The 54,924-nt window shown below is 63.0% G+C and carries 61 protein-coding genes and 2 pseudogenes; 31 read left to right on the forward strand and 32 right to left on the reverse strand.

Annotated features, from left to right (window positions below):
- The first annotated feature begins 214 nt into the window (after positions 1-214).
- Positions 215-1,132, forward strand: coding sequence for an NAD(P)-dependent oxidoreductase (locus EHH60_RS23110; RefSeq protein ID WP_199751812.1), 918 nt, complete (start codon positions 215-217; stop codon positions 1,130-1,132).
- 16 nt (positions 1,133-1,148) lie between these two features.
- On the opposite strand, the gene EHH60_RS23115 is transcribed toward EHH60_RS23110, so the two are convergent.
- The 6 genes and pseudogenes from EHH60_RS23115 to EHH60_RS23140 form a co-directional block, all read right to left on the reverse strand.
- Positions 1,149-1,712 carry a flavin reductase family protein gene (locus EHH60_RS23115; RefSeq protein ID WP_124161739.1) on the reverse strand — a complete coding sequence of 188 codons (564 nt, stop codon included), beginning with the start codon at positions 1,710-1,712 and terminating at the stop codon, positions 1,149-1,151.
- Positions 1,713-1,721: 9 nt separating this feature from the next.
- On the reverse strand, positions 1,722-2,951 hold the full coding sequence (locus tag EHH60_RS23120; protein WP_124161740.1) for an acyl-CoA dehydrogenase family protein: 1,230 nt from the start codon (positions 2,949-2,951) through the stop codon (positions 1,722-1,724).
- A gap of 66 nt (positions 2,952-3,017) precedes the next feature.
- Positions 3,018-4,286, reverse strand: coding sequence for a CaiB/BaiF CoA transferase family protein (locus EHH60_RS23125; RefSeq protein ID WP_124161741.1), 1,269 nt, complete (start codon positions 4,284-4,286; stop codon positions 3,018-3,020).
- A gap of 238 nt (positions 4,287-4,524) precedes the next feature.
- Positions 4,525-4,953 carry a GNAT family N-acetyltransferase gene (locus EHH60_RS23130; protein ID WP_124161742.1) on the reverse strand — a complete coding sequence of 143 codons (429 nt, stop codon included), beginning with the start codon at positions 4,951-4,953 and terminating at the stop codon, positions 4,525-4,527.
- Between the two features lie 117 nt (positions 4,954-5,070).
- Positions 5,071-5,346 (reverse strand): annotated as a pseudogene (locus EHH60_RS23135) (phage terminase large subunit); the annotation flags it as partial.
- Positions 5,347-5,618: 272 nt separating this feature from the next.
- On the reverse strand, positions 5,619-6,179 hold the full coding sequence (locus EHH60_RS23140; RefSeq protein ID WP_124161743.1) for a M23 family metallopeptidase: 561 nt from the start codon (positions 6,177-6,179) through the stop codon (positions 5,619-5,621).
- A gap of 153 nt (positions 6,180-6,332) precedes the next feature.
- Here EHH60_RS23140 and EHH60_RS23145 point away from each other — a divergent pair, with 153 nt between their 5' ends.
- Positions 6,333-6,794 carry a hypothetical protein gene (locus EHH60_RS23145; RefSeq protein WP_124161744.1) on the forward strand — a complete coding sequence of 154 codons (462 nt, stop codon included), beginning with the start codon at positions 6,333-6,335 and terminating at the stop codon, positions 6,792-6,794.
- Between the two features lie 567 nt (positions 6,795-7,361).
- Here the strand turns inward: EHH60_RS23145 and EHH60_RS23155 are convergent.
- The 3 genes from EHH60_RS23155 to EHH60_RS23165 all read right to left on the reverse strand — a co-directional run bounded on the left by EHH60_RS23155 (position 7,362) and on the right by EHH60_RS23165 (position 8,270).
- Positions 7,362-7,586, reverse strand: a complete 225-nt coding sequence (locus EHH60_RS23155; RefSeq protein ID WP_124161745.1) for a hypothetical protein — start codon at positions 7,584-7,586, stop codon at positions 7,362-7,364.
- A gap of 74 nt (positions 7,587-7,660) precedes the next feature.
- Positions 7,661-7,894, reverse strand: a complete 234-nt coding sequence (locus EHH60_RS23160) for a hypothetical protein (protein ID WP_124161746.1) — start codon at positions 7,892-7,894, stop codon at positions 7,661-7,663.
- Positions 7,884-8,270, reverse strand: a complete 387-nt coding sequence (locus EHH60_RS23165) for a hypothetical protein (protein ID WP_502697420.1) — start codon at positions 8,268-8,270, stop codon at positions 7,884-7,886. The genes EHH60_RS23160 and EHH60_RS23165 overlap by 11 nt, the downstream gene beginning before the upstream one ends.
- A gap of 567 nt (positions 8,271-8,837) precedes the next feature.
- Here EHH60_RS23165 and EHH60_RS23170 point away from each other — a divergent pair.
- Positions 8,838-9,038: a hypothetical protein gene (locus tag EHH60_RS23170; RefSeq protein WP_124161747.1), complete on the forward strand. Its 201-nt coding sequence runs from the start codon at positions 8,838-8,840 to the stop codon at positions 9,036-9,038.
- Between the two features lie 187 nt (positions 9,039-9,225).
- On the forward strand, positions 9,226-10,749 hold the full coding sequence (locus tag EHH60_RS23175) for an FAD-dependent monooxygenase (protein WP_124161748.1): 1,524 nt from the start codon (positions 9,226-9,228) through the stop codon (positions 10,747-10,749).
- A 140-nt stretch (positions 10,750-10,889) separates the two neighbouring features.
- On the opposite strand, the gene EHH60_RS23180 is transcribed toward EHH60_RS23175, so the two are convergent.
- From EHH60_RS23180 to EHH60_RS37170, 5 genes are all read right to left on the reverse strand, one after another.
- Positions 10,890-12,512, reverse strand: a complete 1,623-nt coding sequence (locus EHH60_RS23180; RefSeq protein WP_124161749.1) for an AHH domain-containing protein — start codon at positions 12,510-12,512, stop codon at positions 10,890-10,892.
- A 344-nt stretch (positions 12,513-12,856) separates the two neighbouring features.
- Entirely contained in the window at positions 12,857-13,396 is a 540-nt protein-coding gene (locus tag EHH60_RS23185) for an imm11 family protein (protein WP_124161750.1), read from the reverse strand.
- A 326-nt stretch (positions 13,397-13,722) separates the two neighbouring features.
- The gene (locus EHH60_RS23190; protein WP_124161751.1) at positions 13,723-14,508 is read right to left on the reverse strand and encodes a DUF4261 domain-containing protein; all 786 of its coding nucleotides are present in this window, start codon (positions 14,506-14,508) and stop codon (positions 13,723-13,725) included.
- A gap of 62 nt (positions 14,509-14,570) precedes the next feature.
- Positions 14,571-14,729 carry a hypothetical protein gene (locus tag EHH60_RS37650; protein WP_199751897.1) on the reverse strand — a complete coding sequence of 53 codons (159 nt, stop codon included), beginning with the start codon at positions 14,727-14,729 and terminating at the stop codon, positions 14,571-14,573.
- A 233-nt stretch (positions 14,730-14,962) separates the two neighbouring features.
- Complete coding sequence (locus tag EHH60_RS37170) at positions 14,963-15,130, reverse strand: hypothetical protein (RefSeq protein WP_158626759.1); 168 nt, start codon at positions 15,128-15,130, stop codon at positions 14,963-14,965.
- A 333-nt stretch (positions 15,131-15,463) separates the two neighbouring features.
- On the opposite strand from EHH60_RS37170, the gene EHH60_RS23195 reads away from it, so the two are divergent.
- Together EHH60_RS23195 and EHH60_RS23200 are read left to right on the forward strand one after the other, a co-directional pair.
- Entirely contained in the window at positions 15,464-15,664 is a 201-nt protein-coding gene (locus EHH60_RS23195) for a hypothetical protein (protein WP_124161752.1), read from the forward strand.
- On the forward strand, positions 15,661-15,888 hold the full coding sequence (locus EHH60_RS23200) for a hypothetical protein (protein ID WP_124161753.1): 228 nt from the start codon (positions 15,661-15,663) through the stop codon (positions 15,886-15,888). Before EHH60_RS23195 ends, EHH60_RS23200 begins: the two co-directional genes overlap by 4 nt.
- Here EHH60_RS23200 and EHH60_RS23205 read toward each other — a convergent pair.
- The 3 genes from EHH60_RS23205 to EHH60_RS23215 all read right to left on the reverse strand — a co-directional run bounded on the left by EHH60_RS23205 (position 15,882) and on the right by EHH60_RS23215 (position 17,209).
- The gene (locus EHH60_RS23205) at positions 15,882-16,172 is read right to left on the reverse strand and encodes a DUF6894 family protein (RefSeq protein WP_124161895.1); all 291 of its coding nucleotides are present in this window, start codon (positions 16,170-16,172) and stop codon (positions 15,882-15,884) included. The two genes, EHH60_RS23200 and EHH60_RS23205, sit on opposite strands and share 7 nt — an antisense overlap.
- A 105-nt stretch (positions 16,173-16,277) precedes the next feature.
- Positions 16,278-16,526, reverse strand: coding sequence for a hypothetical protein (locus EHH60_RS23210; RefSeq protein WP_124161754.1), 249 nt, complete (start codon positions 16,524-16,526; stop codon positions 16,278-16,280).
- A gap of 455 nt (positions 16,527-16,981) precedes the next feature.
- Positions 16,982-17,209 (reverse strand): hypothetical protein, encoded by a 228-nt coding sequence (locus tag EHH60_RS23215; protein ID WP_199751815.1) that lies wholly within the window; start codon positions 17,207-17,209, stop codon positions 16,982-16,984.
- A gap of 135 nt (positions 17,210-17,344) precedes the next feature.
- Here EHH60_RS23215 and EHH60_RS23220 point away from each other — a divergent pair, with 135 nt between their 5' ends.
- The 6 genes from EHH60_RS23220 (at position 17,345) to EHH60_RS23245 (ending at position 22,023) form a co-directional block, all read left to right on the forward strand.
- The gene (locus EHH60_RS23220; RefSeq protein WP_124161756.1) at positions 17,345-17,542 is read left to right on the forward strand and encodes a hypothetical protein; all 198 of its coding nucleotides are present in this window, start codon (positions 17,345-17,347) and stop codon (positions 17,540-17,542) included.
- Between the two features lie 160 nt (positions 17,543-17,702).
- Entirely contained in the window at positions 17,703-18,023 is a 321-nt protein-coding gene (locus EHH60_RS23225; RefSeq protein WP_124161757.1) for a hypothetical protein, read from the forward strand.
- Positions 18,024-18,035: 12 nt separating this feature from the next.
- Positions 18,036-18,674, forward strand: a complete 639-nt coding sequence (locus tag EHH60_RS23230) for a general stress protein (RefSeq protein ID WP_124161758.1) — start codon at positions 18,036-18,038, stop codon at positions 18,672-18,674.
- 284 nt (positions 18,675-18,958) lie between these two features.
- The gene (locus EHH60_RS23235) at positions 18,959-19,144 is read left to right on the forward strand and encodes a hypothetical protein (protein ID WP_124161759.1); all 186 of its coding nucleotides are present in this window, start codon (positions 18,959-18,961) and stop codon (positions 19,142-19,144) included.
- Between the two features lie 233 nt (positions 19,145-19,377).
- The gene (locus EHH60_RS23240; RefSeq protein ID WP_124161760.1) at positions 19,378-20,661 is read left to right on the forward strand and encodes an NRAMP family divalent metal transporter; all 1,284 of its coding nucleotides are present in this window, start codon (positions 19,378-19,380) and stop codon (positions 20,659-20,661) included.
- Between the two features lie 147 nt (positions 20,662-20,808).
- Positions 20,809-22,023: a mandelate racemase/muconate lactonizing enzyme family protein gene (locus tag EHH60_RS23245; protein ID WP_124161761.1), complete on the forward strand. Its 1,215-nt coding sequence runs from the start codon at positions 20,809-20,811 to the stop codon at positions 22,021-22,023.
- 2 nt (positions 22,024-22,025) lie between these two features.
- Here EHH60_RS23245 and EHH60_RS23250 read toward each other — a convergent pair whose 3' ends face one another.
- A complete protein-coding gene (locus EHH60_RS23250; protein WP_124161762.1) occupies positions 22,026-22,310 on the reverse strand; it encodes a hypothetical protein in 285 nt (94 codons plus the stop codon).
- A 153-nt stretch (positions 22,311-22,463) separates the two neighbouring features.
- Positions 22,464-23,441, reverse strand: a complete 978-nt coding sequence (gene rocF, locus EHH60_RS23255; RefSeq protein WP_124161763.1) for an arginase — start codon at positions 23,439-23,441, stop codon at positions 22,464-22,466.
- Positions 23,442-23,666: 225 nt separating this feature from the next.
- Between rocF and EHH60_RS23260 the strand changes: the two genes are divergently transcribed.
- On the forward strand, positions 23,667-23,951 hold the full coding sequence (locus EHH60_RS23260; RefSeq protein ID WP_124161896.1) for a hypothetical protein: 285 nt from the start codon (positions 23,667-23,669) through the stop codon (positions 23,949-23,951).
- 17 nt (positions 23,952-23,968) lie between these two features.
- Here EHH60_RS23260 and EHH60_RS23265 read toward each other — a convergent pair whose 3' ends face one another.
- Entirely contained in the window at positions 23,969-26,710 is a 2,742-nt protein-coding gene (locus EHH60_RS23265) for an EAL domain-containing protein (protein ID WP_199751821.1), read from the reverse strand.
- A gap of 59 nt (positions 26,711-26,769) precedes the next feature.
- Complete coding sequence (locus EHH60_RS23270; protein ID WP_124161765.1) at positions 26,770-28,023, reverse strand: FecR domain-containing protein; 1,254 nt, start codon at positions 28,021-28,023, stop codon at positions 26,770-26,772.
- Positions 28,024-28,154: 131 nt separating this feature from the next.
- Here EHH60_RS23270 and EHH60_RS23275 point away from each other — a divergent pair, with 131 nt between their 5' ends.
- The 4 genes from EHH60_RS23275 to EHH60_RS23285 all read left to right on the forward strand — a co-directional run bounded on the left by EHH60_RS23275 (position 28,155) and on the right by EHH60_RS23285 (position 31,543).
- Positions 28,155-29,951 (forward strand): ShlB/FhaC/HecB family hemolysin secretion/activation protein, encoded by a 1,797-nt coding sequence (locus tag EHH60_RS23275; protein WP_124161766.1) that lies wholly within the window; start codon positions 28,155-28,157, stop codon positions 29,949-29,951.
- A gap of 153 nt (positions 29,952-30,104) precedes the next feature.
- Positions 30,105-30,935, forward strand: coding sequence for an alpha/beta fold hydrolase (locus EHH60_RS23280; protein ID WP_124161767.1), 831 nt, complete (start codon positions 30,105-30,107; stop codon positions 30,933-30,935).
- A 76-nt stretch (positions 30,936-31,011) separates the two neighbouring features.
- Complete coding sequence (locus tag EHH60_RS37175; protein WP_158626760.1) at positions 31,012-31,188, forward strand: hypothetical protein; 177 nt, start codon at positions 31,012-31,014, stop codon at positions 31,186-31,188.
- 37 nt (positions 31,189-31,225) lie between these two features.
- Positions 31,226-31,543, forward strand: coding sequence for a c-type cytochrome (locus tag EHH60_RS23285; protein ID WP_124161768.1), 318 nt, complete (start codon positions 31,226-31,228; stop codon positions 31,541-31,543).
- A gap of 190 nt (positions 31,544-31,733) precedes the next feature.
- Here EHH60_RS23285 and EHH60_RS23290 read toward each other — a convergent pair whose 3' ends face one another.
- On the reverse strand, positions 31,734-32,075 hold the full coding sequence (locus EHH60_RS23290) for a phasin (protein ID WP_124161769.1): 342 nt from the start codon (positions 32,073-32,075) through the stop codon (positions 31,734-31,736).
- 143 nt (positions 32,076-32,218) lie between these two features.
- The gene (locus EHH60_RS38115) at positions 32,219-32,404 is read right to left on the reverse strand and encodes a hypothetical protein (RefSeq protein ID WP_124161897.1); all 186 of its coding nucleotides are present in this window, start codon (positions 32,402-32,404) and stop codon (positions 32,219-32,221) included.
- Between the two features lie 619 nt (positions 32,405-33,023).
- Here EHH60_RS38115 and EHH60_RS23300 point away from each other — a divergent pair.
- A complete protein-coding gene (locus EHH60_RS23300; protein WP_124161770.1) occupies positions 33,024-33,380 on the forward strand; it encodes a hypothetical protein in 357 nt (118 codons plus the stop codon).
- A 44-nt stretch (positions 33,381-33,424) separates the two neighbouring features.
- On the opposite strand, the gene EHH60_RS23305 is transcribed toward EHH60_RS23300, so the two are convergent.
- Positions 33,425-33,994, reverse strand: a complete 570-nt coding sequence (locus tag EHH60_RS23305) for a hypothetical protein (protein ID WP_124161771.1) — start codon at positions 33,992-33,994, stop codon at positions 33,425-33,427.
- A gap of 46 nt (positions 33,995-34,040) precedes the next feature.
- Positions 34,041-34,574 carry a GcrA family cell cycle regulator gene (locus EHH60_RS23310; protein WP_124161772.1) on the reverse strand — a complete coding sequence of 178 codons (534 nt, stop codon included), beginning with the start codon at positions 34,572-34,574 and terminating at the stop codon, positions 34,041-34,043.
- Positions 34,575-34,737: 163 nt separating this feature from the next.
- Between EHH60_RS23310 and EHH60_RS23315 the strand changes: the two genes are divergently transcribed.
- Positions 34,738-35,346, forward strand: a complete 609-nt coding sequence (locus EHH60_RS23315) for a S24 family peptidase (RefSeq protein WP_035705094.1) — start codon at positions 34,738-34,740, stop codon at positions 35,344-35,346.
- A gap of 114 nt (positions 35,347-35,460) precedes the next feature.
- The gene (locus tag EHH60_RS23320; protein ID WP_124161773.1) at positions 35,461-35,736 is read left to right on the forward strand and encodes a hypothetical protein; all 276 of its coding nucleotides are present in this window, start codon (positions 35,461-35,463) and stop codon (positions 35,734-35,736) included.
- A 40-nt stretch (positions 35,737-35,776) separates the two neighbouring features.
- Here the strand turns inward: EHH60_RS23320 and EHH60_RS23325 are convergent, their stop codons facing one another.
- Positions 35,777-36,751 (reverse strand): quinone oxidoreductase family protein, encoded by a 975-nt coding sequence (locus EHH60_RS23325; RefSeq protein WP_124161774.1) that lies wholly within the window; start codon positions 36,749-36,751, stop codon positions 35,777-35,779.
- Between the two features lie 225 nt (positions 36,752-36,976).
- Here EHH60_RS23325 and EHH60_RS23330 point away from each other — a divergent pair, with 225 nt between their 5' ends.
- The 3 genes from EHH60_RS23330 to EHH60_RS23340 all read left to right on the forward strand — a co-directional run bounded on the left by EHH60_RS23330 (position 36,977) and on the right by EHH60_RS23340 (position 39,653).
- A complete protein-coding gene (locus tag EHH60_RS23330) occupies positions 36,977-37,177 on the forward strand; it encodes a hypothetical protein (RefSeq protein WP_027545881.1) in 201 nt (66 codons plus the stop codon).
- Positions 37,178-37,323: 146 nt separating this feature from the next.
- On the forward strand, positions 37,324-38,271 hold the full coding sequence (locus EHH60_RS23335; RefSeq protein WP_199751827.1) for an AAA family ATPase: 948 nt from the start codon (positions 37,324-37,326) through the stop codon (positions 38,269-38,271).
- A gap of 5 nt (positions 38,272-38,276) precedes the next feature.
- On the forward strand, positions 38,277-39,653 hold the full coding sequence (locus EHH60_RS23340; RefSeq protein ID WP_124161776.1) for a vWA domain-containing protein: 1,377 nt from the start codon (positions 38,277-38,279) through the stop codon (positions 39,651-39,653).
- A gap of 19 nt (positions 39,654-39,672) precedes the next feature.
- Here the strand turns inward: EHH60_RS23340 and EHH60_RS23345 are convergent, their stop codons facing one another.
- Positions 39,673-39,855: a hypothetical protein gene (locus tag EHH60_RS23345; protein WP_124161777.1), complete on the reverse strand. Its 183-nt coding sequence runs from the start codon at positions 39,853-39,855 to the stop codon at positions 39,673-39,675.
- A gap of 351 nt (positions 39,856-40,206) precedes the next feature.
- Between EHH60_RS23345 and EHH60_RS23350 the strand changes: the two genes are divergently transcribed.
- The gene (locus tag EHH60_RS23350; RefSeq protein WP_124161778.1) at positions 40,207-40,425 is read left to right on the forward strand and encodes a hypothetical protein; all 219 of its coding nucleotides are present in this window, start codon (positions 40,207-40,209) and stop codon (positions 40,423-40,425) included.
- An 8-nt stretch (positions 40,426-40,433) separates the two neighbouring features.
- Here the strand turns inward: EHH60_RS23350 and EHH60_RS23355 are convergent, their stop codons facing one another.
- Entirely contained in the window at positions 40,434-41,828 is a 1,395-nt protein-coding gene (locus tag EHH60_RS23355) for a hypothetical protein (protein ID WP_124161898.1), read from the reverse strand.
- Between the two features lie 157 nt (positions 41,829-41,985).
- Between EHH60_RS23355 and EHH60_RS23360 the strand changes: the two are divergent.
- The 4 genes and pseudogenes from EHH60_RS23360 to EHH60_RS23375 all read left to right on the forward strand — a co-directional run.
- A pseudogene (locus tag EHH60_RS23360) lies at positions 41,986-43,350 on the forward strand (ABC transporter ATP-binding protein); the annotation flags it as partial.
- The gene (locus tag EHH60_RS23365; RefSeq protein WP_124161779.1) at positions 43,334-44,425 is read left to right on the forward strand and encodes an ABC transporter permease; all 1,092 of its coding nucleotides are present in this window, start codon (positions 43,334-43,336) and stop codon (positions 44,423-44,425) included. The pseudogene EHH60_RS23360 and the gene EHH60_RS23365, both read left to right, overlap by 17 nt.
- The gene (locus tag EHH60_RS23370; RefSeq protein ID WP_124161780.1) at positions 44,412-45,329 is read left to right on the forward strand and encodes an ABC transporter permease; all 918 of its coding nucleotides are present in this window, start codon (positions 44,412-44,414) and stop codon (positions 45,327-45,329) included. Before EHH60_RS23365 ends, EHH60_RS23370 begins: the two co-directional genes overlap by 14 nt.
- A gap of 70 nt (positions 45,330-45,399) precedes the next feature.
- Complete coding sequence (locus tag EHH60_RS23375) at positions 45,400-46,476, forward strand: BMP family ABC transporter substrate-binding protein (protein ID WP_199751829.1); 1,077 nt, start codon at positions 45,400-45,402, stop codon at positions 46,474-46,476.
- Positions 46,477-46,585: 109 nt separating this feature from the next.
- Here EHH60_RS23375 and EHH60_RS23380 read toward each other — a convergent pair whose 3' ends face one another.
- Entirely contained in the window at positions 46,586-47,935 is a 1,350-nt protein-coding gene (locus tag EHH60_RS23380) for an 8-oxoguanine deaminase (protein WP_199751832.1), read from the reverse strand.
- 146 nt (positions 47,936-48,081) lie between these two features.
- Between EHH60_RS23380 and EHH60_RS23385 the strand changes: the two genes are divergently transcribed.
- Positions 48,082-48,909 (forward strand): FAD binding domain-containing protein, encoded by an 828-nt coding sequence (locus EHH60_RS23385; RefSeq protein ID WP_124161899.1) that lies wholly within the window; start codon positions 48,082-48,084, stop codon positions 48,907-48,909.
- Complete coding sequence (locus EHH60_RS23390; protein ID WP_124161783.1) at positions 48,906-51,632, forward strand: molybdopterin-dependent oxidoreductase; 2,727 nt, start codon at positions 48,906-48,908, stop codon at positions 51,630-51,632. Before EHH60_RS23385 ends, EHH60_RS23390 begins: the two co-directional genes overlap by 4 nt.
- 1 nt (position 51,633) lies before the next feature.
- Here the strand turns inward: EHH60_RS23390 and uraD are convergent, their stop codons facing one another.
- The 3 genes from uraD to EHH60_RS23405 are packed head-to-tail and all read right to left on the reverse strand — an operon-like array spanning position 51,634 to position 53,878.
- Positions 51,634-52,521 carry a 2-oxo-4-hydroxy-4-carboxy-5-ureidoimidazoline decarboxylase gene (gene uraD / locus EHH60_RS23395; RefSeq protein ID WP_124161784.1) on the reverse strand — a complete coding sequence of 296 codons (888 nt, stop codon included), beginning with the start codon at positions 52,519-52,521 and terminating at the stop codon, positions 51,634-51,636.
- A 7-nt stretch (positions 52,522-52,528) separates the two neighbouring features.
- Positions 52,529-53,464, reverse strand: coding sequence for an allantoinase PuuE (puuE, locus tag EHH60_RS23400; protein WP_124161785.1), 936 nt, complete (start codon positions 53,462-53,464; stop codon positions 52,529-52,531).
- On the reverse strand, positions 53,465-53,878 hold the full coding sequence (locus EHH60_RS23405) for a DUF3830 family protein (RefSeq protein WP_124161786.1): 414 nt from the start codon (positions 53,876-53,878) through the stop codon (positions 53,465-53,467).
- A 329-nt stretch (positions 53,879-54,207) separates the two neighbouring features.
- Between EHH60_RS23405 and EHH60_RS38805 the strand changes: the two genes are divergently transcribed.
- Entirely contained in the window at positions 54,208-54,384 is a 177-nt protein-coding gene (locus EHH60_RS38805) for an IS3 family transposase (protein ID WP_124161900.1), read from the forward strand.
- Positions 54,385-54,924: the final 540 nt, after the last annotated feature.

Raw genomic sequence — 54,924 nt, forward strand, 5'->3', positions numbered from 1 at the left:
CGGCTGCTGCCGCCCCCAACGCCAGGATCCATTTCGAAACGGTTCGCATCGTGCCCACTCCGCTGCTCCGGCGCCGACCGGCGCCCCCAACCCGACCGCCTCAAATGTTTCATGGTTCAAACAATCAGGCAAGCCATGCAAGCCGGGTGGTTTTGACGTCAGATGCGCAATGTATGGTAAAGCGGCGCCACAATGCGACCGAAGGAGGCAACCTATGGCTGACGAGAGCAAGGCAAACCCGCAATGCACCGAAAGGCTCGGTTATCTCGGCCTTGGACTCATGGGTACGCCGATGACCCTACGCCTGCTCAAGGCCGGCTATCAGGTCGCTGTCTGGAACCGCTCGGAGAGCAAGGTGGCGCCGCTCGCCGAGGCCGGCGCCAAGCCCGCGGTCACGCCTCGTGATCTCCTGGTGAACTCGGATATCGTCTTCATGTGCGTGACCGATGCGGCGGCGGTCGAGGAAGTGATCTTCGGTCCCGAAGGTCTGGCAGCGGCGCCCGGCGCAGGCAAGCTTGTCGTCGACTTCTCGTCGATACATCCCGACGCGGCGCGCGATCTCGCAACGCGACTGAAAGACGCGAACGGTGCAGGCTGGATCGATGCGCCGGTGTCTGGCGGCACGAAGGGCGCCGAGGAAGGCACGCTCGCCATCATGGCGGGCGGAGAAGCTGGCGACATCGAGAGGGTGCGGCCCTATGTGCTGGCCATGGCGCGCAGGTTCACGCATATGGGCCCGGTCGGCGCCGGCCAGACCACAAAGCTGTGTAACCAGGTGATCGTCGGATGCGCGATGGCCGTCCTCGCGGAAGCAACGCGCCTTGCCGTGAACGCCGGAATTGACGCCAACCGGTTGCCCGAAGCGCTCGCCGGCGGCTTTGCGGATTCCATTCCGCTTCAGCTGTTCGTGCCGCGGATGGTCCAGGGCATTCACAGCCCGCCGCTCGGTCACATCGCCACGATGCTCAAGGACCTCGATACGGTCGCCGATGTGGCGCAGGCGACGTCGACGCCGGTGCCAATGGCCTCGCTTGCCGGACAACTTTTCAGGCTGGCGAAGGCCGCGCGAGGTGCGGAAGCGGACGCGCTGGAGATCTACAAGCTTTCAGCTCCAGAGCGCCAGACCGTCTAGGGCGACCTGACGCGCGCTACGGCGTCTTCTTGCGTCCATCGTCGGTCATGAAGCGGCCGAACGCCCCTCGCGCGAAGAGCAGCGGCTCCCTCGCATTGTAGGTGTAGGCCTCGACCGCACCGAGAAAGATCACGTGGTCGCCGCCATAGTAGCGATTCACGGAGCGGCACTGAAAGTTGGCGACGCTCTCGGCGAGCACCGGCGCATTGCCGAGGCCGGGGGTCCAGTCCACGCCCGCGAACTTGTCGTCCGACGATTTTGCGAACTTGTTCGCAAGCGCCTGCTGCGAAGCGCCAAGGACGTTGACGGTGAAATGGCTGGCGTTCTGAAAGATGGTCAGACTCGAGGAATAGACGACCAGGCTCCATAGAACCAGCGGTGGATTCAGCGAGACCGACGCGAACGAATTGCATGTCAGTCCGTAGGGCTTGCCGTCAGGCGCTGCCGCCGTGATGATCGTCACGCCCGTAGCATAGGTACCGAGCGCGTTGCGAAAGTCGCGAGGATCGATCTGCGAGTTGTCGCTCGCGAACTCGTTGGCGGGATCGGGAGCGCGGGGCTGCTTCGGCAGATCATTCATCGGCCGACCTCACAGCGTGAGATTCTCGGACGGCAGGCCGAGCGCCACCCGTCCATAGTTGGTCCCGGCTGCATCGAAGTTGAACGCGAGATGCGAGTTGATCGCGTGCGCATCGCGGAACTGCCGCTGCAACACGCCGCTCGTGAACAGACCGCGCGCACCGCTTGCGGCAAACAGCATCGAGACCGCGTCCGTGCACAAGTTTACTGAGAAAGATCCGTCGCGCCGATATCTGGTCTTGGTCGCCATGTCAGGAACCCGGGCGCACCGTGCGTCCTCCATGGCATCGAGGCAGGCCGAACGCATGATCAGGCGGGCGGCGTCGATCTTCGCCGAGGCCTCCGCGATTTTGATCTGAGTGCTTTGAAAATCGCTCAGCTTGGCGCGGTTGTAGGTTGAAATACGATGACGCGCGACCTCTGTGTAATCATCGAGGCACGCTTGCGCATTCCCCAGCGCGACACCGGAGAGGACGTAAGGGAACAGCGAGAACACGGGGAGCGCATACAACGGATTCGGATTGACCTCGCTTCCGGGTGTCGGGCCACCAGCAAGCTCACCGACGGCGACCGTCATATGGTCGGCCACGAAGGCGTCCCTGACTTCCACGTCGCACGAGCCGGTCCCGCGCAATCCTGCGACATTCCAGGTGTCCAGCACCTTGTAATCGCCTTTCGGCAGCAAAAAGATTCGATACTCGATGCCGTCCGCCTCGTCGTCGGAGTAGACCACGCTTGCAAGCATATTCCATTCGCAGGAAGCAACGCCCGAGGAGAATGGCCAGCTGCCGTGCAGCCGGTATCCGCCCTCGACCCGCGTGGCGCGTCCGGCGGGAAAAATGAACGAGGATGCGATCAGCGCGTCCGGATCATGGCCCCAGACCAGATCCTGTGCCCTTTGCTCGAACATGCCGAGCATCCAGTGATGGCTCGCCAGATTGGCAAGATTCCAGGCTACCGACGCATCCGCCTGCCCGAGCAGCTCGGCGCAATCGACCAGGGCGACATAGTCGAGCTCAGCGCCGCCGATCCGGGCCGGTTGGAGCATCCGGAACAGGCCGGCGTCATGGAGATCCTTTTCGGTCTCCGGCGGAAGACGCCGCAGTTCCTCCGTCCGCGCGGCGCGCTCGCGTAGTCGCGGCAGGAGCGTCCGAGCCTTCGCAATCATGGCCGCATAGACCTCTCCGCCGTCTTGCTGTCCGGCGGACTGAGTCATGCGCGGCTCCTGACGGAACGCCATTCGTGTCCCTCGCTTTCACGCATTTATGCGGCGAGACCTTCGCTAAATCAAGCCAAGGCAATGTCCTCAAGCTGGCGTCGGAGGCTTGGTCGAGCCAAAGGCACCCTTCTCGGCAAATTGGGTGATGCGACGTTCGTCGTAACCGAGCGTATCATGCAGGACCTGCTTCGTATGCTGGCCCAATAGAGGCGCCGCAACGGGATCGATCGCGCCGGTCAGGCTCATGGTAATCGGTGGCTCGATGTTGGGCACCCATTCCGCCGTCGGATGCGGAATCCGGTTCAAGCGACGGCGCTCGCGAGCCTCGGGCGCATTGAACCCCTCCTCGACCGTGCGGAGATAGCCGACGGGTATATTGGCCAGCTTCATCTTCGCCATCCAGTTCTCGAGAGTATCGCTAGCAAAGACCTCTGCAATCGCTACCCGCAACAGCTCCTTGTTCTCCGAACGGGCTTTGCGCGTGGCAAACTGCGGATCGGTGATGAGATCGGGCCGATTCAGCACCTCGACCACGAGCCGGCGGTAGAGCCGGTCGTTGGCGCAGGCCATGTAGAGCGGTCCGTCAGAGGCCTCATAGACCCCGACCGTGGGTGACCCGCTGGGCGAATTGCCGAACCGGCCGGGGTTTTCGCCGTTGATAAGATAGGCCATGCCGTAGAAACCGGTCATCCCCATCGCAATGTCGAACAGGGCGACTTCGACATGTTGCCCGCGGCCGAGCCGGTCGCGCGCCAGCAGCGCCAGCAGGATGGCATTGCAGGCGGACATCCCCGTCGCCATGTCCACGATGGGCGGGCCGGTACGGACCGCCGGGCCGTCGGCAAATCCGTTGAGCGACATGAAACCGCTTTCCGCCTGCGTGATGGGGTCGAAGCCGGGACGCGAGGCAAACGGTCCGCTGCGTCCGTAAGCGGAGATCGAGCAATAGACCAGCCGCGGATTGAGCGGCGCGACCGACTCATAGTCGAGCCGGAACTTCTTCATCACCCCGCTCGAAAAATTCTCCACGACCACATCCGCCTTGCGGATCAGATCCAGCGCGATCTCTCGAGCCTCCGGCACGGTAAGGTCGAGCGCAATGCCGCGCTTGTTGCGGTTCAGGCTGAGATAGGCGGCGCTTTCGCCGCCAATCTCGGCATGCTCATAGGCCCGCGTATCGTCGCCGCCGTCGGGATTCTCGATCTTGATGACGTGCGCTCCATAATCGGCGAGCGTCTGGGTGCAGGCCGGGCCGGCGACCACGCGCGTGAAATCGACGACCAGCAGACCATCGAGCGCAGCCGGCCCTCTCGTCCCTCGCGACGAACGCACCGGCAATTGAGGCTTGGTGGGCATCGATAGCGCTCCCCTTATATCGGCTTATGGCCGCCGAATTTCCAGCAAGAGCAAACTTAAAGCCCGGCGCCGCCGACTTCGCAAGTGCCTCACCCGCATTGCCTGAATACGCAAAAGGGCCCGGCAGCCATCAGGCTGTCGGGCCCTTCGACATTCCAGGCATTGGGCTGCGCGAGGTCTCGCGCCGCTTGTTCGACGCTGCCATGTTCCGCATCACGGGAAACCCCGTTCCATTCTCTCAGCGGAGCCACTTTCGCCAGTAAAGCGTATGCGACCAAGCCCAGGGCAATTCGGGTTCATAGAGCCGATAGCCCGCCTGGATGAAATTATTGGCAGATATCGGATTGTCCGTCGTATCGGAAACGATGCTCTGCCATCCCACACGCCGTCCCTGCGCCTCGACGACGCGCATAAGCCTGCGCTGAAGGCCGCGCCCCCAATGCCGCTGCAAGACCCCGACCCTGGAGAAATAGCCGCCATTTCGAACGTGCGTCGACGGTGCAACGCCAGCGAAGGCGACCGCGTCATCACCGTGATAAGCCAGCCACCACGCGCCACGGTCGAACTTGGGCATAGCCGCGGCATCGAAGAACGTGAGCTGATGCAGATCGGCTAAGGTGTCGGCAACGTCATCATCGGACGCATCGACGATACGAATTCTGTACATCGGAGTGGCTCATTGCGGCAAAGACCTGAATCGGGCGCGCAGCGACGTCACCGCCGCCGTGAAGGCTCACTTGCCCAGCACGACCTTGACACCGAGCCAGACGGCCCCCATGAGACCCGTGGCAATCTTGTCGCTGAACAGCTTGAAGCCGTGCCCGAGGCGAAGGCTTGCGATCTTGCCTTCGATCAGACGCTTGGACGATTGCGCCAACGTGCGCTGCGCCTCGCGAATGCAGACCGCGAGCGTGCCGCGCTCGGCCTGGCAGGTCTCGACCAGGAGCTCGCCGAAGAAATGCGATTTTCCCGAGCCGCGTCCGCCATAAACACCCTTGTAGCGCGCAGGCTTCAGCAGCGGCTCGAAGATTTTTGCGGTCGGAATTTTCAGGATGGACAATGGCTGCGCTCGCTCGCCTCAGGGCAGGCCAGTGCGCCTGCGCCACATCGCGGACCAGTCTTCGTTGTCCGGGGTGTCGGATTGTCGCTGCGGCACTTGATTGAAGCCAGCAAAGACACCGCCTCCGGAAGGAGACGGCCATTTTCCGTACCGTCCTTCGAAGCCGGATTGTGGCGAAGACGGAAACGAAGCATCAGGCGGAATAGCGGGTACCGGTACGGGATCATTCGAGTTGAACGCGGATCGATCCGACTTTCCGGCAGGCATCCGCCTCAAAATCCGCATATCTTCAGGTCGGGTCGCAGGGATGAGAGCGCGTCTTGAAGATATCGTTGATGCTCCGGAACGTAAACGGGCGGGCTCGGGGCCGGCAGTTCGCGTTGATCCCAATATTCCTGTGGGTTCAGACGCCGCCCGGCGGCATCGATCAATTGATAATGAAGATGATGATCACCACTCTCCACGTATTTCTCGCGCACTCCCATGTTGCCCATCGTACCGACCATCTGCCCAGCGACAACCCGATCGCCGATGCTGACATATTGCCTGTGTGTGTGCAGCAGTTCGTGTGAGACGCCATCGGCGTCCCTGATCGCTATTCGACCTGCAGATCCTTCGCCGGCATTCGTCACGATGCCATCGACTGGAGACCGCAAGGCGGGATGCCTCAGATTGACCCTCTGTTGTCCGTTTGGACCGACGTTATAGTTCGCATCCACGCCACGATGTAGCGATGTGCCGACGTTCCGGATCGCACCATATGGGCTGGAGGTGTGCGGCTGAAAACCATCGGTCGGCGGCAACATTCGACGTAGCGCGTCTTCCCAGGACATACAGATCTCCGCGTGATCGAATTGATTGTGGCTGAACAGGGCTACGTAAGCAGCCACTCGTCCAACCTGTGGTTGGCCACTATTCTTAGTTGATACCCTGGTACAGATCAGCACCAAATTCTCTGGAGGATCGGCTTCGTGAAACGGAATCGGATGAAGCGCATCACCTTAGTGTCGACGCTTGCCGTGCTTTCGTTGCCATGCGTCGGCCTGTCTCTCCACGCGCAAGAAGGCCCCAAGAGCACCGCCGGCAAATGGCGCCCAAAGAACGGCACCTATGCACAGCCCGGCTCCAGCTTCGATGCGAGATGCGGAGAGTATGGCGACGCACAGATCGATTGGAGCTCCAACTTCATCTCGGGTGGCGAAGAGGGCTGCAAGATCACCAAGCTATCGGATACCGCTCCCGGCAGCATCAAGCTCGACGTCGTGTGCCATTCTGCCGAGAGAGGAGAACGTTCCTACAAAGAGGTCTTTCTCCTGAAGAAAATCGACGAGAAGACGATCTTTGTGCGCGAGACCCAAGACGGCAAATTTAGGCGCCCCGGAGGCCCCATGGCCTATTGTCCGGACGAGATGCAACGGACGTATAGCGACTCCAAGAAGAAGAGCTGACGTGGTCATGTCATAGCTCTTGAGCCAAAGCGCCAGCGATCGCTTCGGCGGGTACTCCGTACCTCGCCGCCGCAGCGGCGATCGGAGACGTCATCTTTCTCACCAGAGTTAGATTGTCCTTGCTATATGACGGGGGCTTGGTGGGCATGATGGTCCCTTGATCTCTTGTCAGACGTGCGGCTTAACTCGGATGGGAGGCCCCTACGAAAGGGCCAGGATGAGCCCGGAAATTCCAAGCCAGTCGAGGATAACGCAAGCCAGGACTACCGTGCTCCATAAGCCGAACCGGGTTACGCGCCTGATGCAAGCAAGTATCGTAACGAGGACGAAAACGGGCGGCGAAAAGACAACGACCTGATAGAGAACAATCCATCGGGCAAACTGATGCGGAGGCGGCCAAAGGACCGTTGCTATTCCAGCCACCAACGTCGAAAGAGCGAAGACAATGCCAAACGACAGGACGAGCCCATAAGTCGCTGAAGACGAAGAAAGTATGTTGGAAGCACGCATGCGATAGATGCGACCGTCGAGAAATTATTGATCACTGGGATCGCCTCCACGAGTTGCTCAGTGTCCATGACTGCGCTCCGCGGGCTGATTGTGAGAAGCACAGATGCCATCCGAGCAGGGGTAGATAATGATCCTGCCGGCGCTCCAACCGGCGCTCGGCACATCCACCAGGCCATTGATCACCTCGCGCACGTCGATCGTGCGCTTGTTGCCGCCGTCCTTGGTCGGCGCAATCGGCCTCTCCCCCAGCACCCGTTCCTCGTCTGTCGAATAGTCCGACAACGCATGCAGCTACGATCGCGGTGGCCCCGGTTCTCCCTCGTCGACATTGCCCCCTCCTGAAAAGTCGGACGGCCTCATTGAATCCGAAAGGATTTCAACAATTCAAGGTCGTGGATGTGCAGAATTTCATGAAAGAGCCGTTCTTGCAGCGACCATGCGCTGTGCCCAAGCCGGGCCGGCAAGTAGATCAGGAATTGGCCGAAGGCACCAAACGAAAAACCCGCGCCGGATTGCATCCGCGCGGGCAACACCAACTTCTGTCGATGATGCCATTCTGCCAGTGTTTTGCCCGACGGGTCAACGCTCAATCGAGGCGCGATTGCAGATCGGCATCTTCGCTGTCTCGAGCGTCGTGACGGCATCACCGCCACTCGAGCTCGGCGGATGCACGATGATGCGCTCGATCCGGTGAATCAATTCCAGCATGCCGTCCTGGCCGTTCTCGACCGGCTGTGCGGCCTTGCCCCAGCCGCGATCGAGGATGGCGTTGGCCGCCGAGACGCGTGCCGCTGGCGTCACATCCTCGCTGCGCATGATTCCGACGAGCACTCTGATGGCCGTTCGGGTGTGGCTGCGTGCGAGCGAGCGGATCTCGGTCAAGGCGCGCGCCCGCGACGTCTTCCCGCGCGCGGGCAACCGGACCGGCGTAGGCTCAAGCTCACCTTCGATGATGTCCTCGCTCACGCGAACGTCTCCCACAGCACGATGGCAACTAGGCCCGCGACGGCCAGCGATATCAGATAGGCGGTCATCGTCTCTCCCTATAAAAGAAATGCGCGGCAGATCGCGCGGCAAGGCGCGATCGTTTCGGGCGCGAACCCTATCTCCGATCCCGGAGACCGCAGCGGCGCGGGCAACAAGCCCGGCGCCGCGGGCCGGCACGTTCGCGCGTGCACGGCCAGCAATGGTTCGGACGACGGCGCGCCGATCGGCGCTCTCTCAACGCGTTATCAAGCGAGTGCGTGGCCGCAATGCGCCGCCGCCGTCCGATTGCGACATCGAGACGAAAAAACCCGCGGCGGATTTCGTCCCGCGCGGGTGAACCAAGCTCGTCTCGATGATGACATTATGCCGGTGTTTTGCCCGACGTGTTAAAGCCTCCGCCGAATTGAAAAAGCCCGCCGCGGATTGCTTCCCGCGCGGGCATCAACTCAAACTCGTTTCGATGATGCCATTGTGCCAGTGTTTTGCCCGACGTGTCAATCGAACGAATTCGCGCAAGCCGCGTTGGACAATCAGGAGCGACCGGCCATGACAGTCAAGACCGCCTCACCCGGAACATCGCGGCATCTTCCGAAGTCGGCGTCGCGCATCAACGAGGAACGCCCCACCCAGCATGTGATCGTCGAAGACGCCAACGAGACGGCGGACGATGGCCGCGATCTCGCGCATGGCGAGGGCGGCAGCATCGATCTGCCCACACAACCCGGCGATTTGGCGAAGGACGATTAGCCCGCGGCACAAGCTGCGCGCATCTCGATGATGCCATTGTGCCGGTGTTTTGCCCGACGTGTCAACGCACCGAACAGGCGAGAGCCTCATCTCCCACCTCGATATGTGGTGCGCAAGGGACTTGCTTCAAGCCCCCGGCGATCGCGTAAGACCCCTCGGCCTGAACAACCAGTCGAGGGGTCACGACATGCCTGTATCGCTTCCGACGTCCCGGTCGCACGACCGAACGCGAGCAGAACGCGCAGCAGCCACCGGCCATGAAGTCGTCGTCGGCGGCGCCGGCCCGACCGGCTTGATGCTGGCCGCCGAGCTCGCGCTCGCGCATGTCGACGTCGCCATCGTCGAGCGACGCGCAAGCCAGGACATCGTCGAAACGCGCGCCGGCGGACTGCATGCCCGCACGATCGAGATCCTCGATCAGCGCGGCATCGCTGATCGCTTCCTGCGCGAAGGGCAGATCACCCAGCTCGCCGGTTTCGCCTGGACCAGGCTCGACATCGGCGATCTCCCCACCCGCCATCCTTACGGCCTCGCGCTGCGGCAGAACCACATCGAGCGCCTGCTCGCCGAATGGGCCTCCGAGCTCGCGGTGCCGATCTACCGGAGCCGCGAGGTGACGGGCTTTGCCGAAGACGAGAGCGGCGTCGAGGTCATGCTGTCCGGCGGCGAGCGCCTGCGCGCGCTTTATCTCGTCGGCTGCGACGGCGGCCGCAGCCTGGTGCGCAAGCGCGCCGGCATCGATTTCCCCGGCTCGGAACCTACGCTCAGCAATCTCATGGCCGAGGTCGAGATGCGCGAGGCGCCGGAATTCGGCCTGCGTCACGACGCGCTCGGCTTCCACGGCCTCAGCAAGACCGAAAGCGGGCGCGTGCTGGTCGTGCTGACCGAGACCAATCTCGCGCACACTGGCGAGCCGTCTTTAAACGATCTCAGCGCGGCGCTCAAAGCCGTGTACGGCACCGATTTCGGCGTCAACAATCCCGCCTGGATCTCCCGCTTCACCGATGCGGCGCGGCAGGCCGCCTCCTATCGCAGGGGCCGCGTGCTGCTGGCCGGCGATGCCGCGCACATTCATCATTCCGTCGGCGGCCAGGGCCTCAACCTCGGTGTGCAGGACGCGGTCAATCTCGGCTGGAAGCTGGCGCAGGTGGTCAAGCGCATCTCGCCCGAGAGCCTGCTCGACAGCTATCACAGCGAGCGCCATCCCGTGGCCGCGCGCGTCTTGAAAAACACCATGGCGCAGATCGCCCTGCTCCGCCGCGGCGACGACGGCCGCAAGGCCGCGCGCGAGGTGATCGCCGAGCTGCTCGCCATGGACGAGCCGCGACAGCGCCTTGGCGCGATGATGAGCGGGCTCGACATTGCTTACGATCTCGGCGAAGGCCACGCGCTGCTCGGACGCCGCATGCCTGATCTCGATCTTATGGTCGACGGGCGGCCGCTAAAATTGTTCACGCTGCTGCACGACGCGCGCGGCGTGCTGCTCAATTTCGGCAAGCCGGGCGGCATCGACATCACGCCCTGGGCGGAACGTTTGCAAATCGTCGATGCCGATTACGACGGCCCGTGGCTGCTTCCGGCCATCGGAGCGGTCGCCGCACCGAGCGCCGTGCTGGTGCGGCCCGATGGCCATGTGGCTTGGGTGGGCGACGAGAGCAACTCCGGACTTGCGGAGGCGTTGACGAGGTGGTTCGGGCCGGGGGATGCGTAGAGTACGAACGTCTTATGCGACGTCAAAATAAAGCAAGCCCGCGGCAGATCCGCGGGCTTGTTCCGAATTCTTCGATGATCCGATTCTGACAGTGTTTTGCCCGACGTGTCAAATGACGCCGCTCGTTCCATCCCAAAAGGTCATTCGGACCGAAGTAACGGCCGTATCCAGCGCGAGAACCATTCTTCACCGTCGTTGTGTGGATTGACAGGGCCATCCACTCCGAAGATCGGTGGAGGAATGAGGTAGCTCGGCTCGTCTGCAAGCACGCCGATCGGATTGCTCGGTTGCGGCTGCTGGCCGCCAGCGGCCGGGACGATCCAACTTCCAAACCGCGCGTTAAATTCGGTAGACGGCAGATACGGGACTGGCGCACTGCCAGTCGTGAACACGTTGCCCGCGTTCGTCTCATTCACACGGGCGAGACGCCGGACATCTTCGGGCGCGACTGATCCTGCGGCAGATGCGGGCGCGACCGGGAGATCTTTTGCGGGCATGGAGCCCGCTCGCGTGGTGGCCCACTCCCCGAAGCGATCTGCAGAAGTGCCAGCGGGCGCCTCTGGATCAAACGGGGAAGCTCCGCCCAGCGGCGGGCTAGGAGTCAACGGTGCCAAAACGCCCCTGGTGTTAGCCGCGCTGTCAACGCTGAGTCCATTGTTCGATGTTTTGTGCGCAGGCGCTCCCGTCGACAACACTCCTCCGCCAGGAGTAGCAGCCCCCATCGTCGTGCCGGAACTACCTTCCTGCGCATTGGCGAGGCGCGTACCGGTGAAGATGGTCCCTAGAGCAAGCAGCCAGCCGGGAACTAAGGGAGCAGCTACGGCGGCCGCGACCCCTCCAGTCAGCCAAGGAAGTGCATTGCGCACCACAGGTGTGCCCCCCGCCAACGGATTATCGTAGTAAGGATTCGTGATTCCGGTGATCGGATCGGATTGGAGCACCAGCGGGTCTATTGGTGCCGCCGTTGTCGGAGGCAACTGACCGAGCGTTTGTTCATTTGGACTTGGCGCTGAAAACGGTGGCAGACCGCCGATGAATCGTGGATCACTCCGCGTGAATCCTTCGTTCTTGTTTAGGTCCGACGGAGCGGGTGGAGAGAGGCCTCTCAATCGAGTGTCGATCAGAGAGGGAACGAGTCCCGGCAGATCAGGGATAGGGCCGACACCCGTGAATTGCAGCGAAATTGGGTTGCCTTTCCCAAAGCGTCTTAATATTTCGATCCTCTCGGGCATACTGAGATCACTTGTCGGCGACAAGAGCGGATAAGCCAAGGCCGCATCTCGCAAACCGGCATCGTGCAGTTGATCGACCGTTTCCTGCATCTGCCGGATTTGCTCTGCTTGGTCCGCTGCGTATGTCCCGTGGTTTGAGAACCATTTGCGGTTCTCACCATTTCCTTCCTCAGTCGTTAGTCCCTTTGGAGTATTGGGAAGCAGATGACCATTTGCTACCGCGTACTTGGCAGCGGCTACAAAGCCGTTCACATCAGACGCCATCTCGTCCAACGCACGCTGATCGCCCGCACTAGCAAGGTCGTACTTTGGAGACACCTCGAGATTGTCAAGATAATCGGAAAATCCATTGTGATACGTCCCGAGATGTCCCCCCGTATGCGGGCTCGAACCAAGCTCCGTCGCCAGATTCTGTCTGGACGGCAACGTCACCAAATTTCGAATCCCATCGATATTAAATCGTTTTCCCAAGAGCCGGATAACCGGGTGACCTGCAAATTGCTGTGGCAAAACATGATGATCTTGAAACATGCGACGGCTACTTTCTGACGCAGGCCGGCATTCGAGCTGCTGGTGATCGCAGCCGGCTGGTCTGATCTGAAATGCTTGGTGGATGGCCAGCAGCGAAAGGCCGGCCTCGTTACGCGCGCTAAACTAGATATTCATGCGGCTGCCGAAGCGGCATCGCCGATCGATACGGGCGCCTACAGGGTCGTTGCGTTTAGGTTGGGATAACGGCGGCAGCGCTCCGCATTACTGCAAGGTAACAGGGGCATCCGCCCCTTTGCTGGTGTCGCGCAAATGTCTTGGGCAAGAGAGCGATCTTGAGACGAGCCAAAGAAGGGCAAGTCAGATCGCTACGAATCTCAACGAAACTAGCGATGAAGGTCTTTGTAATTGCCGTAGGCATAGCCGAATCTCATGCCTCTGACACCGGCAGCCTTACAGGCGTCCTTCATTGCCTGATCACAAATAATCCAATGCTCCAAGAAGCGTGGCCGGAAAATATGAGCCGAACCGATTGCCTCTTCTCGGAAGACATAGCGGGAGTTCGTCATATTATCATATCGCCTGTAAGCTGTTCCATCGTCCAGGACTTCGACGATTGACTTTTCTTCGTCGATGACGTCGAGCCGGCGTACGACATCGCAAAGCCAATAAACGGGCGCACCTCCTTTCAGCGACCGCGTTTCGCACCTCAGAAACGCTACCCCCGCTCGATCGACGGCCTCGAGAACGCCCTTCATCCGATCGGATACGAGCCAAAAACCGTGAAACATCTCCCAATCAACTGGCGGCCGACCAAGCGATTTGTCGATCAGCAGCCTTGGCGTTTCGGATAGCGCAGGGAAGCTTCGCTCGCCTCTCGGCGATATGAGCACGCAGCCGACGCCCAAGGCGGCAAGATTCTCCAATTCCCACCCGGGCGCCCGCCAATCCTGAAATTCAGTTTGATACGATAGAGCCTTGGCGCTTTTCTCTTTCGGCTTCCATCAGAGGACGTAGCCATGGATGATCTCTCCGTTCGCACCGCTCATCGTTCTCAGCGTTCTCGCAGCAGAAATTGCTTCTTCGTGACTCACAACGCCTCACAACGCCTGGCGCCAAACAATAAAGCCCGCGGAATCCCGCGGGCTCGATCCTAAACTCTTTCGATGATGCCATTCTGCCAGTGTTTTGCCCGACGTGTCAATTGATGGGCTGGGAGGCACACCAAGGGGAATGCAAATTCAGAGCAGTTTCATTGAAGAGAGTCTGCGACGTCATCCGTACATGAAAACACGGGCACCCCACTGTAGACTTGGGAATTCCGATACTGAACCGCGATCCGCTCGGTTTTGCTTGCACCGATCGTGTCGCCGTCCTTCACCACGTTTCCATGCTCAATCAGATACACGGAAAGTCCTGCCACCTTGTCTATCAGTACGGGCAGGGTCAGCTTGGCGGTCTCAAACTCGATCTCGCGTCCCACGAAGGTGGACAACCCGACAGTGATGGCGCCGATCTTCCGATCCGACTGAAAGGGAAGAATGTCGACCCACAGTGTAAACGGATAGCCGGGAAACGGTGCAAAGGAGCGGCTCGACTCTTCCTGCCAAAGGCCGGGCGGCCGCGCCACCCGGCCGGCCCACACCACGCCGCAACATTCCGGCATGGCGGCGATCAACGCGCCGATCACCGCGGTGGTGACGCGCGCGGCGACGAGAGGCCTCTCGTTTTTTCCCAGCGCCGAGACGACCAGGTGACCGCGATGCCGGGCGGCCACCGCCTTGCCCTCCGGCCAGACCGTGGCAGCGCGCGCCCACAGACCGGCATCGTCCGGTATCGGGGACGGCATCGGCATGACGGCAACAAGCTGGTTGCCGCAGCGAAGGAGCGGCGAGCTTGCTTTGACCTGTCGCTCGCCAGGATCGTTCGGCTCCGTCATCAAGTCCGGATGTCGCGCGCGAAGGATCTTGGCGACGACAGACATGTCGGGCGTGACGGGGCTGTCCAACAGGATAAACGAGAGAAATGACGTACTCATGAACTGCCCCGCGGAACGCCTGAGGAGAAACGTACTGTCTCGCCCAGAGATTGACCCTTCAGTTAGCTAGAACAAAATAAGAACATTGTCAATACACCGTGCGCCAACACCTTCGGCGGCGAGGCCAGCAGCAGCACGACGCAGACGCCGAGTAGCACGATGTCCTTGAACAGAAACTCGCCGGTAGATTCCAAGCCGTCGGGTCGGTCGAGAGGCTCCATGTCACCACGCCGGGGCGCGTGACTCATCGACTGCCCCGCAGAAAATTCCAGGACGAGACCGATGCTTCAGTACTTTGCCCACAGGTCAAACCAAAAGCTACTTAGAGCAAACAGAACATTATCAATCGACGTCCTGCGCTCGCGTCGAGCGAGCGCAGGAGGGATCTCGGTGTCAGGTCAATGCGGGAAGCCGAGGCGAGTGGCCGGACGGCGCAGACATTACACAGCACTCTTCACCCGCGATCGCCATCCGTCTCCTCCTTCCGCGGCACCTCCTGCGTCTTGCGCCCAAGAAACGTATCGGGTGGTGGTTGCTTCAACAGCTCGCGGCATTCGCGCACGATCCGCAGCATGTGTTCAGCCTGCTCGTGCTCGGCAGGCAACGGCCGATAGACCCGCATCTCGGGCTCCCTTCGCTTTGGCAGGCGGGAGCGCGATCGGTCTCTCAGCCACCGGCGCCTACGGACAAAGCCTTGGCCGGTGATGGCTTGCCAACCACCGGACGTCGCTTTGGTTCAACAATGAACCTGGATATCGCGACGCACGCAAAATGAGTAAGTGGCTCAAACGGCTGAACTTGCACCCGAAAATTTAATCTGCGGGACATACCAAATGATACAGACTCTCCGCCGCAAGCAGCGTAGGGTCGATCCATCACCGCAAGGTACTTGGCATTCATCGGTGATGAGAACGCCAGTTGCGCTCCCGCCCAACTCGAACGAGGGAGTAGCGCCATGCTGAAGCGGCGTCGTTTCAAACAGACCACGACCCTGAACGAAAGACTCGCGGACGAAGCCGCCCGCTGCCGCGCGGAAGCGCGCAGGCTGGCGCCGGGGCATCGCCGCGAGATGCTGCTGCGCCAGGCGCGGCAGGACGAGACCGCCATGCAGATCGAGGCCTGGCTGCGCTCGCCCGGCCTGAGGGCGCCGACATGATGCAGCAATATCGCGCTTATCTCGTCGGCGAGAACGGCGTCTTCCGCTCCGCCGAGGCGTTTGAAGCCCCGTCCGATTCCTCCGCCCTGGTGTTTGCGAAGCAGTTCACCCGGCTCGGCAAGGTCGAGGTCTGGCAGCTCGGCCGAAAGGTCGCCGTGCTGGAGTCCGAGCAGTCCCGGCCGCCGCTGGCCGAGCCGTCCCGCCCCATGCTGACGCGTCAATGATCGCGTGAGTGGGATCGCGACGTGAAGCTCTCGATCTCGAAGCAGAAGGTCACCTGCATGACGGGACCGCCGGCGTCGCGAACGTCGATCGCCATCTCCTGCCGGCCGCCGGTGAGCGGCGCAGAGAGCACCGCATCGCGCGCCATGTCGGCAACCGACTTGGCGGCCTCGGCCTGAACCGCGCGCGGGCCGGACAATTCCAGCCCCTCCTCGTCCAGCGCAACTCCCGTGTCGTCTCGAAGGTCGAAGTAGTATCGGGGCGTGGCCGCATCCTTTGCCGTAATAGGTCGAGGCGCGAGCAAAGGTTTCAAACGGACGAACAAATTCCCTCGGGATCAAGGGGGGTTCGGGGAACGCACGCGCTCTGACTGCGCCTGGCCGCTCACCCCTTACTCCTCCGCGAGCTTGCGCTCGATATAGGCGTCCACCGTCTCGGCGAACGAGCGCTGCACGCCCACCGCGGCATCGTGCTGGTCGAGGGCGTCGCGCTGGAGCACGCGCAGGCCGCGCCCGCGGGCGCTTGCCGGCGCCGTATTCAGGAACTCATCGATGGCGCCCTTGGCGAGCGGAATGGCCTTGGGATCGCCCCTGGCGATCAGGAGCCGCAACAGGCTCCGGCATTCGGCCAGGCCGGGCATGGTTCTCTCACCTTTGCTGCGATTTCGGCTTCGGCCGCTTGACCGGCTGGGTATGGGTGCCGAACAGCGCCAGCAGGAACGCGACTTCTTCCTTCGAACCGATCTGGATCATGATTGTCTCTCCTGTTCGCTCAATTCGTCGGAGCCCGGAGCCGAGCAGTTCAGGACAATCGGGTTTCCGGAATGTTTCAGGGTTTCAGGCGTGTTTCGTGAGGTCATCCGCACGGCCCCGCCTGCTTCCATCGCGGCCTTGCGTGGCTGTCCGGTCGCAGCCCGAGAATACAGCGGTTTGCGCCCTCAGAATGAAAGCCCGCGACGGATTGCTCCGCGCGGGCTTTCATCGATCGATTGCCTGAACCGGGCCCGTGCCGGAAGGCGCCGGAGCCCGCGGCGCTCCACAGCGCCTTCCTGCCTCAGCCGGAACGGCCCGAGGCAAAAGAACAGGTCTCGTTCTCTTAGTGCGTGGTGCAGACCTTGACGGTCTTCATTCCAGCCTCGGCTTCCGCCCTGGTCTTGTAGACGGTATCACCACTCACCACCGTCGTTTCCGTGGTCGTCGGCTTCGACTCCGTGATGGTGCACTTCTTGGTCTTGACGTCCTGCACCACGTAGAACGATTGCGCGAACGCCGGAGCCGCAACTGACGTCAGCACGGCAGCGGCAACAATTGCTTTGATGTTCATCGTGTCCTCCTCCAGCGGCCGGGTCATCCAGGCCTGTCTTCTACAAACATCACAAATTACCACTTGTTCCCGGTCATGCAGCCGAACCAACTCCCACGGGCCGCGTTGGTGGGCAACGCAAAACAGGAGGCTCCGATGCTGGACGTGCGGCTTGCGACGACTTCTCTGGCGATGCTGGTTGCACTGGTGGCCGTTGCACAGGCCGAGCCGGTCAGGGATCAGGCTGCGCCCGCCGTTCAGAGCTCCGCCGAAGCTCGCCCCATTCGCGTGGTCCTTCCAGCGCCCTGGGAGCCCGCCAACGGTCAACGCGAAGCTGTGCAGCCTTCGAAGTAGCAGGCGTCGGAACGAATGCCCCTGCGGCCGACGAGCGACCTGCGCAGCTCGCCCAACGCTGCCGCGACAAAAGAGCCGCAGCAAACTCGTTCACAACGAAAGCAACCAATTCGAATCTGACTTGTTGTCGCCGGCACATTCACTTGCTGGAGGACAAAGCATGTCACGTCTAACTCTGCTGGCCGCAACCTTGTTGCTGCTGGGCTCGGCGCCTGCAGGCGCCCAATCGCAGCCGGCGCAAAGCGGGCCGGGAAACAACGCCGTCAACAGCTCCGACCAAAACAACTCCAACGCACCGGTCGCCGGCCGCAACAGCTTCACCGAGGGCCAGGCGAAATCGCGGATCGAGGACGCGGGCTATTCCAACGTCTCCGGCCTGCAGAAGGACAACGAGGGCGTCTGGCGCGGCAAGGCCGACAAGGCCGGCAGCAAGACCGACGTCAGCGTCGACTTCCAGGGCAATGTCAACCCCGCCAAGTAAGGAGATCCAGACATGACGACCACCATTTCTCGCCTGTACGACAACTATGCCGACGCCGAGCGGGCCGTGACGCGGCTGGAGAGCGCCGGCGTGCCGCACTCCGACATCAGCATCGTCGCCAACAATTCGGACAATTGGTACGGCACCTCGCGCGGCAAGGCCGGCGGCAAGGTCGACCGTGACCGCGACGGCGTCGACGACCGCGCCGAAGGCGCCGGAACGGGCGCCGGCATCGGCGCCGGGCTTGGCGGCGCGGCAGGCCTGCTCGCCGGCCTCGGCCTGCTGGCCATCCCCGGCCTCGGCCCGGTGGTCGCGGCAGGATGGCTCGCCTCGACCGCCGTCGGCGCCGCAGCCGGCGCCGCCACCGGCGGCATCGTCGGCGCCCTGACCGAGGCAGGCGTCTCCAGGGAGGATGCATCGCGCTATGCGGAGGGCGTCCGCCGCGGCGGCACGCTGGTGTCCGCGAGGGTGCCCGACCAGGACCGCGCACGCCTCGATGCGCTTCTGCACGAGAACTCCGTGAACCTTGGGGAGCGCAGCGCCGCGTGGCAGAAATCCGGCTGGAGCGACTTCGACGCCGCAAGCCCGCCGCTGTCTCCGGAGGATATCGGCCGCGAGCGCGAGCTGTACGGCGTCGGCACGCGGCGATAGGCCGCCAGGCGCCGCGCCGACAAGGCCACGAGCCAAAGCCCCGACACGACAAAGGCTCCGCGATGCGGGGCCTTTTTTGATGTCGAACGTTGATGTCGGACGTTGATGTCGGACGCCGGTCATCATCGCGACGCCGGCGCCCGCTGATGGTGTCATCTTGCCGGTGTTTTGCCCGACACGTCAAACTTTATCTTAAATGCAGCAAAGCGGATTGGGCGAAGTGAAATCTCTTCGCGTCATGCTGGGACATGTCGCCTGGACGGGGCAAGCCGGGAGATTCGTCGATGTACTACGTCGCTGCTGCGTTGATGGGACTGTCGGGACTGTTCTATTCGGCGAGCCGTCATGAGCTCGGCCAGTTCGGAGCGGACGTGTGCAGGTATGGTGGCACGTTCTGCGACAATCCGGTGGTCCTCTTCACCGGCGCCGCGCTGGCCGCCGCCTGGGGCATGTTCGTCAGTGTGAAGTAGGTCGCGGGCGCAACACCTTCATCCCGGCATCCACGGCCCGCCAGCGTCCGCGAAGCGTCGCGGACGGCGCCGAGGTCGGGACTTGCGGGATGATGCCAATCTACTCCTGTTTTGCCCGACGGATCAAGCGGGCTTAGCATTATCAGAAACGAATTGCCGCCCTGTCGACGGGAACTTATGTTTGCCCATTCGTATTGCCAAGAAGACGCCTGCACCCGTTCGAGGTCCCCTTCATGCGCGACAGCGCCAGCCCGACGAAATCCGCGCCGACGCTGCTGCAAAAATTGGGGCCGGGCCTCGTCACCGGGGCTGCCGACGACGATCCGTCGGGCATCGCCACCTATTCGCAGGCCGGCGCGCAATTCGGCTACGGTCTGCTGTGGACCGTATTCCTGACCACGCCGTTCATGATCGCGATCCAGCTCGTCAGCGCGCAGATCGGCCGCGTCACCGGCAAGGGGCTCGCCGCCAACGTCACGCAGATCGCGCCGCGCTGGGCGGTGCTGGGCCTCGTCGGCATGCTGGTGGCCGCAAACACGTTCAACATCGCCGCCGACATCGCCGCGATGGCCGAGGCGCTTTCGCTCGTCATCGGCGGCCTCAACCACGAACATGCGCTGATCTTCGCGGCGGGCTCCACCCTGCTCCAGGTGTTCCTGCCCTACCGCCGCTATTCGCCCGTCCTGAAATTCCTCACGCTGGCGCTGTTCGCCTATGTCGCGACCGCCTTCACCGTCGAGATTCCCTGGAGCACGGCGCTGCTCGCGGCGGTGTGGCCGAAGGCGAATGTCAGCGGGGATTATTTCATGATGGTGGTCGCCGTGCTCGGCACCACCATCAGCCCTTATCTGTTCTTCTGGCAGGCCTCGCAGGAGGTGGAGGAGATGAACCAGGGCAAGCGCGACAAGCCGCTTCGCGAGCTCAAGAGCGGCGGCAGTCCGGAGCTCGCGCGCATCAGGGCCGACACCATCTCCGGCATGCTGCTGTCCAACGGCATCGCCTTCTTCATCATCCTCACCACGGCGTCGGTCCTGCATGCCAACGGCATCACCAACATCAATTCGGCCACCGAAGCGGCCGAAGCGCTGCGGCCGCTCGCCGGGGATTTCACCTTCGCCCTGTTTGCGATCGGCATCATCGGCACGGGCCTGCTCGCCATCCCGGTGCTGGCGGGGTCGGCCGCTTATGGCGTTGCGGAGATCTTCGGCTGGCGTGCCACGCTGGAGGCCAAGCCGGACGAAGCGGTCGGCTTCTATACCATCATCGCGGCGGCGACCCTGATCGGCTTCGGCCTCGGCTTCACCGGCATCGACTCGATCCACATGCTGGTGTGGAGTGCGGTGCTCAACGGCATCGTCGCCGTCCCCATCATGGCGATGATGATGCTGATCGTCTCGAGCAGCACCATCATGGGCCGCTTCAGGGCCCGCTCCTGGCTGATCGCGCTGGGCTGGCTCGGCACCGCGCTGATGGCGCTGGCCGTGCTCGCCCTGCTCGTCTCCTCGGTGATCGGCTGACGGGACCGCCGAAAGCACCGCCGGGACGCGCTCCCCGGCCGCATCGCTGCGCCCTTCACGGCGGTCCGCGCTTGGCCTAACAATGCGGTCAGGGCCCGGCCTGAGATCGGGTCACAAAAGAGCACCGGCCGGGCGACAGGGAGCGACATGACCAAATCATCAAAAACAACAAGCATCGAGATTCTTGCCTGCGACGCCGGCTGGAGAAACTATCATTTCGTCAAGCTGACGACCGAAGACGGCATCGTCGGCTGGAGCGAATTCGACGAGGGTTTTGGCTCGCCCGGCGTCGGCGCTGCCATCCAGCGCCTGTCGGCCCGTGTCATCGGGCAGAACGTCTTCCAGCACGAGCGTATCTTTGCGGAGCTGTTCGCGGCAACGCGCCCCGCGGCCGGCGGCGTGGTGGCGCAGGCCCTCGGTGCGATCGAGAATGCTCTGCTCGATGCCAAGGCGAAGTCTCTCGGCGTCCCCTGCTACGAGCTGCTCGGCGGAAAGATCCGCGACCGTATTAGGGTCTACTGGTCGCATTGCGCCACTTGGCGCATCAATCACCCATCCTGGTACAAGCCGCCGATCGAAAGTCTCGACGGCGTCAAGGCCATGGGGCGCGAGGTGCGCGAGAGGAAGTTCACCGCGCTCAAGACCAACATCTTTTCCTATGACGACGGCAAGCCGACCGGCTGGCGCCCCGGCTTCGGCTCGCCTTTCGCTCCCGAGATCAACGTCGACCGCAAGATCCTGCGCGACCTGCATATGCATCTGGAAGCGATCCGCGACGGTGCAGGCCCCGACGTCGACATCCTGCTCGATTGCAATTTCAACGCCAAGACCGAAGGCTATCTGAAGATCCTGCGCACCATTGCCGACATCGACATGTTCTGGGTCGAAATCGACAGCTTCAATCCGGAGGCACTCGGCTATATCCGCAGGCAGAGTCCGCATCCGATCTCATCCTGCGAGACACTGCTCTCCTTGCGCGAATTCCTGCCCTATTTCCACGCACAGGCCATGGACGTCGCGATCATCGACACGCCCTGGAACGGCGTCTGGCAATCGATGAAGATCGCGAGCGCTGCGGAAGCTTTCGAGGTCAACGTCGCCCCGCACAATTTCTACGGCCATCTCTGCTCGATGATGAACGCGCATTTCTGCGCCGCGGTGCCGAACCTGCGCATCATGGAGATCGACATCGATCGTCTGTCCTGGGACCGCGAGCTGTTCACGCATGAGCCGGAGCTTCGCGACGGCCATCTGATCGTTCCGGACCGGCCCGGCTGGGGCACCGAGCCGAATGAGGAAGCCTTGCGCGCGCATCCGCCGAAGACGAGCGGCGGGCTCCTCAATTACGGCCGAAGGGGCTGAGGCTATGGCGTCACGGGATTGACGGTCGGGGATGTCTTGGGCCCCGGCCGCGCCGGCTCGATCGGCGACTTCGGTTTGGTCGGGAGCACCACGGCGCCAGCAGCCCGTGCCGCTTCTCCCGTCGTCGCATACATCGCAAGATGGGCCGGCTGGGTCTTGGCGCGGCTCCAGGGTCCGTGGTCGACGATCAGCATAGCCGCAATCGTCACCCCCGCGACGATCAGCGCGATCACGCCGGGATGGCGCAGTGCGGTGGAGATAGACTTTGCGAAACGACCACTTGTCATCGATGGATCCGCTCTTTTCCCTGTCACAGGTTAACTCAATCGCGCCCCACCCGGTTCCCCGCCCCATCAAGCAAGTTCCAGGCCAACGGTGGTCAACTCTGCTGTTGCAGCCGAATCCCAGCTGCCTTCGGCGCACGAACGTCGTTTGCCGTTTCACTCACCCGGAGCGATCGCGTTGCTCGGCGTCGGCCGATCGGCGATCTGCTGGCCGAATAGGCTGCCGATCAGCTCGACTGCAGCACGCGCCGTCCGACCACGTTCATCCAGGAAGGGATTGAGCTCAACGATATCGACCGATCCTACCATGCCGGAATCGTGCAACAGCTCCATGATCAGGTGCGCCTCGCGATAGGTGGCACCACCCGGCACGGTGGTACCGACGCCCGGCGCCACGCAGGGATCGAGGAAATCGACATCGAAGCTGACATGCAGCACGCCATTGCTCGCCTTGACCCGCTCGATGACGCGCCGGATCATGACGGCGACGCCGAACTCGTCGATCTGGCGCATGTCGACGATCCTGATCCGACGCAAGCGCATCAACTCCTTTTCGAGCTTGTCGATCGAACGCGCGCCGAACAGGTCCAGCCTGTCCGGGTCGATCGAAGCGCGCGGATCGTCGCCGAGCAGGCCGTCGAGGCCGGGCTCGCCGCACAAGAAGGCGGCTGACATGCCGTGCATGTTCGCGGTGATCGTCGTCTCCGGCGTGTTGTAATCGGCATGGGCATCGAGCCAGAGCACGAAGAGTTCGCGTCCACATTCCTGCCAATGACGCGCCATCGCATTGACCGACCCCATCGACAGCGTGTGATCGCCGCCGAGGAAGATCGGCAGCGCGCCAGTTGTCGCGATCTCATAGCCTCTGCGGCTCAGGACGCGCGTCCAGCGCTGGATCTCGCGGTAGTGATTGGCATTTTCGGGCGGCCTGTCGGTGAGGTCTCGGACTTCGGCTACGGAAAGATCGCCATAGTCGACCACCTCGAAATCCAAGCTTTCGAGCAATGTCGCAAGGCCGGCAGTGCGCAGTGCCGCAGGGCCCATCAAAGTGCCGCGCTGCGAAGCCCCCATGTCGATGGGAGCACCGAGCAAAGCGATGCGCCGGGCTCGATCCGTCATGGTCCGATCGGTCACGGCCGTCTCCTGACTTCAGCAAGGCCACCCCAGCCTAACAGAGATTCGCACCCGTCGTTTCCCGGGGAGCTCACAGCGACCGACATATCGTCCGGAACAAAATTCCGTGCGCTGAATTGCCCCATCCAAGGCCGGCACCACGGCGCCTGTCGCGGATAGCCAAAGGTCGCTAGACCCGCTGTTCAAAACGAGCGCTCGCGCGGATAGCCAAAGGTGTCGGCCTCCATGTCAGGCCCGGAGGTCACGTCCTTGAGCACGGAGATACCGCAATCCACTTCCCAACCCGGTGTGGCCGAGCGTGCCATCGATACGGCGGCGGACGTCTCCCGCACGATCGGTGAAGTTGCCGGAGGACTGCATGCAGCTGTCGACCGCCTGACCTCAACAATCGAGGAATCGCGAAAGCCTGGCGGAGCTCTCGCGACAGTCGCGGCGATCACACGCGAAGCACCGCTTGCGAGCCTGTTCGTGGCTTTTCTCTTTGGCGTGGCGGTCGCGCGCCGGCGGTAGAAGCGAAGCCGCCCTGTTCAGGCAGCGCTGACAGCGTCGAGCTCAGCCGCCAGGAACTGCTTTTCGAATGCTTCGGCAGGCATTGGACGGCCGAAGAAATATCCCTGCCCTTCCTCGCATCCCATGCTGACCAGGAAGTCGGCAGTTGCGCGGTTCTCGATGCCTTCAGCCACGACCGTGAGACCGAGCTGCTTGCTGAGTCCGATGGTCGAGCCGACGATTGCAGCGTCATCGGAATTCGTGAGGAGACCGAATACGAATGACCGGTCGATCTTGAGCCCGTCGAGCGGAAACTTCTTGAGATAGCTCAGGCTCGCATAGCCGGTGCCGAAATCATCGAACAGGACACGAACGCCGAGCTCCTGAATTCGCTTGAAGATGGCGAGCACGCGGCGTTCATCCTGAAGCAGGATGTCTTCGGTGACTTCCATTTCGAGAAGCGATGGCGTCAGGCCCGTCGCTTCGAGCAGTGCTGCAACGGAATGCGCGAGGTCGCCGGATTGAAGCTGCGAGGGCGAGAGGTTGATCGCGACGCGCACGTTGTTACCGGACAATTCCCAGGCTCGCGCCTGGCGGCAGGCGGTCTCCATCACCCAGTTCGCGATCCGCTCGGACAGGGCCGAAGTGTTGACCACCGGCATGAACTCTCCGGGCGAGACGTAGCCGCGCACCGGATGTCGCCAGCGGATGAGCGCTTCCGCCCCGACCAGACTGCCGTCGATCAGACGAACCTGCGGCTGGTAGAATAGTTCGAACTCGCCGCGGTCCGCGGCAAGCGCCAGCTCGCTCTCCAGCATCAGCCGGTTCTCGAGCTCCTGCCTGATCGCACTTTCGAAGATCACATGGCTGCCGCGCCGCGTCGCCTTCGCGCGGCTCAGCGCCAGATGGCCGTTGCTCAGGAGATCGTCAGCCTCTTGCCCGCCTTCCGGAAAGACGGCAACGCCGACGCTGATCCCGACTCGGTGCTGGCGCGTGCCCGTTGCGAGCGGCGTTTCAAACGCATGCGCGATCCGCTCGGCAAACGCTGCGATCGGCTCGCCGGCTTCCGCGCAATCGATCGCGATGGCGAATTCGTCGCCGCTGAGCCGTGCGACGATCGCCTGACCATCGACTTCGCGCAGGAGACGCTCGGCGACCGCGCGCAGCACGAGGTCGCCGGCGGAATGTCCAAGCATGTCGTTGACCTCTTGGAATCCGTCGAGCCCGAGCACGAGCAGCGCGACGCCGGAAGACCGCCGCTCCGCCGCACCGATCAGCTCGGTGAGGCCCACATGCAGCATGTTCCGGTTGGCAAGTCCCGTCAGCGCGTCGTGTTCTGCCAGGTAGCGAATACGTTCAGCTTCACGTTTGCGGACCGAAATATCGCGCAGGATCGCTCCGTATTGAAAGCCGTCCGTTCCCTGCCAGCCCGAGAAGCTCGCCTCGACCGGGAAGGTTTCCCCGTTCTTGTGCCGGCCCTCGAACTCGACGACGACCGCCCCGCCGGGGACCAAAAGCGCCTGGCGCGCGGCGTCGTGCATGGACGGCCTTGCACCGCCGTCCACCGGCAAAGCGCACAGCGTTTCGAACTTGCGACCGATGATCTCGGCCGGCACGTAGCCGAAGATTGCGCTCGCGCCGGGATTCCAAACCGTGATCCGGTGATCCTCGTCGGTGCAGACGAGCCCGTCCCCGAGCGACATCGCGATGCGATGAAAGCGGCTCTCGGCGATGCGCCCGAGCAGACCACGGAAATCGATTTCGTCCAGCGCAATTGCGGTCAGATAAGCGACGATCGCGATGTGGAACAGCGATGTGTCGATGACGAGGGGCCATCTCGCCTGCACGAGGGCTGCGACCAGTTCGGCAGCCGCACCGGCCGCGATCAGGATTGCGACGCGAATTTCCGGCGCGAAGCGGCGCCACGAATACATCATCAGCAGGCAGATTGCGCCCGGGCCCAGGATCATGCCGATATCGGACGTCCAGCGAAGCATCCGGTTCTGCAGGATCGATTCAGCGGCCAGCGCTTGGAGGATCGGCCCTGAGATGATCTTGCCGTTTGGAACGCTGAACCGGTCACCGAGCTCGAGCGCCGTAGCACCGACGACGATCTTCTTGTCCTTGAGCTTGCCGAGAGCGGCGGTATCGCCGCGCAGCACGTCAATATAGGAGACAGCAGGAATGGAGGCCGCCCGAATACCGAAATCTATCAGGAAGGGGGGCCGTCGATTGGCGTCCTGTCCCGCCAGCACAACCGCCATCGAAGGCATCAAGGCGTCGCCGAGCTTCTCGCTGACCGGATAGCGACGTACGAGTCCGTCGGACTCGACGGCGACATTGACCACGGCAGGCCATGAGTGGTTGCTGAACGGCTTCAGGGGCCGATTGATGTGGCCCGCGCCACCATTCGGCGTCGGCTGCTTGAAGGAAGGCAGGATGGTCGAACCGCCGACGTCGCGAAGTGCCTTGAGGAAGGCCTCGTCCGAAACCGGATCCGAGGGCGTGCTGAAATCGACATCCATCGCGATGTCTCCCGCGCCCGCCGCCTCGAGCTTGCGCAACAGCTCCGCGTGCAACTGGCGCGGCCAGGGCCACACTCCGATCTGCGCGATCGATGGGGCGTCAATCGCCACCACGAGAACATTGCCGCTGGCTTCACGCGATTGCCATTTGAACCGCAGATCGGTGAGCGCGTTGCGAAGCGCCCCGTGCCATCCCGTGGACAGCACGACCGCAAGCGCGATCACGACGAGAATATGCGGCCGATAAGCTTTCACTCCACCCTCCTGCACACCCGCGTCGGCAGATGCGCCCCGTCATCCCCTGGCAAATCGTCTCAGCGTCTGTTGTGGCCGTAGGCATTGCCATGGCCGCTGCTGCCGCTACCGCCGCCATTCCCATTGCCGTTGCCGTTGTTGCCCATGCCATTGCCGGTTGCGGCGCTGTTGTCGTTGCCGTAACCGTTGTTGCCGCTGTTACCGCCATTACCGTTGTTGCCGCTGCCATTGCCGGAATTGCCGTTGCCACCGAGGTTTCCGTTGTTGGCGCGCGAGCTATCGCTGGATGCACCGGCTGTCATTGCGGCGATCGCCGCGTTTGCGCTGGAGGGGCCATTGGCGGCAGCTGCGGCACCGCTGGTTACCGCGCTGTTGGATGCTGCCGAGTTGGTCTTGCCATCGTTCCAGACCGTCGGGCTGCCGGTGCTGGCATTCGCGTTGCGAACCTGTCCTGCCGCAGCGCCGTGGGCGAGGCCGCGCGTGACCTTATGGACGTTCAGCTTGACTTCGCCGAGCGAGTTCGAAATGCGCACGACGCCGGCCTTGGAGGCATGCGCTCCAGCCGCCTGATGCGATGGCTTCGGTGCGCCGGCCGTCTTGGCCCCCTTGTCGATAGGGCCGAGCGCATGGATTGCTTGGCCATTCGCCGCGTTGCGCGGCGCCGACAGGCCCGATTTCGGCACGGGAACACGCTCAATCGTCGGGGCGCGAGGCTTGCCGTGCTCGATCGGACTGAACGTCCCGGCACCGCTGAGGCTGAGACCGGGCTTGCCGTGGTCAAAGACCGTGGCCGCTTGCCCCGGCATGAGCTGGGCAATCTGGCCCGTCTTGAAATCGGAGACTTCGACCTGGCCGCGGAGCACGCCGACCTTGGTGCTGCCCGCACCCACCGTAACGCTGAACTGCGTTCCCTTGACCACGGCGGCGAGATACGGCGTCTCGACCTCGAAATGCTTGACGTTACGCTTCTCGACCTCGAGCAGGATCGAACCCGCCTGCTGGATGATGGTGGTCGCGAGCCCTTCCTTCTTCTCGGCCGGCAAGCCCACCACAGAATTGGGAGAGATCAGAATCGTTTCCTCGCCGCGGACAAGCAGGACACGTCCGTTGCGCCCGGTGCGAACGATATCGCCTGGCTTCAGCATCCCTTCCTGGCTCAGCGACACCGGCTGCGCGCCGCTCGTTGCAAGCCAGACCTCGCCAGAGGACTTGCTGACGGACCAGACGCCGTCATCCGCGGCGAATGCACCGGGAGGCTGTGCCAGGGCCAGGGCCACCACGAAGGCGCACCGCATTCCAACTTTGCCAAACATGACGATCCTCAGTCCGCGTTACAGCCGGAGCTTGAGGCCTATCCGAAATCACTCAAGAGAGGATTAGCAGGAAGAGGCCAGTGGTGCGGCCTCATTAACCAATCATTGACCATAAAAACCTAAGAAAAATCATGCGCCTAACGAAGCCTTACCGCCACATGGCAATCCCTCCGTCAGACTACGGAGACGGGTTTGCTGCGCGTAGCGGGAAGCGGCATCTCCTTACCGCGTTGGCGTTGTTGGCACCTATTTTTACGGGAGTTCCGCAGGCACTCGCACAGCAGGCGAACCAGCCGGGCTTCGATCCGCGTCAGCCCGAGAAATACTTTGAAAACCAAACCGAACGGGAATCGCAGAGCCGGCCTCCGATCAAGCTGCCCAAAATCGACCGGCCAAGCACCGGTGGCGATGCCAAGCTGCAGTTCGTGCTGCGCGGGATCAGCGTCATCGGCGCTCACGCTGTCTCCCGCGAGCGCATCGCCGCGGTCTATCAGCCTTATCTCGCCAAGAAGGTCTCGCAGGCGGATCTCGCCGCGATCTCCGGCGCGATCAGCGACCTCTACCGCGAAGCTGGCTTCCACTTAAGCCGCGCCATCGTGCCGCCGCAGGATATTGTCGACGGCCGGGTCCGCATCCAGGTCATCGAAGGCGCCATCGTGCAGGCCGAGCTGAAAGGCGATGGCGTCGAGCAGTTCGGCGTAAGGCCGATGCTCGGGCCGGTTCTGGCCGAACAACCGTCGCGGCTGGCAACGCTCGAACGCCAGCTCTTCCTGATCAACGGCAGGCCGGGCGTCCGGATCACCGACACTGCGCTGGAGGAGATCGGCGGTACGACCGGCCGCTTCCGCCTGATCGTCTATTTGAAGACCTGGCACATCTTCTCCTCATTCGCTCTCGATAATCTCGGATCGTCGTCGGTCGGCCCCTGGCAAACCTACGCGACCGGCGCATTCAACTCCTACCTCGCGCCCGGCGACGCGCTAGCTGTCAACCTGTCGACCATTGCGAACGACCTCCGCGAACTCGGGTTCGCACGCCTGTCCTATGACGCGCCCGTCGGCGTCGACGGTGTGCGCCTCGGCGCTTCCGTCCTGTACAGCGCAGTCCGGCCCGGCGACGCACGCCGTCTCGACAGCGACATTACCACGACCGAAGCTTTCGAGGTGCGGGCAAGCACCGTGCCCTTCCTGTCGCAATCCTCGGGGCTGACGCTCACCGTGGCTGGAAGCTTCAGCAACGTATCCGAGCACGACATTTACGGCCCCTGGTACAACGACCACATCAGAACCGCGAGCCTGACCGCCGACTACCGGCTCCAAGATCGCTTCGGCGGCACCAATCTTGTGACGCTGAACTACCGCCAAGGCCTCGACGTCTTTGGCGCATCGCATTTCGGCGACGATCTGATATCGCGCAATGGCGCCTCATCGAATTTCTCGGTGCTGAACCTCTGGTTCACACGCTACCAGACACTCAACAGCGCCTGGTCGCTCAAGCTCTCAGCTGCGAGCCAGACGGCATCACGGCCGTTGTTCACCTCGCAGCAGTTTTATCTTGGCGGCGCGGCCTTCGGCCGGGGCTATGGCTGCGCCGAGATCAGCGGCGATAACGCCCTTGCCGGCTCGCTCGAACTGCGCTTCGATCAGAAGCTCAACTTCCGCTATTGGACCGGCTATCAGCTCTACGTCTTCGGCGACGCCGGCGCAGTCTGGAACGACGGTTATCGTCTGAGCGACGGCCTGTCGCTGACATCGACCGGGGCCGGTGTGCGGTTCTTCTTGCCGTACGATCTCCAGGCGGATCTCGGCGTGGCTGTCCCCTTGAGCTACAGGGCGCCGGACAACGAGCGCCGCAGCCCACGCTTCCTCTTCACACTGTCGAGCGCGTTCCGGGTCTGCCCCGAGCGCGGCAGGCCCCGCTGTCTCTAGCGGCGCCCTCCTTCGGTCGACCGACCCGGCGTGCGGCGCTTTTGCGGCCTCGCTCACAAACTTGCCTAAATTTAACCCGGTAACCTGCTCACGATCACTCGACCGGGAGTTCCCGATCACCATGTTCAGTCAAAGGTGATTTGAGACAGAACCATGAGGAAGGTGTTTGCAATTCTGGGTTTGCTTTGTGTCCTTGGTGTCGGGCAGTATTTCGTCGTCAGCCAGTTCGCAATCCGCCATGAGACCTTGTCCCTATTCGACGCCTCGCGCCAGCGGCCGATCTCGGTCGAGCTTGCCGTGCGGCGCGACTACGAGAACAAGGCCAATCTCGGCCTATGGAAGCTCCCGCTCGCCATCATCAGTAACGGCAATACCGTCAAGGCCACCGAATATTCCTTCCTTGCCAACGTCCTCGCCGCGCGAGGCTATCTGGTCGCCAGCATCCAGCAGGACTTGCCGAGCGATCCGCCGCTGATGACCCATGTCGGCCAGCCATATGTCGGCCGGCGTGACGTCTACATCCGCTGCGAAGCCAACATTCTCTTCGTGCTGGGCGAATTGAAGAGGCGGCAGGAGAACGTCGAATACGACCACATCACCCTCGTCGGCCACTCCAACGGCGGCGATGTCTCCATGTATGTCGCCCATCAGCACCCGGAGCTGGTGTCGAAGGTGATCACGCTCGACAATCTACGGGTGCCTTTCGTACTCAGCGACCGCATGAAGATCCTGTCGTTCCGCTCGAAGGACCCGCATTTCGTGACAGATCCCGGCGTGCTGCCGACGCCGGAAGAGGCCAAGGCGCGCGGCATCGATATCATCAACACCGGCGCGCAGCACACGGAGATGAGCGATCGCGGTCCGAGCTCGGTCAAGGAGAGGATCCAGGAGACACTCGACCGCTTCCTGCGTGACAGCGCCAGCAGCGCGCTTGCGCCGGCAGATACGAGGAGCCCAATGATCATGAACCCAGGCGACTACTAGCCGGGAACGCTTTGCGGCAGATCAAGGCGGCTCCAGAGCGGCACGATAGAAGAGCGATATGGCCTCGGAGAGACACGTGTCGCACTATACCGGAAGTCTTGACACCAAAAGCCTTGATACGAAAAGCCTTGGCCTGCCCGCGGCAAGAATGCCGACATTCATACGGCGTTTCTATCGTTCGGCCCGCAAGCTGCTGCGGTCGATCATCGCCCGCATTGACCTCTCGCAATTTCCAGGATCATGCTGCGGATGAGCGCAGCGGCCGCGTGCGAACGCAGAAAGATTACCCTATGCCCCGGCATGTGAGACGGATTTGCCTGCTGCTTGGCGTAATCTCTGGCGTCGGCACGTCGCCTGCCCTCGCCGCTGACGCCGATCATGGTGCCGATCTCGCCAAGCGCTGGTGCGCGAGCTGCCATGTCGTGGCGAACGGGCAGACCCAGGCGAGCGCCGACGTCCCTTCCTTTGCATCCGTTGCGCGCAGGCCGGACTTCAGTCCAGAAAGGCTCGCCTTCTTCCTGCTCGATCCGCACCCGAAGATGCCGAATTTTCCCTTGAGCCGGAGCGAAGCCGGCGATATTGCGGCCTATATCTCGTCGCTGCGTTAGCAGTCGCCGGACGATCACGACCTGCCGCAAACGCAAATCCCTGCCGGAGGCCGGCAGGGATCAGCAGAAAAGATGACGGACGGCGAATGAGCTCATTCGGTGGCCCATCATGGACCTGCGCCGTTATCGAAGCGCGGATGTCCACGCCACACAAGATCAATTTATGGGCACCCTGTACACACGCCGGGAATCAGGACTTGTCCTTGCCTTGTTGCATGAAACTGCCGGTCATCTGACGCATGTGATCCCCGGCGCTGGTGAACTGACTGCGCAGGAAATCCGACTGGATTCGCATCGCTTCCTGGATGTCGGTAGCATGCACCAGCTTGCGCGCATGCTCGAACGCCGACTTCATGTTCTGCTCAGTGAAAGCCAGCGCCTGCTTCGACACCTCCGTCCCCGCGCCCGGAACGGACGACATCGATTTGGTGGCAGCGTCAAAAAACATGCCGAATGCCTTTTCCGCCTGATCAATCGTCTTCTCCGCCAGGTCGCGCAGTTCGGCGGGAACTTCGAGCTTCGGTTCAATCATGGTCGCACTCCTCCCTTTTTCTCAACTGGATACCACACTTACCGGACCGCCTTCCAGCGGCCAGCCTTGGTGGAACGACGCCAGCGGGCCCGGCGCTGGCAGAAAAAGGAACGAGACGGCATAGGCCGGCGCGTGGCCGGACCTTAGGACAAGGGGTGATCGGGAAGAGCTTCTTCGGCGGCGAGATCTTCGACCAGCTTGATCACTTCGAAACGCTGTCGAGGCGCGAGCTTCAGGAACGCGCGGAGCAGGCGCAGACTTTCGACGGTCCTGCTTGCAGGCACACCGAGCTTGAGATGAAGCTCAGCCGCGAAATCGAGGTTTTTCATCTCGCACCTATGACAAGCACCGGCCTTCAGGATCTGCTCAAGAACCGAACGCCGCAACAGAATCTATCGCGACGAACCTCGGCCGGGGCCGCCGGGTTCACACACCGAACTGCATCCGAATAACGGTCTCAACCGTTTGGTGCAACCATGCCAAAGAACAACCCATCCGGCAAGCCCAGCCGGCGGCGAAGCGACGCTTTGTCTGCATCGCACCACGGCGATTCCGGATAACAGGAATATCGACCGCCGTCACCCACCTGCGTCAAGAAGTTGCATCAATCACGCATACAGCCGTGATCGTTGTCAATCCGCGCAACCGTTTCGCCTTGTTTCCGGCGTGAATGCACATCGCGCGCGGGTTGGCGATGCTTCAGCATGCACACGTAATTGTTGAGCCCGACTTCGGTGGTTGTATCGCCGGGATGAAAGGTCGATCTTGCAGCCGGCCCTGACCTTGGCGCGGGTGTTCGCACCGGAACCATCCGTCCGGATATGACCCCGCCCTGAACCGCTGTCCGCGAGCGAGCGATCAAGCCGTTGCGGCACGGCCACGCAGATACGGGCGCCATGGCTGATAACTCTTCGATCTGGGCGCGCGTCAGGACCAAAGGATAACGGCATGCTTTCTCGCTGCGATCTCATCGAAGGCGCCGCGATCGCGCTTCTCACCCTCTCGATACAAGGCGCATGGGCGCAGGAGACCAGGATGAACCTGTTCAAGATCGTCACCATCAAGGACGAAATCGTCGTCGGATTGTCGGCGGAGGAGCTTCAGGCGCTCGGCGGCAATGATGCGAGCGCCGTTGCACACGCGCTGGCACAGAAGGGCGGCCTCACTGTCTGGCAATACAACGTGCATCGTGGCCCGAACGGCGAATTGCAGCAGGCGCCGACCGCCAAGATCGGGATTTTGGCCAACGCCTCGCTCCGCGTCGAGCCCTACACGACGCCTTATCGAATTGTACCTCCTCCGTAGCGGCAGGCAGGCACGCCTGGGGCCGGTGCCGCAGGCGTGCGCAGTCATCTGCGCCGGTACGCACACTCGGCCCCGGTCGCAAAGCCGTAGACCAGCGCCAGCCGATCCAGGCATTCGCGAAAGCGTCGCCCGAAATAATCGTTCCAGCGCTGCGTACGGACAGCCCGACGCTGCCCAATCTGATCCATCGTAAGACCCAGCACCAGCACGTCGTGCACCAGGGCGGCGCCGTCGGTGCCTAACTCGCGCTCGACCCGGTTCAGGCGCAGCACCGCCTGTCGCTGGCTCTCCGTGACCGGCTCGCGTGTGCCGGTACCATCGACATATTCGCGTGTCGTATCGACCGCCTGGGGCCCCCGCTCCGCCTGCTCCCAATCGTGCTGGAAGGCGCGCCCGCCGCGATATTGCGCCTCGTCGATCTGGTGGTGTGCGTGCAACCGGCCGAGCGGATCGTTTCGGATTGAGCGGATGGCCAGGATCTTCTCGCCTGAATCGAGCGCGAGCGGATTGTCGACCTCCACCTCCGCCACCTCGGCATTGAACGGCACCTCCCGCGACCGCCGGTCGTAGATCTGCGCCAATTTGTAGGCCTTGTTACGTCGGGCACGAGCCACTCGGATACTCCTTGCAAGACTGACGATTGAACGGACGGCTGTCGCTTTAAGCGACCGAGACCAGCCTCAGCATGACGGGGCCTGCGGCACGGGCGGACGCCGCCTCGGGGCGGCGCGTCAGCCGGGCATGTGGCGCGCAATAGCTGGAGCCCGGCTGGCAGGGGTGGCCGCAGAAGGTGATTTCCTCCCCGTCCTTGTCGCCACCATAGGGATAGCGGCAGTCGGCCGGCTCGAGTTCGACCAGTTGGATGAGGCGCGGCTGGACGCCGACGCAGCGCAACTTGACCCGCGCCGCAGGCTTCATTGCCGACTTCGGCGGCAGGCTCAGGTTCGGCAACGCCGACCGGCGCGGTGAAATGAGACAAGCCTCGCCTGGCAAAGATGGCGCGATCGACGGGCTCGTCATCCATTCCGGCACGACGAGCCCGAGCCGCCTGGCGCGGCCGACAATCGCGCTGCGCGTGTAAGCCGTTCCAAACCTTGCGTTAATCTGTCTTCCGATCTCCGCATAAGACATGCCCTTGAGAAAATAGTCGCGAAGCGCGTCGGAGTGCTCCGACGGCCAATGGCCCGGTTCCATGATGCTGTCCTGTGATGCCCCTCCGATCACGCGACCGGCAGGCGGAACACACATTCCGTTATTCCGAAGCGAGTGTCAAGCGATAATTCTGATATTCATAATTGCATCAATTCCGAATTTCGGATTACAAGAGGCGAGACGGTGCACAATCGAGGGAATCACCATGCTGGACGTTGCAATGATCGAACGGGGCCTGGAGAAGACGGGCAAGAGCAAGGGCGGCCTGGCGGCAGCCATGGGCGTGCGCCCCGGCGCGGTCTCTGAGATCCTCGGCGGCGAGCGTCTGGTAAAGGCATCGGAAATCATTCCGATCATGGAGTATCTCGAGCTCAACCTCGCGCCGATCATGGGGCGCGTCGGAGCCGGCGCGGTGATCGAGCCGGACTACGAACAGGTTCCCCCGGAAGGTCTCGGCGACATCACGTTGCCCTTCCCGATCATGGAAGAGACGGTTGCATTCGAGATCGTGGGCGATTCGATGCTGCCCAAATACGAGAGCGGCGACGTGATCGTGGTCTACAAGGACCAGCGCCATCCGCTGTCGAGCTTCTACGGTGAGGAGGCGGTGGTCCGCCTCAAGACCGGTGAGCGCTACCTGAAGACCATCGAGCGGGGAAAATCCCCCTCCGTCGTCAATCTCACGAGCTTCAATGCCAAGCCGATCGTCGGCGTCAAGCTCGACTGGGTGGGAGAGATCTGTCTGTCCATGCCGAAGGGGCAACTGGAGCGGCTGCGTGCGAAATCGGCGCGGCCTCGCAAGAAAGGCAAATAAGAGACCGCGCAGCCAGCAACTTCTTATTTTCAGAAATTACGGTTGACAAAATTTCGTTTTTCGGAAATACTCTGCCGCGTTCGCGACCACAGGGGGCGCGGCAGGATCGTTTTCATGCAATACTTCGTCGTGATGATCGATTATGGGCGGCGGGGCCGTGAGGCGGTCGTCGACCCCGAAATCACGAGGCGAGAGGTCATCTCCCGCATCGCCTCGGGCGAATACCGGAACATCTCGTTCATACACGAGATCGCCGAGAATATGGTCGAGGACGTGACCGAGGCCATCCTGACCGAGGCCGCCCTGCCCCAGATTCCACCCGAGGATATCGACCTCCAAGCAATCCGCGTTGATCACACCCGCGATCTGCGCAAGCACGAGCGGACGTGACGCCGAGTAGCTTGCGTCACGGTCCGTCCGAGCATTGGAGCTAGACCAGAAGAACGGTCGATCCAGTGGTCTTGCGCGCAGCAAGATCGGTATGCGCCCTGGCGGCGTCCTTCAGCGGATAGGTCTGGTGCACCTCGATCTTGACCGCGCCGGACTTGACGACGTCGAACAGTTCGCTCGCCATCGCGACCAGATTTTCGCGCTTGGCGGCGTAGGTGAACAGCGTCGGACGCGTGACGTAGAGTGACCCCTTCTGGGCCAGCAGGCCGAGATTGAGCGGCTCAACAGCACCCGAAGACTGGCCGAACAAAGCCGCGACACCGAGCGGGGCGAGGCAATCTAGCGATTTGAGGAACGTGTCCTTGCCGACGGAGTCGTAAACCACCGGCACCTTCTTGCCGCCGGTGATTTCGTCAACCCGCTTCACGAAATCTTCCCGTGTATAGATGATCACATGGTCGCAGCCATGCGCCTTGGCAAGCTTCGCCTTCTCATCGTTGCTGACCGTGCCGATCACGGTCGCGCCGAGATGCTTGGCCCACTGGCTCAAGATCAGGCCGACGCCGCCGGCCGCAGCGTGAAGCAGGATTGTATCGCCGGCCTTCACCCGATAGGTCTGCCTGATCAGATATTGTGTGGTGAGCCCTTTGAGCATCATCGCCGCCGCGGTCTTGTCGTCGACGCCGTCGGGCAATTTCAACAGCCGGTCGGCGGGGATCAGCCGCGCCTCCGAATAGGCCCCGAGCGGCGAGGCGCCATAGGCGACGCGATCGCCCGGCTTCAGATCGGTGACACCGGGCCCGACCTCCTCGACGACACCGGCCGCCTCGCTGCCAAGCCCGCTCGGCAATTGCGCCGGATAGAGACCCGAACGGTTGTAGATGTCGACGAAATTAAGCCCGACAGCTGTGTGGCGGATGCGCGCTTCGCCCGGTCCAGGCTCGCCGACACTGACCTCCTCCCAGACCAGGACTTCCGGACCGCCGGTCTTGTGAAAGCGAATGGCATGCGTCATCGGCGTTGCTCCCTTATCGTTGCAGTGAAATCCAGTGAACCCAACCGGCCTACGAAATAGGCATCTGGTCCGCCCGCTACAGTACATATCCGTAACAGGAATGTCACAGCGAACCACAAACGCGCACCGTTCCGCCTCTGTTCGAAAGAGTTGATGAGGGCTCGGGGGTAACCGGCAGTTAGCTTCCGCGCGGGGGTTGGTGGTCGCCTGCGAAGGAGAGCCGCGATGCCAGCTTACGTTCAGCATCATCAGGACGTCGAGATCGCGCCTGTGAATTGCCCCACCTGCATGGGATTCTTGCCGATGTATGTGCGCGAGGTCGAGCCGCATTGGAGCCTTGCCAAAATCGACTTCGTCTATGAATGCGCCGATTGCGGCGCCGAGGTCAGACAGACGATCCGCAAGCCGGAGCTGCTGCGGCACTGATCGCGCGAACGGCGAACCGCTTAACTATTTGCGCTAAGCGGAAAAACGCCCTTCACGCGGGTCTGATGTCTCCCAAACGAGGCTTGTTCTTTGCCGGGAACGCAGGCAGAACAAGCCTCGACCAAGACCTTTGGGAGCGCCCATTCGTGGCTGATCAGAAGGCTTCGACATTGATCGAGGCAGTGGAGAGCGGCCTCGCCGCGCAAGGTTATATCGCGAGCCGGCAGATCGCGACCGCCGTCTATTTGTCGCAGCAGATCGAGAAGCCGATCCTGGTCGAGGGCCCCGCGGGCGTCGGCAAGACCGAACTCGCCAAAGCGATCGCGGCTTGGCGCGGCATGAAGATGATCCGCCTGCAATGCTACGAGGGCCTCGACGAGGCCAAGGCGCTTTACGAGTGGAAATACGCCAAGCAGCTTCTCTACACGCAGATCCTCAAGGACAAGCTCGGCGAGGTTCTCGGGGGCGCGCAGACGCTGCACGCCGCGCTCGACCAGCTCCATGATTTCGGCGACGTGTTCTTCTCCAAGGAGTTCGTCGAGCCGCGTCCCCTGCTCCAGGCGCTGGAGCAGCCTGGCGGCTGCGTGCTCTTGATCGACGAGATCGACAAGTCGGATGCGGAATTCGAATCGCTGCTGCTGGAGATTCTGTCCGATTTCCAGGTCACGATCCCCGAGCTCGGAACTGTCTCGGCCATCACCCCGCCGACCGTGATCCTCACCTCCAACAGCGAACGCGATCTCGGCGACGCCCTGAAACGGCGCTGCTTGCATCTGCATATCGGCTTCCCCGAGCAGCGACTCGAGGAACGCATCGTCGAAAGCCGCGTGCCCGGCATTTCCCAGACGCTGCGCCGGCAGATGGTCGGCTTCATCCACGAGATCCGCTCGCTGGATCTGAAGAAGCTTCCGTCGGTCAGCGAAACCATCGACTGGGCGCGCGTGCTGGTGCTGCTCCAGGCTTCCGAGCTCGACACCGATATCGTCAAGGACACGCTCAACGTGCTCCTGAAATACGAGGCCGACATCGAGGCAGCAGCGCCGCAAGTGACGACCTTCATTGCCAAGGCGGCACGGTCCAACGTCTTCGGTTGAGGCCGATGCGCGAGAACCTCCATCGTTTCTTTCGAGCGGCGCGGGGCGCCGGCGTTCACGTCTCGCCCGCCGAAAGCATCGATGCGATGCGGGCGGTGGCGCAGGTCGGCATGTCCGACCGTGCCGTCCTGCGCGACGCGCTGCTTCTGACGCTCGCCAAGTCGCAGGACGAGAAGCTCGCGCTCGGCGACTGCTTTGATCTCTTCTTCAGTCAGCCGGAGCCGCGGCAGGACCAGCCCGAGGCCGACAACAACGACGCGCCGCAGGACGCAGATCAGCCGCCCTTCTCCGGCGCTCCCGGCGATGCCGGCAAAGGTCGGCCTCCCGAAGGTTTAGGCCCGCTCGCACAGATGCTGCTGTCGCAGGATCGCAACGCGATCGCTGCCGCGATTGCCGGTGCCTCCGGCGCGGCCTCCCTGTCCGACATCCGCTACTCCACCCAGCGCGGCATATTCTCCAGCCGCATCCTCGAGGCCATGGGCCTCCAGCGCCTTCGCGACGATCTCGACGGGCTGACCGCAACCAACCCTGCACTGGCCGAGCGCCTACGTGCCGCGCTCGACGCCTTGCGCGAGACCGTGCGCGATACGGTCTCTCAGGGGCTTGCACTCTATGCCCGCGAGGAGGCCGAAAATCTCCGCAACGAAATCCTGCGCAACGCGCCGTTGGCCCGCATCGAGCGACGCCATATCGCCGAGATGCGCGCCCTCATCCGCCAGATCGCGCGCCGGCTGCGCGAGCGTTACTCGAAGCCGCGTAAGCGCCAGCGCCGGGGCCATCTCGACGTGCGTCGCACGCTCCGTCGCAATGCGGCCTGGGGCGGCGTGCCCTTCCTCACGGCATGGAAGCGCAAGCATCGCGACCGGCCGAAGATCGTAGCGCTGTGCGACGTCTCGGGCTCCGTTGCGCAAGTTTCGGACTTCTTCCTGCTGCTGATCCACTCGCTGCACGAGGTGGTCGACGATGTCCGGTCCTTCGCTTTCTCCTCGCATCTGATCGAGGTCAGCGACATCCTGGAATCCAAGTCGCCGGAGGAGGCGATGTCCGAGATCATGTCCAAGGTCGGCTTCGGCTCGTCGGACTACGGCTCCTCGCTGGTCGATTTCGAGAAGGAGTTCATGAGCACGCTGACCCCGCAGACCACGGTGATCGTGCTCGGCGATGCCCGCAGCAACAATCTCGACCCGCGCGCCGACATCTTGCGCCGGATCTCCGACCGCTCGAAGCGGCTGGTCTGGCTCAATCCCGAGGGGCGGCTCGCCTGGGGCTTTGGCGACTCCGAGATGCCGCGCTACGCGACCTTTTGCAGCGTCGTGCGCCAATGCGCCACCGCGCAACAGCTCGAGCGCGCCGTGTCCGACATCGTGGCCACTTATCAATAAGCAATATTAGCCGCCGGCGTCAGGCGGCGTTCCGCTCGGCCTGCGCGGGATTGCACTCCCGAAAGTAATACGCGATTTCGTCGAGCGCGCGCTGCTCCCATTCCTCGGCCTGCGCGAGCCAGAATACCCGGCGTTCCGAATCGAACGTCGCACGTTCGCGGCATAGAAATTCCTGATTGCGAATTTCAACCAGCCTCTTCATGCACTCACACTCCTGTCGTGTGAAGCCATTCCCCGCTAATTAGCTTAGCAGAGCCCGGAGCAACTCGTCTCATCATTTCTTGCGCATATCGCGACGCAGAATGGGACAGCAACGCTTCCCGTGCACTGCGGTAATTCGCATTGCAACATCAAGTGCAGATCATCAATTAGTGATCGAAGATCGAGACGATATTTTTGCGCAAACGACCTTAACGCCTGTCGCGCAACGAAGTGCGAAAATTTGTGAAGAGACGTTCTAAACATCTCACCGAATTCCGGACTCATTGTCGTCGCATGGTCTTCATGGAGCGCCGATAACACGGCGCGTGAACGTTACGATTGCCGAGGCAACATGAACGACGATTTCGAGTTGGATCTTTCGCCGGATCAATGGGCAGCTCTGCGCTCACTTCGCAATCCGCGGTCGAACGGCCGTCTCAAGGCCGATCTCCTCGAAAGCCTCGTCGCACTCGGCCTCGTCGTCATCAATGACGGCGTGCCTACCATGACGCAGACCGGACGCAAGGTGCTGGTGCGGGGATCGTGCCGGCTGCTGGATCTCGTAGCGTGAGCGATACGTCACCGACTGGATTCTTCGTCAATCCACCGGAGGAGTGGCCTTCCATACGCCCTCCTCCAGACGGACAGGAAGCGCGGAAACCAGGAATGGGCCACGGCGCCCTTGTACGCCCAGGTACGATACTTCAGCCCCTGTTCTGAGATCAGCTCCTGATAGCCACCGTGAATCTCGGTCGCCGTCCGAATGTCCTTCAATATTCCTTGGGACCAGGCCCGATAGGTATCGCCGCCAACGAATTCATCATAGTCCAGCATGCGATCCGCGAACTCGACGTTGAAGGTCGGCCAGCAGGAACGCCCCTGATAGGCAGGTGCCGCGATCTTGTGGATCATCTTGTTCCTGGGATTCTCGGGTGAGACCAGGAAATGAAACGTGCCGGGAATGCGAAACCGCGGCTCCGCAATAATCAGATCGGTCGTGGCCGCGAACAGAGCCCGCTCGCTCGCATCGCTCATGTCCCAGAATCCACGATGCACGCTGACGAAATCCAGCGCGACCGATGAGGCAGGCGAGCTCGCCGGGCCTTCCAGGGAATGCCTGATATAGCCGTCCTTGCCGAACAGGCGGAGCAGGTCCGTCTTGTACTGCGCAAGATCACGCCCGAGCAGCCGCTTCAGCTCGTTCTCGGCGACGATCCCGAGCTGCATGCCCCACACAAACGTCGTGTAGACGCAGGCATTGGTGACAAAACGCCGGCGCTCGGCGCGGGTATCCGTCGCCGCGGAGCGTGGACCGCTGGCGTCGCAGAGCAAATATCTGGTGCCGTCAGCGTCAAACGACTCGAGCTCGCTCGCGAGCTGGAGGATCGCCCGCTTCAGGTCACCGCCATACTCGGCCAGCAACAGGCGGCCTGCATGTACGCATTGTGACATCGCCAGATGCGAGGCGGCCCTGTCTTCGGCAGAGATCATCTGCTGGAGACCGGCGAGAATGCCCAGCAGCGTGTCCGACGGGCGCGAGAAATAGTTCACGCCGAGATACCGACCGCGTCCGGCCGGGACAATGACAATGGTCGTCGTGACGATGCCGGCCCGAACCGCCTCCAGCAACAAACGGACGCTGCTTTCGAGCAACCGAACCCGCCGCACCGCATCTTGCGCATCCATGATGGTTTCAGGGTCGAGAACGTCGGGATAGAACCACGCGAAGTCTCGGGGATAATAAGCGGAGGCGTGCGGGGCGCCCGTGACGAGGAAGGCCTCGGTCACCGAGAACGCGCTGTCCATCGAATGCCGATAGAGGTCCTCGATAGCCGAGAACGAATGATGCGACTTTCTCAGGAACCGATCACCGAGAAAATTGACCGCTTGAAGAGCGTTGGCGACAACGGTCGCAACCCCGCCCTGGTAAAACCGGTTTCCGCGATGTGACGGCAGGGGAATGTCGCTCTTCATGTGCACCTGATGTCTCGCGATCACGGCGATAGCCGGTCACCATTTCAATGGTGACTGATTCGTATCTCGCCACGATGACGAGCGGGCGGCCGGCTGTTCAGCTCGCCGCGGCGCGGCTCTCCCGCGTTTGAAAATTCTCGATCATCCGCAGCAGCACCCGCGCGCCGGTCGCTGGCAGGGGCAACGAATCGTGCTGTCCGGTCCGTCGGAAGCACGCAGCCGCGGCATCGGTATGGTGTTCCAGCATTTCTCGCTGTTCGACAATCTTACCGTCGCCGAGAACGTCGCGCTCGGCCTCGACGGCGAAGAGTCCTTCAAGGACATGTCGGCGCGGCTGGAGCAGGTGTCGAAGACCTATGGACTGCCGCTCGATCCCAAGCGCGAAGTCTGGCAATTGTCGGTCGGCGAGCGCCAGCGCATCGAGATCGTCCGCGCCCTGATGCAGGATCCGAAATTCCTGATCCTGGACGAGCCCACGGCGGTGCTGACCCCGCAGGAGGCAGACCAGCTTTTCGTTGTGCTGGAGCGGCTCAAGGCCGAAGGCCGCGCCATCCTCTATATCAGCCACAAGCTGGAGGAGGTGAAGCGCCTCTGTGACACCGCGACGATCCTGCGCGGCGGCAGGAAGGTCGAGACCTGCAATCCCCGGCGCGAGACCGCGGCCTCGCTCGCGCGGATGATGGTCGGCGGAGAGATCCAGGAAGTGAAGGCCGCAGGCGGCCGCAAGACCACAGTGCCGCGGCTCGTCATTAACGATCTCTCACTGCCCCCCGCCGAGGCGCATGGCATGCGGCTCGAGCACATCTCTTTCGAGCTGAGGGGCGGCGAGATATTCGGCATCGCCGGCGTCGCCGGCAACGGCCAGGACGAACTGTTCGCCGCGCTCTCCGGCGAGCGCCTCTCGAAGGACCCTGGAACGGTGGTGATCGAAGGCATCGCCGCCGGCCGTCTCTCGATCACCCAGCGGCGCAGGCTGGGCGCCGCTTTCGTACCCGAGGAGCGGCTCGGCCACGGCACCGCGCCACGCATGAAGCTGTCGGAGAACGCGCTGCTCACCGGGCACGCCGCCAGTGGCATGGTCCGTCGCGGCTTCATCGACACCGCAGCCACGCTGAAAGCGGTCGACCGTGCGACCGAGACGTTCGACGTCCGCAAGGCCAAACGCGATCCGGAAGCCGCGAGCCTGTCCGGTGGCAATCTGCAGAAGTTCATCGTGGGACGCGAGATCCTGCGCGCCCCCGCGGTGCTGGTGGTGAGCCAGCCGACCTGGGGCGTCGACGCCGGCGCCGCCGCTGTCATCCGACAGGCGCTGCTTGATCTCGCAACCGCAGGCGCCGCGGTCCTCGTGACCAGCCAGGATCTCGACGAGCTCGCGGAGATCGCCGACCGCATCGCCGTAATGTTCCACGGCAGGCTTTCGGCTCCGCTCGCAGCAAGCGAAGCGAGCCGCGAAAAGCTCGGCCTCCTGATGGGCGGCAGCAGCCTGGAGCCGGAGGAGGTCGTGCATGCAGCTGGTGCTTGAGAGGCGCGCCGAGCGCTCCGGCACGATCGCGCTGGTATCCCCACTGATCGCGATCGGCCTCACGATCCTGACCATGGTCATCCTGTTCGCGATGTTGGGCAAGAATCCGCTGCTCGCCCTGCATGCCTATTTCATCATGCCTTTGACCGACGGCTATTCGCTCCAGGAAATCGCGGTGAAGGCAACGCCGCTGGTGATGATCGCGATCGGGCTATCGCTCTGCTATCTCGCCAATGCCTGGAACATCGGCGCCGAAGGGCAATTCGTGATCGGCGCAGTCGCCGGAAGCTGGATCGCGGTAAAGACGCAAGGCACCGACGCCGGCGCCTGGGTGCTGCCGGCCATGCTCATCCTCGCCGCCGCAGCGGGCGCGCTCTATGCGCTGATCCCGGCGATCTGCAAGCTCAAGTTCGGCGCCAGCGAGATCCTGACCAGCCTGATGCTGGTCTATGTCGCCGATCTCTTCCTCGACTATCTCGTGCGTGGGCCATGGCGCGACCCGCAGGGATTCAATTTCCCGACCACGGCCGAGTTCGATCCGGTGGCGACAGTCCCGCTGCTGATTGAAGGTGGCCGGCTGCATTTCGGCTCGGTCATCGCGCTGCTCGTCGTCGTGGCGGCTGCCATCCTGCTCCGGCACACCATCAAGGGCTTTGAGATCCGCGTGGTTGGAGCTGCGCCCCGTGCGGCGAGGTTCGGCGGCTTCAACGCCAATCAGCTGATCATCCTGACCTTCGCGGTCTCGGGCGCGCTGGCGGGCCTTGCAGGAATCATCGAGGTTGCAGGTCCAATCGGGCATCTCCAGCCCGGCATCTCGCCCGGTTACGGTTTTACTGCCATCATCGTGGCCTTCCTCGGCCGCCTGAATCCGCTTGGAATACTCATTGCAGGCCTTTTCCTGGCATTGAGCTTTATCGGCGGCGAGCAGGCGCAGATCGCGATGAAGATCCCGTTAGACGTCACCAAGGTCTTTCAGGGCATTCTGCTGTTGTACGTGCTCGCCTGCGATTCCCTCGTTCTCTACCGCTTCAAGCTGGTCTTCGCAAACCGACAGGTGACTCGTGGAGCTGGTTGAGGCCATCATCCTCGCGGTGCTCGCTGCGTCGACGCCACTGCTGATCGCGGCGACCGGCGAGCTCGTGACCGAGCGTTCGGGCGTGCTCAATCTCGGCGTCGAGGGCATGATGATCGTCGGCGCGGCCTGCGGCTTTGCCGGCGCCTGGCTGACCGGATCGATCTTCATCGGCGCGCTGTTCGGCATGGTCGCGGGCGCGCTGATGTCGCTCATCTTCGCGCTGATGGCGCTCGGGCTTGCTGTCAACCAGGTCGCGACCGGTCTCGCGCTGACCATCCTCGGCGTCGGGATCTCCGGCCTGATCGGCGCCGGCTTCCTCGGCGAGCGCATCACGCCAGCCGTGCACCTCTATATTCCCGTCCTGACGGACATTCCGCTGATCGGCCGCGTACTGTTCGGCGAGGACGGCTTCGTCTATTTCTCGGTCGCGCTGATCGTCGGCGTCTGGTGGTTCCTGTACCGCACGCGAGCGGGGTTGATCCTGCGCGCCTGCGGCGACAATCATGTCTCCGCACACGCTCTCGGCTATCCCGTGCTGCGGATCCGCACCTTCGCCGTGATGTTCGGCGGTGCCTGTGCCGGGCTTGCCGGCGCTTATTTGCCGCTCGCCTATACCCCGTTCTTCATTCCAGGCATGACCGCCGGCCGCGGCTGGATCGCACTGGCACTGGTGGTGTTCTCGTCCTGGCGGCCAGGTCGGCTCGTGGTCGGCGCCTATCTCTTCGGCGCGGTGACGATCCTGCAGCTGCACGCGCAAGGCTGGGGCGTCGGCATTCCCTCCCAGTTCATGTCGGCGCTGCCTTATCTCGCGACCGTCCTTGTGCTCGTCCTGCTCTCCCGCGCACGCAGCGGCGGCTCGACCGCGCCGGCCGCACTCGGCACGGTGTTCGTGCCTGATCGTTGAATTATTCTCCGCGGCGTGCGCGGGGCGCGTGTTGCGGATCGTGGCTGGCCCCTGATGTTGGAGATTGATGATGCGGAAATCACTTCTTGCCCTGACTGCGGGGCTCTTGCTTGCCGGCAGCCTCGGTGCAGCCTCCGCCGCCGACAAGCTGAAGGTCGGCTTCGTCTATGTAGGTCCGATCGGAGACCTCGGCTGGACCTATCAGCACGACCTCGGTCGTCAGGCGCTGGTGAAGGAACTGGGCGACAAGATCGAGACCACCTACCTTGAGAACGTGCCCGAAGGGCCCGACGCCGAGCGCTCGATCGAGCAGCTGGTCCGCGCCGGCAACAAGCTGATCTTCACGACGTCCTTCGGCTACATGGACTCGACGCTGAAGGTCGCCAAGAAATACCCGAACGTGCATTTCGAGCACGCCACCGGTTACAAGCGCAACCCGAACATGTCGACCTATTCGGCGAAATGGTATCAGGGGCGCTACATTCAAGGTCTGATCGCAGCCAAGATGTCGAAGTCGGGCGTGCTCGGCTACATCGGCTCGTTCCCGATTCCGGAGGTCGTCTCCGGCATCAACGCGACGATGCTGGCGGCGCAGACCATCAACCCCAACATCAAGGTCAAGATCATCTGGGCCAACACCTGGTTCGACCCCGGCAAGGAAGCCGACGCCGCCAAGGCGCTGATCGACCAGGGCGCCGACGTCATCATGCAGCACACGGATTCGCCCGCCGCCATGCAGATCGCCGGCGAACGCGGCAAGCTCGCCTTCGGTCAGGATTCCGAGATGATCAAGTTCGGTCCCAAGACCCAGCTCACCTCAATCCTGGATACCTGGGGCCCCTACTACATCGAGCGCGTCAAGGCCGAGCTCGCCGGAACCTGGAAGTCCGAAAACACCTGGGGCGGCCTCGACAGCCACATGTTCGCGATGGCGCCCTACACCAACATGCCTGACGATGTGAAAAAGATGGCCGAGGATGCCCAGGCCGCAATCACTGCGGGCAAGCTGCATCCGTTCAAATGCCCGATCGTTGGGCAGGACGGCAAGCCGGTCGAGTGCAAGGGCGGCGATCACCTCGACGACGGGCAGATCCTTGGCATGAATTTCTACGTGAAGGGCATCGACGACAAGCTGCCGGGCAAGTAGCACGCTTCTTGCATTCCCCAATTCACCTGCTCCTTCCGGAGGAGGTTCGGAGGGGGTGGCCAGAAGCACCCGGCACTTGTGGCTGCCCCCTCTTTCCATTTCGCCCGACTTATCCCGCCCGCATGGCCCGCGCCGCGGAACCGTGGCGGCGGATGAGGTCTGCCACGTCGAGGCCTGGAATCGCGCCGTCGATCACCGTCCATTTTCCGGCCACCATCACCCGGTCTGCCCGATGAGCCCCGCACAGCACCAGGGCAGCCAGCGGATCGCCGTGGCCGGAAAAGCGCAGCTCGTCGAGCCTGAACAGAGCGAGATCGGCAGCCCTACCGACGGCGATCTCACCGAGTTCAGGCCGCCCGACACAGGCCGCCGAGCCCTTGGTCGCCCAGCGCAGCGCATCCTTGTGGCTGACTTTCGCTACCCCGTAGCGCGCCCGTTGCAGCAGGAAGGCGGCGCGAACCTCCTGCATCAGGTTTGAGCCATCGTTCGACGCCGAGCCGTCGACGCCGATCCCGATCCCGACGCCGGCCTCCTCCATCTCGCAGACGGGACAGCAGCCGGACGCCAGCAGCTGGTTGCTGCACGCGCAATGGCTGATGGTCGTCTTCGCCTTGCCGAGCCGCTTGATCTCGTCTTCGTTGAAAAAGATTCCATGGGCGAGCCAGGTTCGCGCATTGAGCCAGCCGCATTGCTCGAGATAGTCGAGCGGACGGCAGCCATACATCTGCTGGCAGAATTTGTTCTCGTCCTTGGTCTCGGCCAGATGGGTGTGCAGGCGCAGGCCGAGCTTGCCGGCGAGATCGGCCGTCGCGCGCATCAGCGACGTCGTCACCGAGAACGGCGAACAGGGAGCAAGCGCGATCTGCACCATCGCATCCGCGCCGCGCTGGTGATGTTTTGCGACCACGCGCGCGCTGTCAGCGAGAATGGTGTCCTCGTCCTGCACGACGCTATCGGGTGGCAGGCCGCCGTCGCGCTGCGACAGGTTCATCGAGCCGCGCGTGAGCAACACCCGCACACCGAGACGCTTCGCCACCGCCACCTCGATATCGACGGCGTCTTCGAGCCCGGCCGGGAACACATAATGGTGATCGGTCGTGGTGGTGCAGCCGGAGAGCAGCAGCTCGGACATCGCCACGGTGACGCCGAGTTCGAGCGCCTCGGGCGTCAGCCTCGCCCACACCGGATAGAGCGCCTGAAGCCAGGGGAACAGCTCGCGGTCCATCGCGGCCGGCAGCGCCCGCGTCAGCGTCTGGTAGAAATGATGATGAGTATTGATCAGGCCCGGCAACACGACGTGTTCGCCCGCATCGAACGCCGCGACATCCGCGGTCGCGGGCACACCACCGGCCGGCACGAGCTCGACGATCCGACCGTCCTTCACCACGATTCCGCGCTCGGCACCGTCGGCGAGGATGGCCAGGGGATCCCTGATCCAGATCGGACTTGCGTCACTCATGATCCTGCTTCTCCTCACATTCGCCGGCGGCAGGCCTGCAGGGTGGAGGCCGACTACGTGCTTGCTCCGACTTGTTGTTGCCACTTGGCTCCGGTCTTGCAACACTTTCGCCTGGACGATTCACCCGCGGAAGCGTTGGCGCGGCCATGGACTTGAATACCATCACAGCGGTTGCACATCCGCAAACGCGCGCGCAGCTACCCGTTTGGACGGCAGGTGATGCTTGGCTTGCGGGCGGCACCTGGCTGTTCTCGGAGCCGCAAACGCATCTGACACGACTGATCGATCTCACCGGTCTGAAATGGCCGGCGCTGACACTTACCGACGGCCACCTCAGCATCGCCGCCACCTGCACAATCGCAGAGCTCGATGGACTAGTCTGCCCATCCGATTGGCTCGCAGCGCCGCTGATCAACCAGTGCTGCCGCGCCTTCCTTGCTTCGTTCAAGGTCTGGAAGACCGCGACCGTCGGCGGCAACCTCTGTATGTCGCTGCCGGCGGGACCGATGATCTCGCTCACCGCCGCGCTCGACGGCATCTGCACAATCTGGAAGGCTAGCGGCGGTGAACAGAGGCTTTCCGTCGCCGAATTCGTCACCGGCAACCAGCGCAATCGCCTGACCCCAGGCGACCTTCTCCGGCAGATCGATATCCCGACCGCCGCACTGAAGCGCCGCACGGCATTCCGCCAGATCTCGCTGGCGCCGGTCGGCCGCTCGGCGGCGCTGCTGATCGGCAGTCTCGAAGCCGATGATGCGCTGACACTCACAGTCACCGCGTCGACGGTGCGGCCGGTCCAGCTACGCCTTCGCAAAGCCCCGGACGCGAGCACACTCCGCACCGCGCTCATGCAGCAGATCACCGACGATCTGTACCACGCCGACATCCATGGCGCGCCACTCTGGCGCAAGCACATGACGCTGCGGCTCGCCGAGGAAATTCGCCGCGAACTCCTGGGAGCGATGTGGCCATGAGCTTCGAGGTCAACGGCAAGGCATTTTCTCAGGGGCCACGCGCCGGGCAATGCCTGCGCACGTTCCTGCGCGAGCTCGGCCATTTCGGGGTCAAAAAGGGCTGCGACGCCGGCGATTGCGGCGCCTGCACCGTGCTGCTCGACGGGGAGCCGGTGCACAGCTGCCTGATCCCGGCGTTCCGTGCCGAGGGACACGCCGTCACCACCATTGAAGGTCTTGGCAGAGATCATGGCAGGCATCCGATGCAGCAGGCTTTCCTCGATGCGCAGGGCTTCCAATGCGGCTTCTGCACCGCCGGCATGATCCTGACCTGCGCCGCGCTGAATCAGGCCCAGCGGACCGATCTCGGCGCAGCGCTGAAGGGCAATATCTGCCGCTGCACCGGTTATCGTTCGATCGAGGATGCGATCCTCGGCACGACCAATGTCGAGGCGAGCGTCGCGGCCGGCGCCGCGTTCGGCCGCAGCCTGCCGGCGCCGGCGGGTCCCGATATCGTGCGCGGCAAGGCACGCTACACTTTCGACACCGGAATCGACGGACTGCTGCACGTCAAGCTGCTGCGTTCGCCGCATGCTCACGCCAGGATCGTCGCGATCGACCGGTCGGAAGCCCTTCGCGTTCCCGGTGTGCATGCCGTGCTGACGCATGAGGATGCGCCGTCCGTCCTGATCTCGACCGCGCGGCACGAGATGGACTGGATGGACCCCGAGGACACCCGCGTTCTCGACGAGGTCGTGCGCTTCATCGGCCAAAAGGTCGCCGCCGTCGTCGCCGAGACCGAAGGCGCTGCCGAGGAGGCATGCCGCAGGCTGAAAGTCAGTTACGAGATTCTGCCGGCGTTGATCGATCCGGAGCTGGCGATGGCGCCGGGTGCGCCGATCATTCATCCCGAGCGCACCAGGGCGAACCGTGTGGCCGACGCTCAGCGCAACCTGGTGGCGGAAACGCATGGCGAGTTCGGCGATGTCGCGGCCGCGCTCGCCACGTCCGCTGTGACCTACGAGGCTACTTTCCACAGTCACCGTGTACAGCATGCGGCACTGGAGACGCATGGCGGCCTCGCCTGGCTCGATGACGCAGGCGTGCTCAATGTCCGCACTTCGACGCAGGTCCCATTCCTGACCCGGCGCGCGCTGTCGGACATCTTTGGGCTTCCCATGGACAAGGTCCGCGTGTTCTGCGAGCGCGTCGGCGGCGGCTTCGGCGGCAAGCAGGAGATGTTCGTCGAGGACATTCTGGCGCTTGCCGCGCTCAAGACCGGGCGGCCTGTGAAGCTGGAGCTCACCCGCGAGGAGCAGTTCATCGCGACCTCGACGCGGCATCCGATGCGGGTCCACATCAAAGCCGGCGCCGATGCCGACGGCAAGCTCACCGCGCTCCAGTTCGACGTGCTCTCCAACACCGGGGCCTACGGCAATCATGCCGGTCCTGTGATGTTCCACGCACTGGCCGAATCCATCGCCGTCTACAACTGCCCGAACAAGCGTGTGGACGGCGTCGCCGTCTACACCAACACGGTGCCGGCGGGCGCGTTTCGCGGCTATGGCCTGCCGCAGACACTGATCGCGGTGGAGGCCGCGATCGACGAGCTGGCCAGGCAACTCGGCATCGATCCCTACGACATGCGCCGACGCAATATCGTGAGGCCTGGCGATCCCATGCTGTCGCCGCCGCCGTCCGAATATCACGACGTGCTCTACGGCTCCTATGGGCTCGACCAGTGCCTCGATCTGGTCGAGCGCGCGATGCAGGCCGATGGCCCGCAGCCGGAGCTGTCGCCGGATTGGCTGATCGGCGACGGCATCGCGCTGACCATGATCGACACCGTGCCGCCGGCCGGCCACTTCGCGGATGCAACGATCGCGCTCAACGACGACGGCGGCTTCGACCTCACCGTCGGCACGGCCGAGTTCGGCAACGGCACCAGCACCGTGCATCGCCAGATCGCGGCGACCACGCTGGCGACGACCGTCGAGAGAATCCATCTGCGCCAGTCCGACACCGCTCATGGCGGCCACGACACCGGCGCCTATGGCAGCGCCGGCACCTTCGTCGCGGGCAAGGCGACGCATGCGGCAGCCATGCAGCTTGCGACCAAGCTGAGGGTAGCCGCCGCCAGCGCCTGGCTGTGCGATGTGGACACCTGCGTGCTCGATGGGGACACCGTCGTCAGCGGCGTCCGCCGCATGCCTTTTACGGAGCTGGCGAAGCTCGCACGCGAGCGCGGACAGCCGTTCGCGGGCACCGGCACTTCCGGCGGCACCCCGCGATCGGTCGGGTTCAACGTGCAGGGCTTTCGCGTCGCGGTGAACAAGGGCACCGGCGAGCTCAGGATACTCAGGAGCGTGCACGCCGCGGACGCGGGCGTCGTCGCCAATCCCATGCAGTGCCGCGGTCAGGTTGAAGGCGGCGTGGCGCAGGCGCTCGGCGCCGCGCTCTACGAGGAGATGGTGATCGATGCGAACGGCCGCGTCGTCAACCCGAAATTCCGCGACTACCACCTGCCCTCCTTCGCCGATGTTCCGCGCACGGAGGTGTTCTTCGCCGAGACGTCCGACACGATCGGACCGCTGGGCGCCAAGTCGATGAGCGAGAGCCCGTACAATCCGGTCGCTGCCGCACTCGGCAACGCGATCGCGGATGCTACCGGCATCCGCTTCACCGCGCCACCGTTCAAGCCGGATCGGCTGTTTCCGGCGCTGCACGAGAAGTTCGGCAGCTAGACTAGCTGCCGCGATAGGTCGAATAGCTCCAGGGCGTGACCAGCAGCGGCACGTGATAGTGGCTTTCCGGCTCGCTGATCGCGAAACGCAACGGGATCTCGTCGAGGAATGGCGGGTCCGACAGCGGCACGTTGCGCTCGGCGTAATATTTGGCGACGCCGAATCTGAGCTCGTAGCGGCCGATCGGCAGCGGGCGACCGCCGATCAGCGGCTGGTCGGTGCGGCCGTCCGCATTGGTCACCGCGCGAGCGATGACGCGGCTCTCGCCAAGGCTCGCGAGCTCGACGAGCTCGATCGGAACGCCCGGCGCGGGTTTGCCAATGTGATTGTCCAGCACATGGGTCGAGAGCCGGCCGTGTACCTTCAGCCTGTCGCCGGCAATGACGAGCTGATCCAGCCGCAGCGCGGAGATGCGGCCAATTTCCTCGATCGCACGTCGCGTCTCGGTCTTGGCGATATTGAGCAGTCTCGTCTCGAAGTCGCGCAGCACGGAATCCCTGGTGTGACGACGCACGCAGACGATATAGGGGAAACCGAACTTGTGGCGATAGGCGTTGTTGGCACGCTCGAACGCCGCATATTCGGCCTCCGACAACCGGTCGAGGCCGGCGCTGTTCTGCTCGTCGGTCGATTCCGCGGTGAGGCCGGCGGCGCGCTGCGTCTTGTTGGCGAGATCGGGATGCGCCCGGATCAGCGCCAACTGAACATCGGGCTCGGCGCTCTGGATCGCCGCCATCAGCGCGGCGTGCAGCTGATTGATGCCGGCAAACGGCCGCTTTGCCGCGAGCTGCTCGGCGATCCATGGCGAATATTCGACGACATTGGCGAGCGCCGCGACGAAATCGGCCTTGCTTGCGGCGTTGAGATCGGCGAGCGAGATCTGCGACATCGTCCTCTCACCCGATCTCGAACGCGTCGGTGGCGAGATGGGCGTGCTTGTCGTGCCAGTGTTGCGCGATCTGCAACCGCGTCGGCACCCAGACGCGCTCATGCTCGCTGATATGGTCGAGGAAGCGCATCAGCCCCGCCGCGCGGCCGGGCCGGCCGGCAAGGCGGCAGTGCAGGCCGACTGACATCATCTTCGGCGCGGTCTCGCCTTCGGCGTAGAGCACGTCGAAAGCGTCTTTCAGATACGTGAAGAACTGCTCGCCTTCCGCGAACCCTTGCGGGTTGATGAAGCGCATGTCGTTGGCGTCCAGCGTATAGGGAATGACGAGCTGCTTGCCGCCGGGACCCTTCACCCAATAGGGCAGATCGTCGGCATAGGAGTCGCAGAGATAGAGGAAACCGCCCTCCTCCATCAGCAGCCGGTTGGTGTTGATCGAGGAGCGCCCGGTGTACCAGCCGAGCGGCCGCGAGCCGGTCGCCTCGAGGTGGACGCGGATCGCTTCCGCGATCTCGGCGCGCTCCTGCGCCTCCGTCATGTCCTTGTGCTCGATCCACTTCAGACTGTGGCTCGCGATGTCCCAGCCTGCCTCCTTCATCGCCGCGACAATCTCGGGATTGCGCTTGAGCGCGGTGGCGACGCCGAACACGGTGGTCGGCCAGTTGCGCGCGGTGAACATCCGCCACAGCCGCCAGAAGCCGGCGCGCGAGCCATATTCGAACATCGATTCGATGTTGGCGTGGCGCTGGCCCGGCCAGGGCTGCGCACCGAGCACGTCGGACAGAAATGCTTCCGAGGCGCGGTCGCCGTGCAGGATGTTGTTCTCGCCGCCTTCCTCGAAGTTGACGACGAACTGCACCGCGATCCGCGCGTTGCCGGGCCATTGCGGATGGGGCGGGTTGCGGCCGTAACCGCGGAGATCGCGCGGGTAGCGGGGCTCAGTCACTCAGACTTCCTCGAAGCGGATCGGCAGCGCGCCCTTCCACAGCACGCTCATGCCCAACGTCGCCAGATTCTCCAGGCCCGAGGTCAGCGTGATGAAATGGTTGCCGGCGAGCTGGCCCATCTTGCTCGCGAAATGCACGCCGCCATACGCCAGCAGGATCTCGGTCTCGCTGATGCCGCCCGGGTAAAGGATGATCTGGCCGGGCGCGGGATAGGAGGTGTGGTTCTCGTAACCGACGCCGAAATCGAGGTCGCCGAGCGGCATCCATACACCCTCACCGCTCCAGCGCACATGGATGATGTGGCTTTCGAACGGCAGTGCCTTGCGGAACGCGGCGACGGTCTTGGGCGCCAATTGCTCTTCGAAGCGGGCATCGAAGGTGAAATCGCCGGCGCTGATAACGAGTTTGCTCATCTCATCTCTCTGGATCGGGGCCGGTGGCCCCACGGATAACTTTCAAGCAAAGAGCATTCCCGACCGTTTCACGCAAGTGGTGGGGTGAAGCCGGGCAGCGCCGGGACCAGAAGATGTTTCGACACCCTTGCCGCCTGAAAACTCAACCGGTTCATTGAAGCGGATTGTGGCGGGCAAGTCCACCGGCGCCGCCGGCGGAATTGCCGAATAATTGGCCGCGCCCGAGGGGCCACGCGGCACGATGCCGTAATATGGGGTCCGGCTCTGCAGCGCACCGTCGAAGGGACGCTGCGCTGCGTCCGGGGCACGAGAGTGGAGTTTAGCGCACGCTGGATGATGACGTCATCGAAGGCGCGACCTTCGACAACCTCGATCACTTTGCCAGCGAACTGTTCGAGTACCTCGTCTACTACAACGACCACAGACCTCATCAGGCCTTGGCAGGACAAACTCCCAAGGCTTTTGCAGCAACCAAGACCACCGCAATCCAATCAGCGAATTATTGAACATCGACAATTGCGAGCGACGCGAAGCAATCCAGAGTCTTTCCGCGGAGGGATTCTGGATTGCTTCGTCGCTACGCTCCTCGCAATGACGGTGGATGTGGCTGCGGACATGCACTCGCGTTCTCGCTGCGGAATTCGCCCGAGTTTTGCTTCGTCGCTCACCCTCTTGAGCCAAGAGGGCACAGGGAAGGCCGGGTGCTGACAACGCACCCGCGGTCCGCTGCGCGAAAATGTAGCGCAAAGAGACCGCACAGCAGCATACAGGTGGTGCCGATCACTCGGCCTTCCCTGCGCGATGGTCGGACGGCTTATGCCGCGCTCTCCCGGGAGCCGAGTTCGTTCTGGCCTCCCTCGCTCTCGCGAAATTCACCGGCCTCCGCGCCGGTTGACGCGAGTGCCGCCTCCGCAAGAGCTTGACCGTAGCAACGACGGCCAGGACCACACGGTTTTGCCGTACGCGCGGCCCGCCATTTCGCCGCAGTTTTCCCAGCCCTGTCGACGGGGCTGGAAACTTACAGGCGAGACGAACCTGACAGCGCC

Origin of the sequence: Bradyrhizobium sp. RP6 (assembly GCF_003837805.1) — a bacterium.
GTDB lineage: Bacteria > Pseudomonadota > Alphaproteobacteria > Rhizobiales > Xanthobacteraceae > Bradyrhizobium.

Bases quoted from the DNA above. Each gene is read 5' to 3' on its own strand.
- EHH60_RS23345 (WP_124161777.1), bottom strand. From the start codon at position 39,855: ATGAAGAGGCTGGTTGAAATTCGCAATCAGGAATTTCTATGCCGCGAA.
- EHH60_RS23330 (WP_027545881.1), top strand. From the start codon at position 36,977: ATGCCAGCTTACGTTCAGCATCATCAGGACGTCGAGATCGCGCCTGTG.
- uraD (WP_124161784.1), bottom strand. From the start codon at position 52,521: ATGTCGCAGATCTCGCTCGCCGATCTCAACGCCGCAAGCAAGGCCGAT.
- EHH60_RS23290 (WP_124161769.1), bottom strand. From the start codon at position 32,075: ATGATTGAACCGAAGCTCGAAGTTCCCGCCGAACTGCGCGACCTGGCG.
- EHH60_RS23300 (WP_124161770.1), top strand. From the start codon at position 33,024: ATGCTTTCTCGCTGCGATCTCATCGAAGGCGCCGCGATCGCGCTTCTC.
- EHH60_RS23325 (WP_124161774.1), bottom strand. From the start codon at position 36,751: ATGACGCATGCCATTCGCTTTCACAAGACCGGCGGTCCGGAAGTCCTG.
- EHH60_RS37170 (WP_158626759.1), bottom strand. From the start codon at position 15,130: ATGCGGGTCTATCGGCCGTTGCCTGCCGAGCACGAGCAGGCTGAACAC.
- EHH60_RS23405 (WP_124161786.1), bottom strand. From the start codon at position 53,878: ATGAGCAAACTCGTTATCAGCGCCGGCGATTTCACCTTCGATGCCCGC.
- EHH60_RS23120 (WP_124161740.1), bottom strand. From the start codon at position 2,951: ATGGCGTTCCGTCAGGAGCCGCGCATGACTCAGTCCGCCGGACAGCAA.
- EHH60_RS37650 (WP_199751897.1), bottom strand. From the start codon at position 14,729: ATGGAGCCTCTCGACCGACCCGACGGCTTGGAATCTACCGGCGAGTTT.
- EHH60_RS23320 (WP_124161773.1), top strand. From the start codon at position 35,461: ATGCAATACTTCGTCGTGATGATCGATTATGGGCGGCGGGGCCGTGAG.
- EHH60_RS23365 (WP_124161779.1), top strand. From the start codon at position 43,334: ATGCAGCTGGTGCTTGAGAGGCGCGCCGAGCGCTCCGGCACGATCGCG.
- EHH60_RS23285 (WP_124161768.1), top strand. From the start codon at position 31,226: ATGCCCCGGCATGTGAGACGGATTTGCCTGCTGCTTGGCGTAATCTCT.
- EHH60_RS23390 (WP_124161783.1), top strand. From the start codon at position 48,906: ATGAGCTTCGAGGTCAACGGCAAGGCATTTTCTCAGGGGCCACGCGCC.
- EHH60_RS23230 (WP_124161758.1), top strand. From the start codon at position 18,036: ATGACGACCACCATTTCTCGCCTGTACGACAACTATGCCGACGCCGAG.
- EHH60_RS23385 (WP_124161899.1), top strand. From the start codon at position 48,082: ATGGACTTGAATACCATCACAGCGGTTGCACATCCGCAAACGCGCGCG.
- EHH60_RS23170 (WP_124161747.1), top strand. From the start codon at position 8,838: ATGACAGTCAAGACCGCCTCACCCGGAACATCGCGGCATCTTCCGAAG.
- EHH60_RS23200 (WP_124161753.1), top strand. From the start codon at position 15,661: ATGATGCAGCAATATCGCGCTTATCTCGTCGGCGAGAACGGCGTCTTC.
- EHH60_RS23240 (WP_124161760.1), top strand. From the start codon at position 19,378: ATGCGCGACAGCGCCAGCCCGACGAAATCCGCGCCGACGCTGCTGCAA.
- EHH60_RS23275 (WP_124161766.1), top strand. From the start codon at position 28,155: ATGCGCCTAACGAAGCCTTACCGCCACATGGCAATCCCTCCGTCAGAC.
- EHH60_RS23195 (WP_124161752.1), top strand. From the start codon at position 15,464: ATGCTGAAGCGGCGTCGTTTCAAACAGACCACGACCCTGAACGAAAGA.
- EHH60_RS23270 (WP_124161765.1), bottom strand. From the start codon at position 28,023: ATGTTTGGCAAAGTTGGAATGCGGTGCGCCTTCGTGGTGGCCCTGGCC.
- EHH60_RS23215 (WP_199751815.1), bottom strand. From the start codon at position 17,209: ATGAACATCAAAGCAATTGTTGCCGCTGCCGTGCTGACGTCAGTTGCG.
- EHH60_RS23145 (WP_124161744.1), top strand. From the start codon at position 6,333: ATGAAGCGCATCACCTTAGTGTCGACGCTTGCCGTGCTTTCGTTGCCA.
- EHH60_RS23115 (WP_124161739.1), bottom strand. From the start codon at position 1,712: ATGAATGATCTGCCGAAGCAGCCCCGCGCTCCCGATCCCGCCAACGAG.
- EHH60_RS23140 (WP_124161743.1), bottom strand. From the start codon at position 6,179: ATGTCCTGGGAAGACGCGCTACGTCGAATGTTGCCGCCGACCGATGGT.
- EHH60_RS23175 (WP_124161748.1), top strand. From the start codon at position 9,226: ATGCCTGTATCGCTTCCGACGTCCCGGTCGCACGACCGAACGCGAGCA.
- EHH60_RS23375 (WP_199751829.1), top strand. From the start codon at position 45,400: ATGCGGAAATCACTTCTTGCCCTGACTGCGGGGCTCTTGCTTGCCGGC.
- EHH60_RS23380 (WP_199751832.1), bottom strand. From the start codon at position 47,935: ATGAGTGACGCAAGTCCGATCTGGATCAGGGATCCCCTGGCCATCCTC.
- EHH60_RS23355 (WP_124161898.1), bottom strand. From the start codon at position 41,828: ATGAAGAGCGACATTCCCCTGCCGTCACATCGCGGAAACCGGTTTTAC.
- EHH60_RS23220 (WP_124161756.1), top strand. From the start codon at position 17,345: ATGCTGGACGTGCGGCTTGCGACGACTTCTCTGGCGATGCTGGTTGCA.
- EHH60_RS38115 (WP_124161897.1), bottom strand. From the start codon at position 32,404: ATGAAAAACCTCGATTTCGCGGCTGAGCTTCATCTCAAGCTCGGTGTG.
- EHH60_RS23250 (WP_124161762.1), bottom strand. From the start codon at position 22,310: ATGACAAGTGGTCGTTTCGCAAAGTCTATCTCCACCGCACTGCGCCAT.
- EHH60_RS23125 (WP_124161741.1), bottom strand. From the start codon at position 4,286: ATGCCCACCAAGCCTCAATTGCCGGTGCGTTCGTCGCGAGGGACGAGA.
- EHH60_RS23225 (WP_124161757.1), top strand. From the start codon at position 17,703: ATGTCACGTCTAACTCTGCTGGCCGCAACCTTGTTGCTGCTGGGCTCG.
- EHH60_RS23180 (WP_124161749.1), bottom strand. From the start codon at position 12,512: ATGTTTCAAGATCATCATGTTTTGCCACAGCAATTTGCAGGTCACCCG.
- EHH60_RS23310 (WP_124161772.1), bottom strand. From the start codon at position 34,574: ATGGAACCGGGCCATTGGCCGTCGGAGCACTCCGACGCGCTTCGCGAC.
- EHH60_RS23235 (WP_124161759.1), top strand. From the start codon at position 18,959: ATGTACTACGTCGCTGCTGCGTTGATGGGACTGTCGGGACTGTTCTAT.
- EHH60_RS23245 (WP_124161761.1), top strand. From the start codon at position 20,809: ATGACCAAATCATCAAAAACAACAAGCATCGAGATTCTTGCCTGCGAC.
- EHH60_RS23350 (WP_124161778.1), top strand. From the start codon at position 40,207: ATGAACGACGATTTCGAGTTGGATCTTTCGCCGGATCAATGGGCAGCT.
- EHH60_RS23210 (WP_124161754.1), bottom strand. From the start codon at position 16,526: ATGCCCGGCCTGGCCGAATGCCGGAGCCTGTTGCGGCTCCTGATCGCC.
- EHH60_RS23190 (WP_124161751.1), bottom strand. From the start codon at position 14,508: ATGAGTACGTCATTTCTCTCGTTTATCCTGTTGGACAGCCCCGTCACG.
- EHH60_RS23340 (WP_124161776.1), top strand. From the start codon at position 38,277: ATGCGCGAGAACCTCCATCGTTTCTTTCGAGCGGCGCGGGGCGCCGGC.
- EHH60_RS23315 (WP_035705094.1), top strand. From the start codon at position 34,738: ATGCTGGACGTTGCAATGATCGAACGGGGCCTGGAGAAGACGGGCAAG.
- EHH60_RS23280 (WP_124161767.1), top strand. From the start codon at position 30,105: ATGAGGAAGGTGTTTGCAATTCTGGGTTTGCTTTGTGTCCTTGGTGTC.
- EHH60_RS23130 (WP_124161742.1), bottom strand. From the start codon at position 4,953: ATGTACAGAATTCGTATCGTCGATGCGTCCGATGATGACGTTGCCGAC.
- EHH60_RS23260 (WP_124161896.1), top strand. From the start codon at position 23,667: ATGTCAGGCCCGGAGGTCACGTCCTTGAGCACGGAGATACCGCAATCC.
- EHH60_RS23110 (WP_199751812.1), top strand. From the start codon at position 215: ATGGCTGACGAGAGCAAGGCAAACCCGCAATGCACCGAAAGGCTCGGT.